At 62.8% G+C, this 45,314-nt stretch carries 39 protein-coding genes and 1 tRNA gene; 15 read left to right on the top strand and 25 right to left on the bottom strand.

From position 1 onward, the window contains the following. Positions 1–197: 197 nt before the first annotated feature. The 7 genes from proB to BKY26_RS07965 all read right to left on the bottom strand — a co-directional run bounded on the left by proB (position 198) and on the right by BKY26_RS07965 (position 6,024). Positions 198–1,310 (bottom strand): glutamate 5-kinase, encoded by a 1,113-nt coding sequence (proB, locus tag BKY26_RS07995; protein WP_071689872.1) that lies wholly within the window; start codon positions 1,308–1,310, stop codon positions 198–200. Beyond that, positions 1,298–2,335: a GTPase ObgE gene (gene obgE, locus BKY26_RS07990; protein WP_071689871.1), complete on the bottom strand. Its 1,038-nt coding sequence runs from the start codon at positions 2,333–2,335 to the stop codon at positions 1,298–1,300. The genes proB and obgE overlap by 13 nt, the downstream gene beginning before the upstream one ends. Before the next feature lie 84 nt (positions 2,336–2,419). Continuing rightward, positions 2,420–2,959 (bottom strand): GNAT family N-acetyltransferase, encoded by a 540-nt coding sequence (locus BKY26_RS07985; RefSeq protein ID WP_071689870.1) that lies wholly within the window; start codon positions 2,957–2,959, stop codon positions 2,420–2,422. Positions 2,960–3,121: 162 nt separating this feature from the next. Continuing rightward, entirely contained in the window at positions 3,122–3,391 is a 270-nt protein-coding gene (gene rpmA, locus BKY26_RS07980; RefSeq protein WP_071689869.1) for a 50S ribosomal protein L27, read from the bottom strand. Positions 3,392–3,403: 12 nt separating this feature from the next. Beyond that, positions 3,404–4,051: a 50S ribosomal protein L21 gene (locus tag BKY26_RS07975; RefSeq protein WP_071689868.1), complete on the bottom strand. Its 648-nt coding sequence runs from the start codon at positions 4,049–4,051 to the stop codon at positions 3,404–3,406. A 203-nt stretch (positions 4,052–4,254) separates the two neighbouring features. Then, complete coding sequence (locus BKY26_RS07970; protein ID WP_071689867.1) at positions 4,255–5,109, bottom strand: DUF2059 domain-containing protein; 855 nt, start codon at positions 5,107–5,109, stop codon at positions 4,255–4,257. A 75-nt stretch (positions 5,110–5,184) separates the two neighbouring features. After that, positions 5,185–6,024 (bottom strand): hypothetical protein, encoded by an 840-nt coding sequence (locus BKY26_RS07965; protein WP_071689866.1) that lies wholly within the window; start codon positions 6,022–6,024, stop codon positions 5,185–5,187. Positions 6,025–6,203: 179 nt separating this feature from the next. On the opposite strand from BKY26_RS07965, the gene BKY26_RS07960 reads away from it, so the two are divergent. Both BKY26_RS07960 and BKY26_RS20865 read left to right on the top strand, forming a co-directional pair. Further along, positions 6,204–6,293: transfer RNA gene (locus tag BKY26_RS07960), tRNA-Ser, on the top strand. Positions 6,294–6,697: 404 nt separating this feature from the next. Further along, entirely contained in the window at positions 6,698–6,916 is a 219-nt protein-coding gene (locus BKY26_RS20865) for a DUF3363 domain-containing protein (RefSeq protein ID WP_131541806.1), read from the top strand. Between the two features lies 1 nt (position 6,917). Here BKY26_RS20865 and BKY26_RS07955 read toward each other — a convergent pair whose 3' ends face one another. From BKY26_RS07955 to cysS, 7 genes are all read right to left on the bottom strand, one after another. Then, positions 6,918–7,613 (bottom strand): hypothetical protein, encoded by a 696-nt coding sequence (locus BKY26_RS07955; RefSeq protein WP_146632868.1) that lies wholly within the window; start codon positions 7,611–7,613, stop codon positions 6,918–6,920. After that, complete coding sequence (locus BKY26_RS07950; RefSeq protein WP_131541805.1) at positions 7,592–12,406, bottom strand: ankyrin repeat domain-containing protein; 4,815 nt, start codon at positions 12,404–12,406, stop codon at positions 7,592–7,594. The genes BKY26_RS07955 and BKY26_RS07950 overlap by 22 nt, the downstream gene beginning before the upstream one ends. Positions 12,407–12,616: 210 nt before the next feature. Beyond that, entirely contained in the window at positions 12,617–14,137 is a 1,521-nt protein-coding gene (gene exaC, locus BKY26_RS07945) for an acetaldehyde dehydrogenase ExaC (RefSeq protein ID WP_071689863.1), read from the bottom strand. Positions 14,138–14,259: 122 nt separating this feature from the next. Then, the gene (locus BKY26_RS07940) at positions 14,260–15,225 is read right to left on the bottom strand and encodes a GAF domain-containing protein (RefSeq protein ID WP_083431367.1); all 966 of its coding nucleotides are present in this window, start codon (positions 15,223–15,225) and stop codon (positions 14,260–14,262) included. 56 nt (positions 15,226–15,281) lie between these two features. Further along, positions 15,282–16,052, bottom strand: a complete 771-nt coding sequence (locus BKY26_RS07935) for a phytoene/squalene synthase family protein (RefSeq protein ID WP_071689862.1) — start codon at positions 16,050–16,052, stop codon at positions 15,282–15,284. Beyond that, entirely contained in the window at positions 16,049–17,671 is a 1,623-nt protein-coding gene (cimA, locus tag BKY26_RS07930; protein WP_071689861.1) for a citramalate synthase, read from the bottom strand. The genes BKY26_RS07935 and cimA overlap by 4 nt, the downstream gene beginning before the upstream one ends. A gap of 67 nt (positions 17,672–17,738) precedes the next feature. Then, positions 17,739–19,106 (bottom strand): cysteine--tRNA ligase, encoded by a 1,368-nt coding sequence (gene cysS, locus BKY26_RS07925; protein WP_071689860.1) that lies wholly within the window; start codon positions 19,104–19,106, stop codon positions 17,739–17,741. A gap of 264 nt (positions 19,107–19,370) precedes the next feature. Between cysS and BKY26_RS07920 the strand changes: the two genes are divergently transcribed. From BKY26_RS07920 to BKY26_RS07910, 3 genes are read left to right on the top strand one after another with little or no spacing between them, the layout of a single operon-like run. After that, positions 19,371–20,555 (top strand): pyridoxal phosphate-dependent aminotransferase, encoded by a 1,185-nt coding sequence (locus BKY26_RS07920; RefSeq protein ID WP_071689876.1) that lies wholly within the window; start codon positions 19,371–19,373, stop codon positions 20,553–20,555. A 49-nt stretch (positions 20,556–20,604) separates the two neighbouring features. Beyond that, on the top strand, positions 20,605–21,669 hold the full coding sequence (locus tag BKY26_RS07915) for a bifunctional transcriptional activator/DNA repair enzyme AdaA (RefSeq protein WP_071689859.1): 1,065 nt from the start codon (positions 20,605–20,607) through the stop codon (positions 21,667–21,669). Positions 21,670–21,704: 35 nt separating this feature from the next. Next, positions 21,705–23,090 carry a pyridoxal phosphate-dependent decarboxylase family protein gene (locus BKY26_RS07910; protein WP_071689858.1) on the top strand — a complete coding sequence of 462 codons (1,386 nt, stop codon included), beginning with the start codon at positions 21,705–21,707 and terminating at the stop codon, positions 23,088–23,090. 6 nt (positions 23,091–23,096) lie between these two features. On the opposite strand, the gene BKY26_RS07905 is transcribed toward BKY26_RS07910, so the two are convergent. The 4 genes from BKY26_RS07905 to BKY26_RS07890 all read right to left on the bottom strand — a co-directional run bounded on the left by BKY26_RS07905 (position 23,097) and on the right by BKY26_RS07890 (position 27,824). Next, the gene (locus BKY26_RS07905; protein WP_071689857.1) at positions 23,097–23,738 is read right to left on the bottom strand and encodes a bifunctional 4-hydroxy-2-oxoglutarate aldolase/2-dehydro-3-deoxy-phosphogluconate aldolase; all 642 of its coding nucleotides are present in this window, start codon (positions 23,736–23,738) and stop codon (positions 23,097–23,099) included. A 76-nt stretch (positions 23,739–23,814) separates the two neighbouring features. Beyond that, entirely contained in the window at positions 23,815–25,620 is a 1,806-nt protein-coding gene (edd, locus tag BKY26_RS07900) for a phosphogluconate dehydratase (RefSeq protein ID WP_071689856.1), read from the bottom strand. A gap of 85 nt (positions 25,621–25,705) precedes the next feature. Next, complete coding sequence (locus tag BKY26_RS07895; RefSeq protein ID WP_071689855.1) at positions 25,706–26,419, bottom strand: VIT1/CCC1 transporter family protein; 714 nt, start codon at positions 26,417–26,419, stop codon at positions 25,706–25,708. Next, entirely contained in the window at positions 26,412–27,824 is a 1,413-nt protein-coding gene (locus tag BKY26_RS07890) for an FAD-binding oxidoreductase (RefSeq protein WP_071689854.1), read from the bottom strand. The genes BKY26_RS07895 and BKY26_RS07890 overlap by 8 nt, the downstream gene beginning before the upstream one ends. A gap of 188 nt (positions 27,825–28,012) precedes the next feature. On the opposite strand from BKY26_RS07890, the gene BKY26_RS20635 reads away from it, so the two are divergent. Beyond that, entirely contained in the window at positions 28,013–29,047 is a 1,035-nt protein-coding gene (locus BKY26_RS20635; RefSeq protein ID WP_071689853.1) for an amidohydrolase family protein, read from the top strand. A gap of 207 nt (positions 29,048–29,254) precedes the next feature. On the opposite strand, the gene ispG is transcribed toward BKY26_RS20635, so the two are convergent. From ispG to BKY26_RS07865, 4 genes are all read right to left on the bottom strand, one after another. After that, positions 29,255–30,379: a flavodoxin-dependent (E)-4-hydroxy-3-methylbut-2-enyl-diphosphate synthase gene (gene ispG / locus BKY26_RS07880; RefSeq protein WP_071689852.1), complete on the bottom strand. Its 1,125-nt coding sequence runs from the start codon at positions 30,377–30,379 to the stop codon at positions 29,255–29,257. Between the two features lie 78 nt (positions 30,380–30,457). Next, complete coding sequence (locus tag BKY26_RS07875; protein ID WP_071689875.1) at positions 30,458–31,642, bottom strand: RodZ domain-containing protein; 1,185 nt, start codon at positions 31,640–31,642, stop codon at positions 30,458–30,460. 162 nt (positions 31,643–31,804) lie between these two features. Then, the gene (gene hemA / locus BKY26_RS07870; protein WP_071689851.1) at positions 31,805–33,028 is read right to left on the bottom strand and encodes a 5-aminolevulinate synthase; all 1,224 of its coding nucleotides are present in this window, start codon (positions 33,026–33,028) and stop codon (positions 31,805–31,807) included. A gap of 185 nt (positions 33,029–33,213) precedes the next feature. Then, on the bottom strand, positions 33,214–33,798 hold the full coding sequence (locus tag BKY26_RS07865) for a hypothetical protein (RefSeq protein ID WP_071689850.1): 585 nt from the start codon (positions 33,796–33,798) through the stop codon (positions 33,214–33,216). Positions 33,799–33,939: 141 nt separating this feature from the next. Between BKY26_RS07865 and BKY26_RS07860 the strand changes: the two genes are divergently transcribed. Then, positions 33,940–35,325, top strand: a complete 1,386-nt coding sequence (locus tag BKY26_RS07860; RefSeq protein WP_071689849.1) for a M20/M25/M40 family metallo-hydrolase — start codon at positions 33,940–33,942, stop codon at positions 35,323–35,325. A gap of 21 nt (positions 35,326–35,346) precedes the next feature. On the opposite strand, the gene BKY26_RS07855 is transcribed toward BKY26_RS07860, so the two are convergent. Continuing rightward, entirely contained in the window at positions 35,347–36,729 is a 1,383-nt protein-coding gene (locus tag BKY26_RS07855) for an MATE family efflux transporter (RefSeq protein WP_071689848.1), read from the bottom strand. A gap of 192 nt (positions 36,730–36,921) precedes the next feature. Here BKY26_RS07855 and BKY26_RS07850 point away from each other — a divergent pair, with 192 nt between their 5' ends. Further along, on the top strand, positions 36,922–37,368 hold the full coding sequence (locus BKY26_RS07850) for a hypothetical protein (protein WP_071689847.1): 447 nt from the start codon (positions 36,922–36,924) through the stop codon (positions 37,366–37,368). Positions 37,369–37,444: 76 nt separating this feature from the next. On the opposite strand, the gene ppk2 is transcribed toward BKY26_RS07850, so the two are convergent. After that, a complete protein-coding gene (gene ppk2 / locus BKY26_RS07845) occupies positions 37,445–38,374 on the bottom strand; it encodes a polyphosphate kinase 2 (protein WP_083431368.1) in 930 nt (309 codons plus the stop codon). Between the two features lie 216 nt (positions 38,375–38,590). Between ppk2 and parE the strand changes: the two genes are divergently transcribed. From parE to BKY26_RS07825, 4 genes are all read left to right on the top strand, one after another. Further along, positions 38,591–40,552 (top strand): DNA topoisomerase IV subunit B, encoded by a 1,962-nt coding sequence (gene parE, locus BKY26_RS07840; protein WP_071689873.1) that lies wholly within the window; start codon positions 38,591–38,593, stop codon positions 40,550–40,552. Between the two features lie 95 nt (positions 40,553–40,647). Continuing rightward, complete coding sequence (locus BKY26_RS07835; RefSeq protein ID WP_158514315.1) at positions 40,648–41,325, top strand: restriction endonuclease; 678 nt, start codon at positions 40,648–40,650, stop codon at positions 41,323–41,325. Positions 41,326–41,615: 290 nt separating this feature from the next. Then, complete coding sequence (locus BKY26_RS07830) at positions 41,616–42,314, top strand: DUF5765 domain-containing protein (protein ID WP_071689845.1); 699 nt, start codon at positions 41,616–41,618, stop codon at positions 42,312–42,314. A gap of 35 nt (positions 42,315–42,349) precedes the next feature. Then, entirely contained in the window at positions 42,350–42,886 is a 537-nt protein-coding gene (locus BKY26_RS07825; RefSeq protein ID WP_071689844.1) for a hypothetical protein, read from the top strand. Positions 42,887–42,946: 60 nt separating this feature from the next. On the opposite strand, the gene BKY26_RS07820 is transcribed toward BKY26_RS07825, so the two are convergent. Next, positions 42,947–43,222: a hypothetical protein gene (locus tag BKY26_RS07820; protein ID WP_071689843.1), complete on the bottom strand. Its 276-nt coding sequence runs from the start codon at positions 43,220–43,222 to the stop codon at positions 42,947–42,949. Between the two features lie 218 nt (positions 43,223–43,440). On the opposite strand from BKY26_RS07820, the gene BKY26_RS07815 reads away from it, so the two are divergent. The 3 genes from BKY26_RS07815 to BKY26_RS07805 are packed head-to-tail and all read left to right on the top strand — an operon-like array spanning position 43,441 to position 45,098. Beyond that, positions 43,441–43,860 (top strand): PaaI family thioesterase, encoded by a 420-nt coding sequence (locus BKY26_RS07815; protein ID WP_071689842.1) that lies wholly within the window; start codon positions 43,441–43,443, stop codon positions 43,858–43,860. Between the two features lie 53 nt (positions 43,861–43,913). Then, positions 43,914–44,597: a hypothetical protein gene (locus tag BKY26_RS07810; protein ID WP_071689841.1), complete on the top strand. Its 684-nt coding sequence runs from the start codon at positions 43,914–43,916 to the stop codon at positions 44,595–44,597. Between the two features lie 60 nt (positions 44,598–44,657). After that, positions 44,658–45,098, top strand: coding sequence for a DMT family transporter (locus BKY26_RS07805; protein WP_071689840.1), 441 nt, complete (start codon positions 44,658–44,660; stop codon positions 45,096–45,098). The last annotated feature ends 216 nt before the right edge of the window (positions 45,099–45,314 follow it).

Raw genomic sequence — 45,314 nt, 5'->3', positions numbered from 1 at the left:
GCCCGCCGCGCCCACACGGCATCCGCTGCCGCGGTGAGGGCCTGCGATTTTTGCTCGGCTGGGGCAAAGGCCAACTCCGCAGCCGCCGCTTTTGCGCGGGCACCCATCTCGGCCATGAGGGCGGGGATGTTGGACTGGTCGGTCATGTCAGCCTCCGTTGAGGGGTTGGTTAAGAATGCGTTTATCAGGAAGTGGCGTTACAGCGCCATGTCATCGCGATGGATAAGCGCTGCGCGGCCCGGATAGCCCAGAATTGGCTCGATCTCATCCGACCGGTGTCCGGCAATGGCGGTCGCTTCTTCGGATGTATAGCGGACAAGGCCAAGCCCGAGCCGCGCCCCGTCGGGGCCTTCCACGGCCACCGGGTCGCCGCGAAGGAACTGGCCGGAGACTTTCGTCACTCCGGCAGGTAGCAGCGATTTCCCCCGGCCAAGCGCCGCGACCGCACCGGCATCCAAGCGGACAGAGCCCCTGGCCTTCATCGCCGCAATCCAGTGTTTGCGCGCGGTCTGCGGATCCTGTGTTGCCGTGAACCAGGTTGCGTTCGCGCCTTTTTCCAACGCAGACAAGGGGTTGAGAACCGACCCTTCCGTGATCGCCATGGCGCAGCCCGCCGCCGTGGCGGTGCGCGCGGCCATCAGTTTCGTCTTCATGCCGCCCTTGGACAGGCCCGATCCGGCGTCCCCTGCCATCGCCTCGATCTCGGGTGTGATTGCAGCGATCACGTCATAGCGCGTGGCGTTCGGCTCAGCCTTTGGATTGCCGGAATAGAACCCATCCACATCGGACAGCAGCACAAGTTGATCGGCCCCCACCATCGCAGCCATATTCGCGGCAAGCCGGTCATTGTCGCCATAGCGGATTTCATCCGTGGCGATGGTGTCATTCTCATTCACAATGGGCAGCACGCCAAGGCCGAGCAGCGTGGCCATCGTATTGCGGGTGTTGAGATACCGCCTGCGGTCAGCGCTGTCTTCCAGCGTGACGAGGATCTGGGCGGTGGAAATGCCGTGGGGGGCCATCGCCTCTTCATAGGCGCGGGCCAGCCGGATCTGTCCCACAGCGGCGGCGGCCTGCGCCTGTTCCAGTGCTAAGACTCCCTGCCCGAGCCCCAACACGGACCGACCAAGCGCGATCGAGCCGGAGGAGACCAGCACCACATCGACGCCCCGCGCCTTGATCTGCGCGACATCGGCGGCCAGCGAATGCAACCAGTCCGTGCGCAGCGCGCCGGTGTCCTTGTCGACCAGCAGGGCTGAACCGATTTTGACCACCAGACGCCGTGCGTCCGCGAGGCTCACGGCTCCCATTTCGCGGGTGCCTCCTGTGCACCTTTTTTCTCGCGCAGGCGGCCAGCGTCGATCTTGCTGCGAAGCGCACGCAACACATCGGTCACGCCCATCTGGGCGACGCCCGACATGGTCATGACGGGACCGGCAGCTGCCTCCAGCGCGGCTTTCTTCTCGGCCAGTTCTTCTTCATCAAGCGCGTCGATCTTGTTCAGAACCGTGATGCGCGGCTTGTCGGCCAGACCCGCGCCGTACTGTTCGACCTCGTGAATGATCGTCTGGTAGTCTTCGACCACATCCTCCGCCGTGCCATCGACCAGATGCAGCAGCACCGCGCAACGTTCCACATGGCCAAGGAAAAGGTCGCCAAGTCCCCTGCCCTCATGCGCGCCTTCGATGAGGCCGGGAATGTCCGCGACGACGAATTCCACCCCGTCCACGCCGACGACACCCAGATTGGGATGCAACGTGGTGAAGGGATAATCCGCGATCTTGGGTCGCGCGTTGGAGGTCGCGGCAAGGAAGGTGGACTTGCCCGCATTGGGCAAACCCAACAGGCCCACATCCGCGATCAGTTTCAGACGCAGCCAGATGGTGCGCTCAATCGCGGGCTGGCCGGAATTGGCGCGACGCGGTGCCTGGTTGGTGGAGCTTTTGAAATGCAGGTTGCCGAAGCCGCCGTTGCCGCCACGGGCCAGCACCACGCGCTGCCCCAGTTCCGTGAGGTCCGCGATGACGGTCTCCTCATCCTCCTCCAGCACTTCGGTGCCGACGGGAACGCGCAGGATGATATCATCGCCATCCTTGCCGGTGCGCTGGTTGCCCATGCCGGGCTGGCCGTTCTTGGCGAAGAAATGCTGCTGATAGCGAAAATCAATGAGCGTGTTCAGCCCGTCGACGGTTTCTACCACGACATCGCCGCCGCGACCGCCATCGCCGCCATCAGGGCCGCCATATTCGATGAATTTTTCGCGCCGGAAGGATACGCAGCCGTTTCCGCCCGCGCCCGAGCGGATGTAAACCTTGGCTAGATCGAGGAATTTCATGATGTCGGTTCCCCGCGGGGTCGTCCCGCATGGTCAGAGGGATTAGAGGGAACCGGGCCGGGGCTCAAGCCCCGGCACGCGCCCTCAGCTCAGTTTGCGAAGGTATGTCCAGGTGGGCACCTTGGCATTGCGCGCAACCGAAAACGCCTCGGCATCGCCCAGATAGCTGAACTTGGCATTGGTCAGCACGCGCGCAGAGCCCGGATTGTCCTGGAACACACTGGCGAAGATCGTGTCGCTCATCAGCGGGTTGGCCCCGACCAGCGCTTTCACAGCCTCGGAGGCCAGGCCGGTGTTCCACATCGTCGGCGCGACCCAATAGCTGATCTCGGACTGATTGCGGTCCATCTGCTGAAGGGAAATCACCCCCATCAGCTCGGCCCCGCCTTGGTCGGTGGCATCCATGGCCCAGACATGTTCACGCCGGTCCTCTCGTTGCGCCTTGGCGACCAGCGCCTCGGCCGCGCCCGGTGGCAGCGGGTGCGGGATAGAGGTGGTCTGTTCAGCCACCCGGCGATCGGACGCGTACATGTTCAAAAGCCCGGCATCCGAGGTCCGCAGGGGTCGCAGCACGAAGCGCGGGGTATCGACGGCGGTCTGTTGAACGATCGTCTCCTGTTTCATTCTGCTCCTCCTCAGAACAGTGGTCTTTTCGGGGTCGGGCCCGCCACCTGCCCCTTTCACTTGGGGCCTTCGGTCGGGCACCTCAAGGCCATAGCCCCGAAAAGTGAAAGGGGGACCGGCCCTGATGCCGATCCCCCTTTCAATCTTGCAAAAGGTCCGGCGTTACTCGGCGGCTTCCGCCTCCGGCAGTACGGAAATGAAGGTGCGGCCTTTCAGTCCCTTGTGGAACTTCACGGCGCCGTCGACGGTTGCAAAGATGGTGTGATCCTTGCCCATGCCGACGCCTTCGCCCGGCCACCACTTGGTGCCACGCTGGCGCGCGATGATGTTGCCCGGAATGACGGCTTCGCCACCGAACTTCTTGATGCCGAGACGGCGACCGGCAGAGTCGCGACCGTTACGGGAGCTACCGCCTGCTTTTTTATGTGCCATGGGTGTCTCTCCTTATTCTGCGATCTTGGCTTGAGCCTGAGCGACCCAGCCTTCGCGTTCGATGCGGCCCTTGAACGACAGTTTCTCGTCCATGGCTGCGATGTCGTCAGCATTCCACGCGGCGATCTGTGCGAAGGTGGTCACGCCAGCTTCGTGCAGTTTCTTTTCCAGCGCGGGGCCGACACCGGACAGCTGCTTGAGGTCGTCAGCGCCGGTTGCAGCGGCTGCTGCGGGGGCGGCTTCGGCCTTGGCGGCTTTCTTGGCGGGCTTGGCGGCGGGGGCTGCGTCTGCTGCGGTGGATACCGAGCCTGCGCCCACGGCGGCTTTCACACCGGTTGCATCCGCGCCGGAGGCGAGAATGTCGGTGATCCGCACGAGGGTCAGCTTTTGACGGTGGCCCTTGGTCCGCTTCGAGCTGTGCTTACGGCGACGCTTGACGAAGTGGATGAGCTTCTCGCCCTTGATCTGGTCGATGACGGTGGCCTGAACGGCAGCACCGGCCACGGTCGGCGCGCCCAGAACGGTGTTTTCGCCACCGAGCATGAGAACGTCGTTGAATTGGATGGTTTCGCCAGCATCGGCAGCCAGTTTCTCGACGCGCAGAACGTCACCGGACTGAACCTTGTACTGCTTGCCACCGGTCTTGAGGACCGCAAACATAGGCATCTTCCTTTTTCTCCCGCGCCCTGTGGCCCCCGCTTTGGGTGTTGGTGCGACTGGTGTCGCGCCTCGGACAGCGTGCCCCGCTTCGGGACATCGGTTGTAAATAGCAAGCGCCGCCCGAGTCGTCATGGGCGGCGAATGAGGCCTGCTGATGCCCCAGGCGCGCGGTGAAGTCAAGCGACAAAGGCCGAATTTGCAGCTTATCCGCCGTCATCCTCCGCCGGCGCATGACCGGCGGCAACCGCCTGCCCCAGACGGTACATGCTCTGCCTGTAGGCTTCTCGATATCCGGCCTGAAAGGCGTCTTCGAACGCCTGCGCCCAGGGCTGTTCGGCCCGCGTTACCCAGTTGTCCACTTCATCGCTTGTGAAGCCATCGGTCACCAGAAAGAACATCTGCCGGTAGGATAGGGTTACATCGTCTTGGATGTCTTCGAAATAGCTTTCCCAGTCGGCCATATAGGCGCTCAGATCGTCCGCAACCGACGCCGGAAGTTCGGTCTGCTCCAGGGGGTCACCGTTGAGGCCAAGATAATAGGCCTGTTCCGAAGCCCGCAGAAAGGCGAAATGCGTCTCGATCGAACCCCGCAGGTCCAGAACCCTGTCTGCGGCGATGACCCGCGGATCATTGGTCAGCTCTGCCCCGGCGAACGCCCCTTGCAGGTTCTCGGCTTCGGCCAGGCGGGTCGAGATCGTCTGGCCAATCTCGGTCAGGCGTTGTCCGAACGGTGTTTGCAGTGCCGCAATCGCTGTCTCCATATCCTCGGGCGAAAACGGCACGGTCACAAAGCCGCGCCGGAAATCGGCGACGATCTGGGCCGGCTCGGTGGCTGCCTCCATGGCGTCCGTCCAGACCGGGGGGACCGCCTCTGGATAGAGATCGTCCTGGGTCCCCTGCCACTCTGCCAATGCGGCCCCTCGAAGATTGGCGAGATTCGCTTCGAACCCGGCCGCGTCGAACAGGGCATCGACCAGTTCGGCGTCAGGGCCTTGATCCTGCGCGGCCGCAGGCATGGACAGGCACAGCAAAGCGCACAGTGAAATCCGGGCAAACATACCAACCTCCTTTAGAAATCCGATCCGTCGAGAATAGACCAAATCCTAAAGCAAACCGGGCCCAGAGACCACCTGTCAGGTCGGCTCGCCCGTCATGAACAGCGCTGCGGCATTCCCCAGACGATAGCTCATCTCGGAAAACACCGCATCATAACCCGCGAACACGGTCGAGTTGTATAGCTGCCCGGCCTCGGATTCCGAGAACGCGATATAGGCTTCCAGCTCCTCATCCGTCAGGTCGGCATAGGCCATCAACTGAAAGGAATAGAGCCACAGGATCGTGTCCTCGCGGATATCGGGTTCCGATTGCCAGACCTGGGTCAGGATCATGTCCTCGGGGATCGGGCGTTCATAGGCACCGCCATCGGACATGCCGCGCAGGAAGGCGAAATTGGCGTTCAGCGCGCCCATCACGTTGAAATCGACGAACCCGTTGACCTCGGTGAAGCGGTCCAGCAGCTCAAGCCGCGGATTGGCCTCGGCAAGATGCTGGAAATAGACCTCGTTCGCGGCGTCTTCCACGGCCTGATCGGTGATGGCTTCCCACGCGGTCAGTTCGCCTTCGACAATCCGTTCACCAAGTTCGGAGGAGAAAAAGGCAGTGATCTCCGCCGCGCGATCCTCGGCGAGACGGTCTTCGGGAAATCCTTCGTAGAAATACGCGCGCAAGGTATCAGGGGCATAAAGCCTGTCGACAACGCTGCCCCATGCCGCACCACCGCGCCCGGGGAACAGGTCATCCTCCAGCCCGCGCCCGTCGCGCACCCCTGCCTGCACCATGATATTGATGCTCTGTTCCATGCCGATCGCGTCCAGCATGGCCAGCGTGTCCTCTCGCAACGGGGGTGCGGACTGGGCCAGGGCCGGGCCCGCGCCGATGACAAGAGACACAGAGAGGCAAATCGCACGCAGCATGAACGGTCCTTTCGCTGGAAACCCGTGTTGGTCCTGTTGAGGACAATGGGGGGCATCGCGCGAGATTTCCAGCCATGCCCCGGACAAATCCGCTTGATCGGCGGGAAACCGTCACTTCCCCCCTTGCACGCCCGGAAAGGACCGTCTAAATCCCCGCCTCACGACCCCTGATAAAGCGCGGAGAGGTGCCGGAGTGGTCGAACGGGGCGGTCTCGAAAACCGTTGTGGGCGCAAGTCCACCCAGGGTTCGAATCCCTGTCTCTCCGCCACTTTGGGCATCATGTGGCCCTTCCAAAGATACTGATAGTCATGTGAAATTCGGCGTTTTTTTTTGCGCTTTCATCGGCCCTTGGATCGCGTGACTTGCCGCACATCTTTTGGCGCAATTTGCTACATAGGCGGGGATGTTTCCGCCATGAATATCGCGAAACGAAGCCGTCGCTAACACTTCTGCCGCCGCGTCCCACAACGGTATCGGAGCATCGAGCCGCGCGAAACCGTCTGGATAAGCCCGCATAGCGACCCCAAGACGGTCGCTCGGAGCAAAGCGGATCTAGGATTGTCCCAGATGACCGTGGCCTGAGCGGTGCGTTTGGCCGGGACTGGGCCCTTGTCAAAACCGGAAGCCATTTCGGAGGCGGGTTGATCGGCAGCATCCAGATACCGAGCGGCCGTGATCGACGACGGATTGGGCTACAGCCTCGCCCCTCGGAACGACGCGATTGAACGACTGATGGGGCAACAGATCGGCGGCGTCGGGCCATCGGATGGGGGCTTCGATTGGGCGTTCGGACGCAAACGGGCTCTGGGGTTGAGACCTGGGAGAGTGACAACGCGTCTCTTCCCCATAACGAGCGAAGGATTTCCGAACCTTCCCCCGGAGGAGGTCTGATTCACGTCGATCCGTCGCCTGAAGTCGCCAAAGGTGTCAATGGTGCGTCGATCTTCGCGGGCAAATCGGACATTATCGGCGTGTCATCTCGCATCTCTACCATACCGCTCGGTTTCAACTCGAAATCCGCAATGAAGAATGCGTTGGAATACATGACCAACAAAGAATAGCGCCGGTTTCCGTCCGGTGTCGTTCCAAAACCACGAGGGGATTGATAGCGAGCCTCAAACATCGCCCTCAGGTTCTTGTCGTTATTTGCCCCGGCGCCAAGTTGACTGATCAAATACGGCGCATCAAGAGAATTGACCACATAGAACGGTCCCTCCTTGCCGCGCACGAAGAAACAGAAGAAATGGAGGTACTGCAGAGCGTTCTCGTCCGTCAGTGCAATGTTCCCTGCTCCGTTGAACTGATGAATACCCGGTGATGTGCCATTTAGCCAAACAACATCCTCGCCCTTTCTCAGCGCGTAGATATAAAGATTCGAAGGCACCCAACTGGGATTCTTGAACATTAGGAACGCGCAATCCGGATAGAACGGCAATGTCTGCGTCTTTATGGTCAATCCATCGCCGAAATCGAGCTGTGGCAACGCCATGCGCAGCGCTTCTGGAACCCCATTCTCGTAGTCCTGCCAGCCCGAATACCCGGGATGAAAGAAATCCAGGGCTGGTGTCACTTTCTGAACATTCTCCAAGATCTGCCCTTTCCTTTGCTGTCACCATTCTTCTGAAGCTTGAGTACCGCAGCCTGCAGGGTATCGGGAACGAAATCGGCGGGCATCCGTCCCCAATCGTCCGGGAACGTGCCTTCTGGCAGGGACTTTAACAGTTGTCGGATCTTCGACAGATCGCCCGCCGCCAGAACGCTCCGGTAGTTGGGGGTAGGCGCTGGAGGAGATGCCGCTTTGCCTGAGCTGGCAGCTTTGGCCGATGCACCGGTAATTGCGTCCGCACGGTTGTTTCGGATGTAGTCGCTGGCCCGCGCCATCACGTCGCGTCCCCAATCGTCCGTCTCCTTGGGATCGGCGCCTTCGGCCAGCATGCGGTCAAACAACGCAAGATTCCCCATCTGTGCAGCGCGGAGCATGATGATGGTCCGGGCTTTGCGGGGGTCGGGGCAGCGGGCGATGCAGGTCGAAAGGACGGAAAACTCCGGGTCAAAGGCGTTCATCAGATTGGGCGCTTTGACTTCGCTCAGGACGGCGGCCAGGCTTGTGGCCTGTTCCAAGCTGACAGTTTCCGGCAAGGGGTTTGTGGCTGCTCTGATTAGACCCGCGTGCTGATATTGCCATGCCGCAGGAAGGATCGCTGCTCCGGGCGATTCGGGCCACGGGGCAATTTTACCCGCCTCGATCAAGGCCAAGATGTCGTCGCCGAGACCGTGTTTGATCAGTTCGATCACCGGAACACTGTGTTCGGCCCCGGGCTGAAACAGGATGTCGAGGTATCGCGCATCTGCCAACATCTCTTTGATGAGTGCCGCGCGATCGGATTGGGACTGCACGTCTTTTTCGCCTTTGGCCTTAGCGAACGACTTGATTGCCGAATGCAGCGGCGTGTCCGTTCCAGCCGGGATCGCGGCAGGCGCGAAGTTGGGATGCTCCGCCAGCAACGCCTGGATACCCGCGTGATGGCGGGCCATCTCAAATGCCGTTTTTCCCTTGTCGTCGGCAAGGCCGACATCGAGCTTCGGGCTCTTCAGAAGGGTTAGAAGCGTATTGCGCGTTTCGTCTGCCACGAAGCGCGGGGCCGGGCCGCCATGCCTTGCCAGCCAGTCCAGGGCAAAATGCAGCGCCGCACGACCTTTGGAGTCCTCTGCTTCGGACTGCTCGTTCGGGTTTACGCCGGCATTGAGAAGAAAGTCTACGGCGCGTGGTTGCAGGGCACCTGCCGCTCGCATGAGAGGACCGACCCCATCGGGCCCCTTGTCCAGGCAGGAGGCCCCAGAAGGACGTTGCAGGATCGACAGCATCCGCCCCGTGTGGCCGTTTGACGCTGAGAAGTCGAAGGCCGACCAACCGTGATCCGACCGTCGGGTCACGTCGCAACGTTCAAGGCAATACTTGAAAACAGCCGCATCATCACCCCTTGCCGCGCCCATCAGGGAGTCGAGGTTGTGGAGAGACGGCGCATCGTGCCGGAAACCGTGTTGCTCGAGCTTCAGGATATAGTCGAGCCGACCGCAGTGGGCGGCCGAATAGAGCGGGTTAATCCGTTGTTCCGGAGCCTTTTCCGGATCAGTCTTCCCAAGAAGCAGGCCGAAGACGGCATCGTTGCCGCCCCAGATTGCGGCATGGATAGCGGTAAAGCCATGAGTGTCCGCCAGGTTTGGGTCGGCGCCATTCTCAAGCAGGAATGCCACCGTCTGTGGGCAATTCCATGCGGCGTTCGCCAAGGGTACGCCCTTGTCGCCGCGCCACAGATTGACTGCATCGGGCGCTTTGTCGAGCATGCGACGCAGCTGGTCGATCTTGCCATAGGCGGCGGCAATGTGGATGTAGCGGCTGCCTACATCGCTGCTCTCGATCGGAGTATCCGCTTCATCGGAAGTAGCAAACACGGCCAATACGAAATCGCGTTCGTGCTGATCCTCGTCGGCAAGGATCGCGGACGTCACGGCCCAATCAACAGCACGAAGCGAAAGATAATTGGCCGCCAGTGCGACGTCTTCTTCCGTAGCGGCCTGAATGTCGGGCCGTCCGTCCCGGTCCCACGCGTCGGCACGCTGCAACAGCAAGCCCTGACGCAGGATGCTTTTCGCTTCCTTCCGAAACCAGGCCGCTGCAAAGGGCCATCTGTGAATGACAGCCTGATGCGTCAGACGGTAGCCGCCGGGGGTTGGCACGATAAGACGGTGCCGCAGAAACGCTTTCTGCCGGTTGGCGGTGATGTAGAACGGTCGCGCGGGCACGGAGTTGAGTAAAAGCCGCCCGGTCTGTGCATCGCCACCATCCTCGCCGGGGACAACCGAAATGAAGGGCCGCAGGAACGCGCCCAGGTCGGCCTCCGTGCCACCGTCCGTCTCGGCCCAAGCCTGATCTGCCAGGTTCTTGATTTCTTCGGTTATGCTGAGTGGGAAGGGCTCGATATCGCTCAACGTGATGGCGCCACCTCCTTTGCGAAAAGCCCTTTTGGTCGGTTGTGTACCCTGATCCGACATACGGCACACGTGATCGAACAGGCTGTAGAGCTTCAGCGCCAACAGGGGCAAGGACGATGCTGCCGCACCGCCCGCGTCGCTTTCGCCTTCGGGATGCTTGTGGAACTCCGATAACAGTCGCTCCACGACCTCATCGTGGAGAATGAAGCCCGCATCGGCGAAGGGGGCCGTGACGATCGCGCGGGCGAAGTCTTCGTCATCGTCCGCCAGGCTGATTTCACAGGCACCGTGATAGACCGTGCCAACCATGTGCGTGTCGTAGATTGCCCGGCGGCTGTCTTCCAACGTGATCGCCAACGGAAAGGCGCGGCTGTCCGCAAGTTCTGCCAATAGCGACAGCAGAGCGCGCCACCAATCGGCTTCAAGATCGTTGGCGATGTTGTCGACGATTTCCTCGAACTGATCAATCGCCAGAAAAAGGCGCCGCTCTTGTGGCAGGGAACGCTCGATCCACTCCAATGCCGCTTCGCGGGCGCGCTCGGCATCGGCAATGACGACCAGCGGATGATCCACTCTTCCGAGATCCAGCCGATCGGCCAGCATCTCGCAAAAGGCCCGGATCGGAGTGCCCTCGACATGGCCGACCGGCAGGTCGGTGGGTCGAAAGATCAAATGCTCGTAACCAGCTTCGGAGGCCAGGGAGGCCACCCGAGCGTTGAGAAACGATGACTTGCCCACCCCGCTCGGGCCGCTGATCGACAGGATGGAACGGTGTGTCAGCAGCCAGCGACGGGCCTCGTCGGTCTGCCTGTCACGCCCGAAGAACTGTTGCGCGTTCTCGGGAAGGTAGTGATCGAGGCGCCGGTAGGGGTTGGGAATCTGCGACGCGGGGATACCGAAGATGTCTCGCACGAATGGCAGGGCCCAACCGTCATCGTGCTGGATCTGCTCCAGTCCATATGCCTGGATGCCAACCTCGTTGAGCCATTCCAGAAGCGTATCCACCTCGGTTTCACGCGGGTGGTTCCCGGTCCCGTACAGCACCAGAAGCGGTCGCTTGGCAATCTTTGTTTCCAGAATGAGTCGTGTTTCCAAGGTGATCGGGATTTGGCCGGACCTGATCGCGCGGCGACGATCCTTTCGCTCCATGCCGTCGGCGACGAAGAACCGCCCGCCCGCGTCCCCATCGGCAAGCAGGCCGAGTTTGTCCAGTCGATCTTCGAACTGCCCGCCACAGGGGATGGGCTCTGACAAGGACGTGCCGATCCGCACGAGGCTCGCCGCGTGACTGGGGCCCGTCGCCTGGTTGAACCCGGCCCACATGCCGGTCAGCGCATGGCTGCGACCTTGCGGGGTACGCAGATCGAACCTGTTGAAGTCCCAAGCCTGCGGGGCCAGCTCGTATCCGGGCCCGATCCGATCGAGTGCCGATCGCAGGTGATTTGCGCACTTCTCCCACCATTCGCCTCCATCCTCGTACCAGGCCAAGACCACGGTGTTCTCGGATCGGAGCGAAAACGTACCGTCCGAGAGCGGGTCTGCCTGCTTGCCAAATTCGGGAGATAGCCCAATCCTGATGCGTTGGATTTCTTTTTGGATTTCGATGAGGATTTCGGTTAGCCGCCTCTCCATTTCTGGCAGGTCTTTTTGAAGAGAATTGGCAAGCTGCGAGTCACCGGTCAGCTCGGCCAACTCTTCGCGCTGGTTTGCCAGCAGCTCTTTCAACTCATCGTTCTGGAATGTCGTCAGTGCCGCAAGCAGGGTCGGGCCGGACTTGGGATACTTTTCCGGATTCTGCATGAAACTTGCGAGCATATCGAGCACCCGCTCAGGGAAATCCCGAGAGGCGCCCTTGCCCACGCGGTATCCGTCGCGCGCAAGCGTTTTGACGATTTGGGGAATGTGATCCGGCTCCCAGCCGGTCAAATCAGAGATGACCGACGTGAATCCGATACCAAGATCGTCAAGCTCTTTGCTGTCGAGCCCTATTGCAAGGTGTTTGCCCAGCAATGAAATGAAGGCTTCCAAATGGGCGTCGATCGGGCTTTCGCCGAGGTCGCGTTTCCTGCTTTCGTCGAGCGCCCGGTCCGCTTCGTTCTCGAGTTCCTCGCGCAGCAGCCGCGCAAATTCCGGTAGGCCTGCATTGAACTCGTTTCCGCCGTAGGTTTCTGCCACGTTCAACGCATGCTTGAGCAGATCGCGAGTCGCCTCGACCCAAGCAAGGCGGAATGTACGCTTGACGACGTGATTTTCCGGAACACCTGAGCAAACGAAAAGACGGGAAATCAGGCGGTCGAAGACGCGCTTACGCAGTCCCGGACTATAGCTTTCTACCAATGCCGCCGCCGCGGGGATGCCGGGCAGAATCGAACTCAGTGAAATTGCCACAACACCCGAATCCCCATTTATTCGCTAAATAAAGAGAGGTTAAGTTCATTTCGATTTTGCTTCAACCAAGGCAAACGCGGTCTGTCTGTCTTCCCATCAACAGTCTGGCACGGTTCGTTTGGCCCCGGAAATCCGCCCTTAGTGCGCAAATGAAAACTGCCGACCAGGGGATCCCGGTCGGCAGCAGGGATTCAAACGCTCAAGGCAGGCTCAGAAGAAGCCGAGCTTGTTGGGGTTGTAGCTGACCAGCATGTTCTTGGTCTGCTGGTAGTGGTCCAGCATCATCTTGTGGGTCTCGCGCCCGATGCCCGACTGCTTGTAGCCGCCGAAGGCCGCATGGGCCGGATAGGCGTGGTAGTTGTTGACCCAGACACGGCCCGCCTCGATATCGCGGCCAAAGCGGTAGGCGCGTGTGCCGTCGCGGGTCCAGACCCCGGCACCGAGGCCGTACATGGTGTCATTGGCGATGGCGAGCGCCTCTTCCTCGGTCTTGAAGGTCGTCACCGACACGACGGGGCCGAAGATTTCCTCCTGGAAGACGCGCATCTTGTTGTGACCCTTGAGGATCGTGGGCTGGATGTAGAAGCCTTCCGCCAGATCACCGTTGAACCGCGCCGCGTCGCCGCCGGTCAGCACTTCCGCGCCTTCCTCCACGCCGATGGTCAGGTAGGACAGGATCTTGTCCTGCTGTTCCTGGCTGGCCTGTGCACCGACCATGGTCTCCATCTCGCGCGGGTCGCCCTGCTTGATCGCCTTCACGCGTTCGATGCAGCGGGCGATGAATTCCTCGTAGATGTCCTCCTGGATCAACGCGCGGCTCGGGCAGGTGCAGACCTCGCCCTGGTTGAAGGCGAATAGGACGAAGCCCTCGACCGCCTTGTCGAGGAAGGCGTCATCCTCGGCCATCACGTCGGAAAAGAAGATGTTGGGCGACTTGCCACCCAGTTCCAGCGTGACCGGGATCAGGTTGACCGTCGCGGCCTCCATGATCTTGCGGCCGGTCTCGGTGGACCCGGTGAAAGCAATCTTGGCGATGCGCGAGCTGCGGGCCAGGGCCGCGCCGACCTCAGCGCCGTAGCCGTTCACGATGTTCAGAACACCGGCGGGCAGAAGATCGGCGATGCATTCCACCAGCACCATGATCGCCGCGGGGGTCTGTTCGGCGGGCTTCAGCACGATGCAGTTGCCGGCGGCCAGCGCGGGCGCCAGTTTCCACGCGGCCATCAGGACCGAGAAGTTCCACGGGATGATCTGACCCACGACGCCGAGCGGCTCATGGAAGTGATAGGCCACGGTGTCGTGGTCGATCTCGCTCATGTTGCCTTCCTGGCTGCGCAGGACCCCGGCGAAGTAGCGGAAGTGATCGACGGTGAGCGGGATGTCGGCCGCCGTGGTTTCGCGGATCGGCTTGCCATTGTCCCAGGTTTCGGCGGTCGCGATCAGGTCGAGGTTTTCCTCGATCCGGTCGGCAATTTTCAGCAGCAGGTTGGAGCGTTCGGCGGCCGAGGTCTTGCCCCAGGCGTCTTTCGCGGCATGGGCGGCGTCGAGCGCAAGCTCCACGTCCTCGGCACCCGACCGGGCGACTTCGCAGACCTTGGCGCCGGTGATCGGCGTGATGTTGTCGAAATACTGGCCCTTCACGGGGGCAACGAAGCGGCCACCGATGAAGTTGTCGTAACGGGTTTTGAAGGGCGAGGTGTAGCCGCCCGAGACTTGCGTCATTTCATTCATGAGAGATCCTCCAATCGTCCCGGTCCTCCGCCGGGAATGGAAGAAATCTGCGAATTGGACCGGGCACTGTCAGCCGGGGGGCAGCAGCCGGTGTCTCGCACCTGTCTCACTCCTGAGACAGGTCAGCCCGTGTTTTCCCCGATCCCGAGCCGTTTCATCCGTCGATAGAGCGTCGCACGGCCCACGCCGAGCGCGCGGGCGGCCTGAGAGACATTGCCACCGGCCCGCGACAGGGCCCGAATCACGGCGGCGCGTTCGGCCTTTTCAAACCCTGACGGCCCGTCGTCCCGGCCAAAGAGGTCGGATGCAGGGACCGAGCGGATCGGACCCGATGCCCCAAGCCCGAACGCCTTGCGCGCGCCCCGTGTGGCCCCAAGCACGATATCGTCACGGTCCACCGCCAGCAGCATCGCCGCCTCGCTGTCATCATTATCTGCCACGATGATGCGCGCCATTGGAAAGGCAGCGCGAAAACTGTCCACCTCGATCTGTCGCGCCGTCTGCGCCACCTGCGCGGCGATGAGGCGGTTGAACGCCTCTGTCTGGTCGGCCCGCGCAGAGGACACGTCGAGCGCCCCGATCAGCTCGCCTTCCGGCCCGAAAATGGGCGCGTCGATGCAGCTCATGCCCGTGTTGCGGGCGTGGAAATGCTCGTCCCGGTGGATGATGACACGCCGGGTTTCGGCGATGCAGGTGCCGATGCCATTGGTGCCTTCCGACGCCTCTGACCAGTCCGATCCCGGCGTCAGCCCCCAGGCATCGAACACCGACTGGTCGCCATCGGCGGCGCGAAGGTCCAGCACAACGCCCTCTGCATCGGTCAGCAAAACACCACAGCCGGAACTGCCGACAAGCTGGTAGAGCGTATCGAGCTTGGGCGTCGCGATGCGCCGCATCGCCTCGGCCTTTTCGCGCCGCTGCGCGAGTTCCGTATCGGTGATCCGCTGCACCCCGTCGCGCTGGCCGGGGTCGAGCCCGTGATGATCGAGCGACCGTCGCCACGAGGCCGCCAGCCGGGACCGCGCCGCCGCGCCCGGATCGGTCGCGGTTTCGACAACGCGGGTGATGTGATGATCGGCCTTGGCCATGATGCTCCTCCCTGGGGCATCCTAGGGCAAAGAGCTGCGCGTGGGAACAGGATGGCTCAGAGCCTGCCGGTCAGCGATACAAGCAAAAGACGTGCGCGGCGGGCAAATTCACTTACAGCCAAGGCGCCGTCCGCGACGCAAAGCGGATTGGCAAGGGCGGCTTTCAGGATTGGCTCCGCCTGCCAGAAGGCATAAAGCGCAGGTCTCGCAGCGGCCGGGATGGCGGATTGCGCAGCCTTGCCCTGCCGGAAACGGGTCAGGGCCCGGTCCGCCAAGGCCTTCACACCCTCCGGCCTGCCATCGAGCAACGGCACCCTGCCCCGCGTCTCCAGCTCCGGCACGGCGCGCAGAAACCCCGCAACGCCGCCACCCCAGGCCATATCGCGTATGGCGGTTTCCACTTCGTCCGCTGCGCCAAGGGCACGGGCCGCGACCCAGGCAAGGTTACCGGCGGTTGCGTCTATGTAGCGGTCGAAATGCGCCTCGTCCTCAAAGGCATCGCGGTAGATATCCCACCGGCGCGCGGCAATCAGGTCATCCAGCAGCGCGGCGTTTTCCGACTGGATGGCCTGTGCCAACGGCTCCAACACCTCATGGGCACGGGGTGGTTTGCCCTGCCCGATCTCTTCCACCACGTCACGCCAGAATTGTAGACGCATCTCGGCAATCATCGGCTCGGATGCAACCCATGGCGCGCGGGCAACCTCCAGGTTGAACGCATAGAGCGGGAAGAGCACGGCGCGCGTCGGTGGTGGTGCAGCCATGGTGGCCATGAAGCGGTCGGGATCACCGCGTTCCACAAGTTCCGCGCAGGCCTGAAGACTCATGCCGCCGGTGCCCCGTCGCGTACAAGTTTCCAGGTCACCGCGTCGAGCAGCGCCTCGAAGCTTGCATCGACGATATTGGGCGACACGCCCACGGTGGACCAGCGCCGCCCGGTACTGTCCTGGCTGTCGATGATCACGCGGGTCACGGCCTCGGTCCCGCCCTGGGTGATGCGCACCTTGAAATCCACCAGCCTGATATCGTCGATATAGGACTGGTAGGGACCCAGATCCTTGGCCAGCGCCTTCGACAGCGCATTGACCGGGCCACGATCGGCGCCGGTTTCGTCCATGCTTTCACTGACCGACAACATCTTCTGGTCGCCGATCTTCACCACCACAACAGCCTCCGACAGGCTGACCATGCGATTGTACTTGTTCTTGCGCCGCTCGACGGTGACCTTGTAGCGCTTCACCTCGAAGAAGCTTGGCAACTGCCCGAGCGCGCGGCGCGCCAGCAGCTCGAAACTGGCCTGCGCGGTGTCGTAGGAATAGCCTTCCGCCTCGCGCGCCTTGATCTCCTCAAGGATGGTGCCAAGCGCCGGGTGGCCCTTTTCGACGGTCAGCCCCGCCTCCGCCAGCCGCCGGATCAGGTTCGACTGCCCGGCCTGGTTCGACATCGGGATGATGCGCGCATTGCCCACGGTTGCAGGGTCGATATGTTCGTAGGTCGTGGGATCCTTCAGGATCGCGCTGGCATGAAGCCCCGCCTTGTGGGCAAAGGCGGAACTGCCAACATAGGGGGCCTGCCGCATGGGCACGCGGTTGAGGATATCATCAAGCGTGCGGCTGATCTTGGTCAGCCCGGTCAACGCGTCCAGCGTGATGCCCGTGTCAAAGCGGCTGGCGTAGGGTTCCTTCAGCAGCAGCGTGGGGATGAGCGTGGTCAGATTGGCATTGCCGCAGCGCTCGCCAAGTCCATTGAGTGTGCCCTGTATCTGCCGCGCACCCGCGTCGATCGCCGCGAGGCTACCGGCTACAGCGGTTTCGGTGTCGTTATGTGTGTGGATACCAAGCCGATCTCCGGGGATGCCCGCAGCGATCACCTCGCCGGTGATGCGCCCGATTTCTTCCGGCAATGTACCACCATTGGTGTCGCAAAGCACGATCCAGCGCGCGCCATTGTCGAGCGCGGCCTTCAGGCAGTCCAGCGCATAGGCGGGGTTGGCCTTGTAGCCGTCGAAGAAATGTTCGGCATCGAACAGCGCCTCGCGCCCCTGAGCCACCAGATGCGCCACGGATTTCGCGATGTTGTCCAGGTTTTCCGGCAAGGTGATGCCAAGCGCGGTGTCCACGTGGAAATCATGGGTCTTGCCGACGAGGCAGACCGCCCCGGTGCCTGCGTTCAGGACGCCCGCCAGAACCTCGTCATTTTCAGCGGATCGCCCTGCCCGCTTGGTCATGCCAAAGGCGGTCATGGTGGCGCGGGTCTTGGGGGCTGCGTCGAAGAAGGCGCTGTCAGTGGGGTTGGCGCCGGGCCAGCCGCCCTCGATATAGTCCACGCCAAGCGCGTCCAGCATGGTTGCAATGGCCTGTTTCTCAGCGGTGGAGAACTGCACGCCCTGCGTCTGCTGCCCGTCGCGCAACGTGGTGTCGTAGATGTAGAGGCGGGATCTGGTCATGCGAATGCCCCCACGGAAAAATCTTCTTGAAGATTTTTCAGATCGGAAGAATTTTCCGGAAAATTCTTCATACGAGCCCCTCCAGCTTCGCCGCATCGAATTGCGGGGTCGGGACCAGTTCCACGCCTGCCTTGGACATGCGCACCTCCAGCCCTGCCGAGATCATTACGGCCTTGAGCCGATCAACTTCTGAGAAATCCTTGCTTTCCATCGCCGCGGCGCGTGTTTCTGCCATGCGCGTTTCCAGTGCGGACAGATCGACCGATTCCGTATTGGCCCAGGCCCCATGCCGATCGTCCAATAGTCCAATCAACCTCGCCGTCGCCTTCAACCCGGCCGCATCCCCCGCCCCGGCCAGCCGGTGCAATTCGGCGACGACTCCCGCAGTGTTCAGGTCATCCGCCAGCGCCTCGACAGCCGTATCCGATGGCTGCGAGGCCTCTACGCCAGCCGTCATCGCCCGCCATTTCCGCAACGTCTTCTCCGCGTCCTCCGCCTTTTTTGCGGTCCAGTCCATCGGCTTGCCGTAGTGGGTCTGCAGGAACACGAACCGGATCACTTCCCCCGGAATGCCCTGCTCCAGCAGGTCATGGACGGTGAAGAAATTGCCGAGCGACTTGGACATCTTCTTGCCCTCGACCTGCAGCATCTCGTTGTGCAGCCAATAGCGCGCGAAGCCGCCCTCGGGATGGGCGCAGCAGCTTTGGGCGATCTCGTTTTCGTGGTGGGGGAACATCAGGTCGTTGCCGCCGCCGTGGATGTCGAAGGTTTCCCCGAGCAATTCATAGGCCATGGCCGAGCATTCGATATGCCAGCCGGGCCGCCCCCGGCCCCAGGGCGAGTCCCAGCCCGGCAGATCGTCGGAGGACGGCTTCCACAGCACGAAATCCATCGGATCGCGCTTGTAGGGGGCCACTTCCACCCGGGCGCCTGCGATCATGTCATCGACCGACCGGCCCGAGAGGCGGCCATAGTCCGGGTAGCTCTTCACCGAAAACAGAACATGCCCCTCGGCGGCATAGGCGTGGCCCTTGGCGATCAGTTCTTCGATCATTGCCACCATTTGCCCGATATATTGCGTGGCGCGCGGCATCTGGTTCGGCTCCAGCACGCCCAAAGCGGCCATGTCGTCGAGATACCATTGCGTTGTTTCCGCCGTGATGTCGCTGATCGGTCGCCCGGTTTCCGCCGCCTTCGCGTTGATCTTGTCGTCCACGTCGGTGAAATTGCGCACATAGGTGACATGATCGGCCCCGTAGACATGGCGCAGAAGCCGGTAGGCCACGTCGAAAGACACCGCCGCCCGCGCATTTCCCATATGGGCGCGGTCATAGACCGTGGGGCCACAGACATACATGCGCACATTCTTTGGATCGAGGGGCTCGAAAACCTCCTTCCGGCGGGTGCGGGTGTTGTGAAACCTGATCGTAGTCATGCCTGTTCCTCACGAGGGGCGCTCGCGGGCGGGCCTATCAACTTCTGTATTGTTTTGGAAGCAACGAACGGACCGCCCTGACGATGTCAGCCGGTAATAATGCAGCAGATGATGCAGAGCGTTGCGTTCATGGCCGTGACCCTAGACCGCTTCCGCCGCGCTGCCAAGCCCTTCCGGCAAACTGCCGGGACCGGCGTTGACAAGGCGGAGATGGCATGCGCCTCTCGGGGCCTTGGAATCACGATCAGACGGACAGGTGCGGCGATGCGGCAATCACGGCGTATTTCGACATTGAACGGGGATGGCGACGATGGCTGGGGCCTGTTCATAGAGGCGCGCCGGATGATCGACGCGGGTGTTGACGTGACGGAACTGACCATCGGCGAACATGACATCCGCACCGACGCCCAGATCCTTGAGGCGATGCATGCCTCGGCCAGCGGAGGCAACACCGGCTACGCCATGATCCCCGGCATCGACGCGCTGCGCGACAAGGTGGCGGCGCGGGTGACGGAGCGGTTAGGCCTGAAAACCACGCGCGACAATGTGATGATCACGCCGGGCGGTCAGGCGGCGCTGTTCATGGCCCATCACGCAGCCTGTGACGAGGGCGACCGGGCGCTCTTCATCGATCCCTACTACGCCACCTATCCCGGCACGATCCGGTCCGTGGGCGCGGTGCCGGTGGCGGTGAAGGCGCGCTCGGCCCATGGCTTCCAGCCCGATCCGAGCGAAATCGCCAAATCCGCACCGGGGGCAAGATCGCTGCTGATCAACTCGCCCAACAACCCCACCGGCGCGGTTTACGGGGCTGACACGATGGCGGGCATCGCCCGCGTGGTGCAGGAGCATGACCTGTGGCTCATCTCCGACGAGGTCTATGACACGCAGGTCTGGGACGGGCCGCATATCAGCCCGCGCACCCTGCCCGGCATGGCGGATCGGACGATGCAGATCGGGTCGCTCTCGAAAAGCCACGCGATGACCGGATCGCGCTGCGGCTGGATCGTGGCGCCCGAGGAGGTGACGGAAAACCTGATCCAGCTGGCCACCAACACCAATTACGGCGTCGCGGGCTTCGTGCAGTCGGCGGGGCTTTTCGCGCTGGAACTGGGCGAGGATTTCGAGGCGCGCATCGCCGAGCCTTTCCGTCGCCGCCGCGGGCTGGTTCTGGATCTTGTCGCAGGGCAGCAGGTGGTGCGCGCGATCCCGGCGCAGGGGGCGATGTATGCGATGCTGGATATCCGTGCGACGGGGCTCAGCGGCGAGGACTTCGCCTTTGCCCTGCTGAAACAGCACCATATCGCGGTGATGCCCGGCGAAAGCTTCGGTCAGGCGGCGGCGGGGCATATCCGTGTGGCCCTGACGGTGGCGGACGACCGGCTGCGCGAGGCGGTGGCGACCTTGCTGGACTTCGCCCGGGAACGGGCCGGGGCGCTGCAGGATTGACGCCCGAAAACCGGCGTCACGGGCGGGGGGAATCGGATAGGGTCTCGTCATGACCCTCTTCGACCTGCCCGACCCTGACACGCTTTATGCCGCGCTTTGCGCGAAAGACCCGGCCTATGACGGGCGCGCCTATGTGGCGGTGCGCTCCACGGGCATTTTCTGCCGCTTCACCTGCCCCGCGCGGAAACCCTTGCGCAAGAACTGCGCCTTCCACGCCACGGCTGGCGCCTGCCTTGAGGCCGGGTTTCGCCCCTGCAAACGCTGCCACCCCCTGAACCAGAGCGGCGATCCGCTGGTCGAAACCCTGCTGGCTGCGCTCGACCGTGCCCCCGCGCGTCGCTGGCGCGAGGCCGATCTGACGGCCATAGGCCACGACCCCTCGACCGTGCGCCGCGCCTTCAAACGCCATTTCGGGATGAGCTTTCTCGACATGGCCCGCCAGCGGCGTTTGCGCGAAGGCTTCACCGCGCTTGGCAACACTGGCAGCGTGACCGAGGCGCAGCTCGATGCCGGGTTCGAAAGCCCCTCCGCCTTTCGCGCCAGTTTCGCCCGGCTTCTGGGGGTTGCGCCGGGCAGCCTGACGGCGGGCGCGCGCTTGCAGGCGGATTGGATCGACACGGCGCTTGGGCCCATGGTGGCGGTCAGCGATGAACGGGCGCTCTACCTGCTGGAATTTGCCGACCGCAGGGCCCTTCCGACCGAGTTGAAGGCCCTGTGGCGGGACGCCAAAGGCGATCTGGGGCTTGGCCGCCCTGCCCCGACCGAGCGTGCCGCGCAGGAACTGGCGGCCTTCATGGACGGGCAAAACGCCCGTTTTACCGTGCCGCTTGCCCCCGGTGGCACGCCCTTCCAACGGCAGGTCTGGGACGCGCTGCAGCGCATTCCGGCGGGCGAAACCCGCAGCTATTCCGACCTCGCCACCCGGATCGGCCGCCCCGAAGCCGCCCGCGCCGTCGCCCGCGCCAATGGCGCCAACCGCATCGCGATCCTGATCCCCTGCCACCGGGTGATCGGCGCCGATGGCAGCCTGACGGGCTATGGCGGAGGGCTCTGGCGCAAGCGGCGGCTGATCGATATCGAACGTCGCTACACCGGGGTTGCGGAAACCGCTTAACATGATAAGCATTTCTGGTGAAGGGAGATGCCGCCATGAACCACGACGATCTGCCGAATTGGTCCGCCAGGGCCGCCGCATGGGCGCAGGACTATCACGCCACGCTGCGCAACCGCCCCGTGCGCCCCGACGTGACACCGGGCTCGATCCGCGAGGCTCTGCCGGCTGAGGCCCCGGAAACGGCGGAACCGATGGACGACATCTTCGCCGATTTCGAACGCATCGTGCCCGGCGCCATGACCCATTGGCAGCACCCGCGATTCTTCGCCTATTTCCCGTCGAACGCCTCGCCCGCCTCCATGCTGGCCGAGCAGCTGGCCAACGCGATCAGCGCGCAATGCATGCTGTGGCAGACCTCGCCCGCCGCGACCGAGATCGAGGAACGGATGGTGCAATGGCTGCGCGCGGGGCTTGGCTTGCCGGAAGGATTCAGCGGCACGATCCATGACACCGCAACCACGGCAACGCTGTCGGCGGTGCTGACCATGCGCGAACGGGCGCTGGACTGGCGTGGCCTGACCGAGGGTTTGTCCGGCCAGCCAGTGTTGCGTGTCTATGCCTCAGCGCAGACCCATAGCTCCGTTGACAAGGCGGTGCGACTGGCGGGGATCGGACAGGAAAATCTGGTAAAAATCCCCACACGGGCCGATCTGTCGATGGACCCCGAGGCGCTTTCCAAAGCGATCAAAGCGGACCGCGCGGCGGGGATGGTGCCAGCGGGTGTCATCTTTTGTTCCGGCGGCACCTCTGTCGGGGCCTTTGACGATATCGCCGCCTGCCTGCCCGTGGCGCAGGCCGAGGGGCTTTATACCCATGTGGATGCGGCATGGGCCGGGTCGGCGATGATCTGCGCGGAATTCCGGCCCCTCTGGGCGGGGGCCGAGGGCTGCGATTCGATCGTCTTCAACCCCCATAAATGGCTCGGCGTGCAGTTCGACTGCTCCGTCCAGTTCCTGCGCGATCCGGCCCCGCAGATCCGCACGCTCGGGCTGCGCCCCGACTACCTGGAAACGCTGGAAAGCAGCGAGATCACAGATTTCAACGAATGGACCGTGCCGCTCGGCCGCCGCTTCCGGGCACTGAAACTGTGGTTCGTGCTGCGCGCCTACGGGCTGGAGGGGCTGCGCGAAAGGCTGCGCAATCACGTGGACTGGGTGTCGGAACTGGCGGAACGTGTGGCGGCAATTCCGGGGCTGGAGATCGTGACAGAGCCGCGCCTGGCGCTCTTCTCCTTCGCCCACAAAGACGGGGATGCAGCAAGCGAGGCGCTGATCCAGAAGGTCAACGCCGATGGCCGCGTCTACCTGACCCAGACCCGCCACGAGGGCCGCTTCGTCATCCGCATGACGGCGGGCAGTTTCGACTGCACAAGGGAGGACGTGATGATGGTGGAAACGGTCCTGCGCGAGATGCTTGGATAGACGGGCTCAGCGTGGCAGAGCGGCGGCCTCGCGGGCGAGGGTTTCGATGCGTGCCCAATCCCCGGACTCGACCGCGTCTTTCGGCGCAACCCAGGATCCGCCCGCACAAAGAACGTTCGGCAAGCTCAGGTACTCATTCGCATTTTTCATGCTGACCCCACCCGTGGGGCAGAAGGAAATCTGCGGGATCGGCGCGCCGATGGATTTGAGCGCGGGGGCCCCGCCCGAAGCCTCGGCGGGGAAGAATTTCAGCATCGTGTAGCCGCGTTCCAGAAGGCGCATGGCCTCGGTTGCGGTCGCGGCGCCGGGCAGAAGCGGCAGGTCCGCCTCCTCGCAGGCATCAAGCAGCTTGTCGGTCGCGCCGGGCGACACGCCGAATGTCGCGCCCGCCTCCTTCGCGGCCTTCACGTCGGCGGGGGTCAGCAAGGTGCCTGCCCCCACGACGCCGCCCGGCACCTTGGCCATCTCGCGGATCACGTCGAGCGCGGCGGGGGTGCGTAGGGTCACTTCCAGCGCGGGCAGGCCACCGGCGACGAGCGCCTCGGCAAGCGGCCGGGCATGGGCGACGTCATCGACGACCAGCACGGGGATGATCGGGGCAAGCGCCGCGATGTTGCGGGCGTGGAGAGAGGCTTGTTGCGGGGTCATCGCTTATGTCCTTCGGGTCGGGGCCGGTGGCTGGGGCGGGACGCCTCCGGCGGGAGTATTGGGGCCAAGAAGAAGATCAGACGACCACGCCCGCCCCCGAGGTCGCGGGGCCCGCGCTGCAGCGGAAGACCTCGAACAGCTCGCGGCCGATGCCATGGCTGTTGGCCGACAGATCGGGGGTGACAGGGGCGCGGTCGGCAACGCCTTCAGTCAGGACGTCGAGCGTTCCCTTGACGGCATCAACCCGGATCAGGTCGCCATCCTGAATCCGCGCCATCAGCCCACCATCCAGTGCCTCGGGGGAAACATGAATGGCCGAGGGTACCTTGCCCGATGCGCCGGACATGCGGCCATCGGTGACCAGCGCCACCTTGTGGCCGCGATCCTGCAACACCGACAGGACCGGAGTCAGGCTATGCAGTTCAGGCATCCCGTTGGCGCGCGGCCCCTGGAATCGGACGACCACCACAACGTCGCGGTTCAACTGTCCATTCTGAAAGGCTTTTTTCACATCTGCCTGATCGTGGAATACGGCTGCCGGGGCCTCTATTACATGGCGTTCGGGGGCCACGGCAGACACTTTCATGATGCCCTGCCCGAGGTTGCCGATCAGTTCCGCCAATCCGCCAGAGCCCTGGAACGGGTCGGAGGCCGGGCGCAGGATCTTTTCGTTCAGGCTGGTCCCGGCACCGTCGGTCCAGACCACCTTGTCACCTTGCAGCTTTGGTTCCTGCCGGTAGCGGGACAGGCCATCGCCCGCCACGGTCACGGCGTCTTCGTGCAACAGCCCCGCATCCAGCAACTCGCCTATCATATAGCCAAGCCCGCCCGCCGCGTGGAAATGGTTCACATCCGCCAGTCCATTTGGGTAGACGCGCGCCATCAACGGGGTGACGGCAGAGATTTCGGCGAAATCGGCGGGTTCGATCAGCACCCCTGCCGCCCGCGCCATGGCGGGCAGGTGCAACACGAGATTGGTCGAGCCGCCCGTGGCCATCAGCCCGACGATGCCATTGACGAACGCCTTTTCGTCCAGAACCTCGCCCGCGGGACGATAGTCGTTGCCAAGCGCGGTAATGCCGATCGCCCGCTCGGTCGCGGCAATGGTCAACGCATCGCGAAGCGGCGTGTTGGGGTTGACGAAGGACGCCCCCGGCAGGTGCAGGCCCATGAATTCCATCAACATCTGATTGCTGTTGGCGGTGCCGTAAAAGGTGCAGGTGCCCGGACCGTGATAGGAGGCCATCTCGGCTTCCATCAGCTTGTCGCGGCCCACCTCGCCGGTGGCAAACTGCTGGCGCACTCGGGATTTCTCGTCGTTGGGAAGGCCGCTGGTCATCGGCCCCGCCGGTACGAAGACCGCCGGAATATGGCCGAAGGTGGCAGCGGCGATAATCAGGCCGGGCACGATCTTGTCGCAGACCCCCAGATACATGGCCGCATCAAAACAGTTATGCGAGAGCGCCACGCCAGCGGATAAGGCAATCACGTCGCGCGAGAAAAGGCTCAGTTCCATCCCCGGCTGGCCCTGCGTGACCCCGTCGCACATGGCGGGAACGCCGCCCGCGACCTGTGCCGTTGCCCCTCGGGCACGGGCGGCGTCCCTGATCAGGCCAGGAAACCGCTCAAAGGGCTGATGGGCCGAGAGCATGTCGTTATAGGCGGTCACGATCCCGATATTGGGCGCGCGCCCTTCGGCAAGCGCCCCCTGATCCTGCCCCATGGCCGCATAGGCATGGGCCTGATTTCCGCAAGTCAGGTGCGCGCGTGCCGGGCCCTGATCGCCGGCGCGGCGCATCCGGTCAAGATAGGTCCTGCGGCTGTCCGCCGACCGGGCGATGATCCGGTCCGTGACCTCTGCAATCCGGGCATTGAGCGACATCGGAGACTCCTTGGCTGCATGTTACCGCATTCTATAATCCGTTAGCGCTAACAATGCCAGTCCCGAATTGTGAAACCGAAACAGGCTACAGCGTGGTCCCCACAAGCGCCCCGATGGCCGAGGTGGCGGCCATGGCCAGAACGCCCCAGATGACGACGCGCATCGCAGCCCGAGTTCTGGGTGCCCCGCCCGCCTGCGCCCCAAGGGCCCCGAGGGCGGCCAAAGCCACAATCGTGGCAAGGCCCACGGACCAGACCAGACCCGTCAGCGGCGCGAACATGGCCACGAGCAGCGGCGCGGCGGCCCCGACGGCGAAGGTCAGGGCCGATACGACAGCGGCCTGAACCGGCGCAGGCGGCGACAGGTCGGTGATGCCGATCTCATCGCGCAAATGGGCGGCGAGCGCATCCTTCTCGGTCAGTTCCACGGCCACCTTGCGGGCCAGATCGGGCGACAGGCCACGGAATTCATAGATCGCAACCAGTTCTTCCAGTTCCGAGTCCGGGTTGTGCTCCAATTCGTATTTTTCGCGCTCCGTGTCGGCGGCCTCGGTATCGGCCTGGCTGGAGACCGAGACATATTCCCCTGCCGCCATGCTCATCGCACCGGCCATCAATCCGGCGGTCCCGGCTAGCACAATCGCCACTCTGTCGCCGCCCCCGGCGGCAACACCGGCGATCAGGGACGCGGTAGACAGGATGCCGTCATTGGCCCCCATCACCGCGGCGCGCAGCCAGCCGGTGCGGAAAGACAGATGCGGTTCGTCGTGGGCGGAGGGTTGGTCGGTGAGATCAGACATCGGACAACAGGATCTTTCCGGGATTGAAGATGTTGAACGGGTCGACGCCGCGTTTCACTGCCGCCATCATGGTCAGGGCGCCTTCGCCCAGTTCCCCCATCAGGTACTTCGCCTTGCCCTGCCCGATCCCGTGTTCGCCGGTACAGGTGCCGTCCATGGAAATCGCCAGATCGTTCAGCCAACTGACGAATTCCCGCGCGCGGGCGACCTCTTGAGCATCCTCCATCATGATCAGCGGCAGGGTGTGGAAATTGCCGTCGCCCACATGGCCCACGACCGGGGCGATCAGGCCCAATTCCTCGGCCTTGGCTTGCGCGGCGGTCACGCATTCGGCCAGACGAGAGACCGGCACACAGCAATCGGTGGAGATACCCTTCGCCCCGGGGCGCAGCGCCAGGGATGCCCAATAGGCGTCGTGCCGCGCCTGCCATAGCCGATTGCGGTCCTCCGGTTTCGTGGTGAAGGCAAAGCCCTGGCTGCCGAAATCTTCTGCAATCTCGCCAAAGGTTTGCGCCTGTTCCTTCACGGAGTTTTCAGATCCGTGGAACTCCAGCAACAGCAGCGGCTGTTCCGGCAGATCGAGCTTGGAATAGGCGTTCACGCCCCTGACGGACAGCGCGTCCAGCAGCTCGATCCGCGCGACGGGCAGGCCCATCTGGATCGTCATGATCACCGCGTTGCAGGCGGCCTCGACCGTGGGGAAGGAACAAGTGGCCGCCGAGATCGCCTCCGGTATCCCTTGCAGTTTCAGCGTCAGTTCGGTGATCAGCCCAAGCGTGCCTTCCGAGCCCACGATCAGCCGCGTCAGGTCATATCCGGCGCTGCTTTTGCGGGCGCGGTTGCCGGTCTTGACAATCTCCCCCGAGGGCAGCACCGCCTTCAGGGCCAGCACGTTATCCTTCATCGTGCCGTAGCGCACCGCGTTGGTGCCCGAGGCGCGTGTCGCGGCCATGCCTCCTAGCGAGGCATTGGCGCCCGGATCGACCGGGAAAAACAGCCCCGTGTCGCGCAGGTAGGTGTTCAGCGCCTCGCGGGTCACGCCGGGTTGAATGACGACATCCATATCTTCGGGATGCACGGCAAGGATCTTGTCCATGCGGCTGAAATCCACGCTGATACCACCGGCAGGGGCGTTCACATGACCCTCCAGAGAAGTGCCGGTGCCAAAGGGGATGATCGGCACGCGGTGATCGGCGCAGATGCGCACCACCTCCTGCACTTCCTCGGCGCTGTCGACGAACACGACCGCATCGGGGGGCTGGGTTTCGATCCATGTGGTGGTGTGGCCATGCTGGTCCCGGATGGATTGGCCAGTCTCCAGCCGCTCTGCGAAGCGTTGCTTCAAAAGCGCCACAGCCGTTCCGATTCCCTCGTCATTGCGCGGCATTTCCATCAGTTCGGCCATGGCGACCACCTTCCCATCAGCACCCAACGGGCAGACCCTAGGCCGCTCGTCACGTTGGTGCAATTGCCGCCATGGTCGCTGCGGACGGTAATTCCGCCTGTTAACCATGATTTTCCGGTTTCTTGTCATCCGGGCGATACAGATCGTGCCTAGTCTTGCTGAAAACCCTGGCTTGAGCGGTCTTCACAATGTCTCTCTACCTGCCGCCCCTGCGCCTGACCGGCGCCCGGATCTTGCGTAGTGGCCAGCTTCAGCGCCGGTCGCTCGGGCTTGCGCGCGGGCGGATCACCAAGGGCCCCCTGCCCGAGGTCGACCTGAGCGGATACCTGGTGCTGCCCGGCATCGTCGACCTGCATTTGGCCCTGCCCGAACCGTTGCGGATCGGCGCATTGCCGGCAATCAAGTCTCGTCTGGCCGCACAGGGCATCACAACGGCCTGGCTGACCGTTCCGTCCGACAAGGAACCGCTGATCGAGCATGTTCTGGACAGGCTGGCCGTCATTCGCGGCGGGATCGACCTGCGGGCCAAGCTGATCCTGTCGCCGGATGCGCGTCTCGGCCCGGACCGGCTGCGGCGGCTGGAAGAACGTCGTCTGGACCTTGCCTCGTTCACCTCCCGCGCTCGGACGACTGCGGCAGATTCCGGCGCCCCCATTTTTCCCCGCGATCTCTGCCAGATGGCGGAATGTCTCGACTCGCTTGGCATTCCCTATGGCAGCCTCGGCGATGCCGATGCCGAAACACGGGAATACTACCGGATGCTCGGGGCGTGGATTGCGGAATTGCCACGCAGCCGGGCCGCGGCGGCCACAGCGCGTGCCATGGGCGATTGCGTGCTTGTCTCCGCCGGGGATCTTTGCCCTTCCGCGGGCATCGGTGAATCGGCCGGAACGGCCCGGTTGGTGGCGCAGGGGCTTTGCGACGCGCTTGTGTCAAATGGCGCGCCCCATGGAATGGCCCAAGCAGCCTGGGTTCTGGCCAATGGCGCGCTGAAAGACCTGCCCGCCGCATGGGCGCTGATCTCGTCCAAACCGGCCGAGATCATCGGTTTGGCCGATCGCGGCACGCTGGAACACGGCAAACGGGCCGATCTGGCGATAGTCGATGAAACCACCCGCGCGGTTGTGGCCACCATCGCAAAGGGTCGCCTGTGTTTTGCGACGCGGGATCTGGCGGCGCGTTTCGGGCAACCGGGGCACCCCATTCCATTGGCCGCGGAGTGATCGCCCGCTGCGCGCCAATACCACGCAGGTGCTGTTAACCCTTTCGCAAGAATTCTTACCGTACTCTTCTTCACGTGCCCAAGCGATCCGACTGCCGAAGGCACTGAAGGACAGCCCCTGTCGCACCGCACCCAAACATCGCGGCAGGGGCTGACCGGAGCCCGGCTCAGCCTGACAGCACAAGACGAAGAAAAGGTTAAGCGCAGGTCATTCCGCCGCGTCGGCGCGGGCGGCTTCAATCTGGGCAGCCTTGCGTTCCACCTGCTCGACGATGTGATCGACCATGCCGTCATTGGCCAGCTTATGGGCCTGCTTGCCGTCAAGATAAACCATCCCCGACCCGGCCCCGCCACCGGTGAAGCCCACATCGGTCAGAAGCGCCTCACCGGGGCCGTTCACGACGCAGCCGATGATGGACAGGCTCATCGGCGTCTTGATATGGGCCAGCCGGTCCTCCAGCAGCTCCACCGTCTTGATCACGTCAAACCCCTGCCGCGCGCAGGACGGGCAGGAGATGATGTTGACCCCCCGGTGCCGCAACCCGAGCGCCTTGAGGATCTCGTAGCCCACCTTCACCTCCTCGACCGGATCGGCCGAGAGGCTCACGCGCAGCGTGTCGCCGATGCCCATCCACAGGAGGTTGCCAAGCCCGATGGCGGATTTCACGGTGCCGGTCGTCAGCCCGCCCGCCTCGGTGATGCCAAGGTGAATGGGCGCGTCCGTGGCCTCTGCCAGCCCCTGATAGGCGGCGGCGGCCATGAAGACGTCGGACGCCTTCACGCTGATCTTGAATTCGTGGAAATCATGATCCTGCAGGATGCGGATATGGTCTAGCCCGCTCTCGATCATCGCGTCGGGGCATGGTTCGCCATACTTATCCAGCAGGTGCTTTTCCAGAGACCCGGCATTCACCCCGATACGGATCGAACAATTGTGGTCGCGGGCGGCCTTCACCACCTCGGCCACGCGGCTGGCATCGCCAATATTGCCCGGGTTGATCCGCAGGCAGGCCGCGCCAGCCTCTGCCGCTTCGATTCCGCGTTTATAGTGGAAATGGATGTCTGCCACGATCGGCACCGGGCTTTCCGCGACGATCTCTTTCAATGCTATGGAAGACGCCTGATCGGGCACAGAGACTCGCACGATATCGGCCCCCGCCTCGGCACAGGCCTGCACCTGCGCGATGGTGCCCGCCACATCCGTGGTCAACGTGTTGGTCATTGTCTGAACGGAGATCGGCGCACCGCCCCCCACAGGCACATTCCCCACCATGATGCGGCGGCTTTCGCGGCGGTCGATATTGCGCCAGGGGCGAATGGGATTGTGGGACATGTCAGTCTGCCTCGGGCCTGATCAAACGCTTGTGCCTGTCAGATAGCCCCTGTGTCCGGGCACGGCAACGGGGGTGCGTCAGTTGTCGCCAGACAGGACCAGCGCCGCGACACGCGGCAGGTCGGGGTCGGCTGCAGCATCGGCCATCACGTAATTGTCGGACAGCGCATCGGCGGTCAGCACCACGTCGCGCGCGATCGAGGTGCCGGGACCGGCGGGGCCAAGCGTCACGCCATTCACGGCGAAATAGAGCGAGCCGGAATTCCCTGCGCGCAGGGTTGGCAGATCGGCCCCTTCGGGCAGGGTATAGCTGTCACCCGCATCGAGCGTGCCTTCGAACAGCACCGTGCCGGAGGCCGAACTCACGCGGATCCAGGACGGGCGCACGGCAAACAGCACCACCTCGTCGGCCGTCGGGGCCTCGGTCACCTGAACGGCACCCGCCAGTTCAAAGCTGTCTTCGGGCGCATTTGGCCGGGCAAGGCCGGGGGTTTGCGCGAATTCTCCGACCGCATCGGGGTCGAGCGTGGCAATCGCCTCGTCCCGTGGGGTCAGGACGGGGGTGTCCAGCGCTTGCGGGCGATATAGCCGGTCAATGGGGTCGACCGTGGGCAGGCGCGGCGTGGTGGCGTCGGGCAGTTCCGTTTGCGCCATCGACATGACACCGGCTGCTTCGACCGGGTCAAGCGCCGCAACGGTCTGCGGGGCCTCGTCCACGGGAACGAACTGCACCCGCTGGATTTCCGTCAGCACCGACCATGCGCCGTAGCCGATGACGCCAACAAGCGCGATCAGCACGGCAGCAGAGCCAAGCGCGCCCGGTTCCAGACGGCTGAACATGCTTTCGCGCTCGGGGGCGAAAGACACGCGGGCGGTGGACATCACATCATTGGGATTCAGGCGCTTGGGGGCATCGCCAAAGGCGCGTTTTGCCCCACGGGCCTGTGCCGCGGAATCCCCGTGAACGCCATGGAACCCGGCTTCGGCGCTGAAGCGGCGGAAGGTCCATTCCGGGTCCATGCCGAGATAACGCGCGTAGGAGCGCACGTAACCGGCCACGAAGCCCTTGGTGGCAAAGACGGAGAGATCGGCGTTTTCAATGGCGGCAATGTGAGAGGCCTTGATCTTCAGCTCTCTTTCCACATCCAGAAGGGATTTGCCAAGCGTCGCGCGTTCCCCGCGCATCAGGTCACCCAAAGGCACGTCAAGCGTATCAAGCTCGTCAAATGGCAAGCTGCCATCCTTCGACGTGTCTGTGTTCATGCCCATGCGGCCCTGTGCCCCGCGTTTCGCCTAAGGTCTTTGACGGTTTTCCGATCTACCGACCGAAGACATCCCCATTCCATCCCGGTGATTCCCCAAAATCGCCGGTCTTAGGAGCGTGTTAACACAACATGAGGTTATTTTGCACCTGCGGAACTTGCGTCAGGCACTCATTTCGGCACGATTCAGCGCACAGTGGTTCCACAGCGCGTCCATCGCCCGGACAAGACCATCCAGCATCTTGGGATCATGGACCGGCGACGGGGTAAAGCGCAGACGTTCCGTTCCGCGTGGAACGGTCGGGAAATTGATCGGCTGCACGTAGATGCCGTAGTCCGACAGCAGCATGTCCGAGATTTTCTTGGTATGGACGGGATCGCCCACCATGACCGGCACGATGTGACTGCCATGGTCGATGATCGGGAGGCCCATGCCCTTGAGGCGCAGCTTCAGCACCTTGGCGCGTTCCTGGTGCAGATCCCGCAGCGCCTGGTCGGTTTTCAGATGCCGGACCGAAGCCGCCGCCCCTGCCGCCACGACCGGCGGCAAAGAGGTGGTGAAGATGAAGCCCGGCGCGTAAGATCTTACGGCATCACACATTTTTTCGCTGGCCGCGATATAGCCGCCATGCACGCCAAAGGCCTTGCCCAAGGTGCCATTGATGATGTCGATGCGGTGCATAAGGTTGTCACGCTCGGCCACGCCAGCGCCACGGGGGCCGTACATGCCGACCGCGTGCACCTCGTCGAGATAGGTCAGAGCGCCGAATTCGTCTGCCAGATCGCAGATCTCTTCGATGGGGCCGAAATCGCCATCCATGGAATAGATCGACTCGAACGCGATCACCTTCGGCACTGCCGGATCGTCGGCCTCCAGCAGCTCGCGCAGATGGGCCACGTCGTTGTGGCGGAAGATGCGCTTGGCCCCGCCATTGCGGCGCACGCCTTCGATCATCGAGGCATGGTTCAGCGCATCGGAATAGATGATGAGGCCCGGAAACAGCTTGGGCAGCGTGCTGAGCGTCGCGTCATTGGCAATATAGGCCGAGGTGAAGAGCAGCGCGGCCTCCTTCTGGTGAAGGTCAGAGAGCTCCGCCTCCAACTCCTTGTGATAGACCGTGGTGCCGGAGATATTGCGGGTGCCGCCAGAGCCTGCACCGGTATCTTCCAGCGCCTTGTGCATCGCCTCCAGAACAACAGGATGCTGGCCCATGCCCAGATAATCGTTGCCGCACCAGACGGTGATATCCTGTTCGCTGCCATCGGGCTTTTTCCAGACCGCATGGGGGAACTGACCGCGACGGCGCTCAATATCAATGAAGGTCCGGTAACGCCCTTCTTCGTGCAGGCGGTTCAGGGCGGCATCAAGCGCGGCATCGTAGTTCACTGGCGGTCTCCTTTTTCCGGACCCGTTCGCGGGGGCCCGAAAGACACGGCTGGCAAGGCTTCGGACGGATGCGTTTCCTTGAATGCCCGAAGATTTGGGTGATCTAGGCCCTGAGGCCCTCCCCTCGCAAGTTACAAATTGACGCGCGGGTTACTTTGACATGGATCAACGGAGCGGCTGCAAGATCAGTTCTGGACAACAACGCGGCAGTCATCCTGTCCACAATTGGCGACGGCTGTTTCCTCGTCTGCCCCGATTCCCCACTGCCCGGTTGCCTCGGAAATGGCCATGGCACGCGACCGGCCAAGGCGGCGATACTCGCCGCGCAGGGCAGCGGTGGCCTCGGTATTCAGTTGCAGACCGCGGCCCGGTTCCCAGCCCTCCGGGCGCACCACCATGACCACGATGCAGGACGGGCCAGAGCTGCGCTGCGCTTCGCAGCCCTCCAGGGCGACGCGGCGCGCATTCTCTTCGTCATGGAAATTGGCGGCGGCAACTGTCGCCTCGGAGGCCAGCCCCATGCCGGGTGCAATGGCGATCGCGCCGTAATAGCTGACCGCGCCGGACAGTTGCGGAGATTGCAGAATGGCCCGGTCGGTATCCGACAGGCTGTCATGGTCGATCACCTCCACCTCGACGGCCCCGCGTTCGGCAAAGACCAGTCGCCGCGCCTCGCGCAGGTTCGGCAGGTCCTGTGCAAGCGCAGGCAGCCCGGTGGCCGCGATGGCAAGGGCAAGGCCCGAGGATCGAAGGAAGGATATCGCGCGCATGAAATAACTCCGCTCTCTTTGGGTCGGATGTCTGAAACCTTAACAGGGAATACCGTGTCCCCTGCCCTTCGGCAACATCTGGACAGCGCCGGGCGGGCTGATAGGCTCCGCCCCAACACGCGAATGTGAAAGGAATCCCCCATGTCGCTCGACGCCGTTCTTGCCCGCATTGACGAAAACCTGGAGGACGCCACCGACCGGTTGATGGATCTGCTGCGAATCCCCTCCATCTCGACCGATCCCGCCTACAACGACGATTGCGACCGGGCCGCCGATTGGCTGGTCGTGGATCTGAAGAGCCTGGGCTTTGACGCCACCAAGCGGCTGACACCGGGCCGCCCGATGGTCGTGGCGCATGTCAATGCCGATGCCGACGGGCCGCATCTGCTGTTCTATGGCCACTACGACGTGCAGCCGGTCGATCCTCTCAACCTCTGGAACACCCCGCCCTTTGAACCGGCCATTGAAGACACCCCCAAAGGCAAGGTCATCCGAGGACGCGGGGCGTCTGACGACAAGGGGCAGCTGATGACCTTTGTCGAGGCCTGCCGCGCATGGAAGACGGTGCATGGCAGCCTGCCGGGCAAGATCACGCTTTTCTTCGAGGGCGAGGAGGAATCGGGCTCACCCTCGCTGGTGCCCTTCATGCAGGAAAACGCGGCGGAACTGACCGCCGATATCGCGCTGATCTGTGACACCTCCATGGTCGCGCCCGGCGTGCCCTCGATCCCCACGCAGCTGCGCGGGATGCTGAAGGATGAATTCACCCTGACTGGCCCCCGCATCGACCTGCATTCGGGCCATTACGGCGGACCGGGCCTCAACCCGCTGCGGGAAATGGCGCGGATCGTGGACAGCTTCTATGATCCCGAGACCGGGGCCGTGGCGGTCGAGGGGTTCTATGAGGGCGTCCATGAGGTGCCCGAGGATATCCTGCGCCAATGGAACATGTCGGGCTTCGACGAGGCCGACTATCTGGCCGAGGCGGGTTATACCGTGTCCCATTACGAACAGGGCTATTCCTGCCTCGAAAAGCAATGGGCGCGCCCGACGCTGGAGGTGAACGGCATGTGGGGCGGCTATCAGGGGGCCGGGACCAAGACCGTCATCCCCTCACAGGCGCATTGCAAGATCACCTGCCGTCTGGTGGGCGACATGGACCCCGATGCGCTGCGCGTGAAGATCCGCAAGCATGTGGCCGACCGGCTTGGCCCCGATCTGAGCGTGGAGTGGAACCAGGATCTTGAAGGCTCCCCCGCGCCGGTGATGAACGTGAACCGGCCCGAGTTCGAAAAGGCCCGGCAGGCGCTGTCCGATGAATGGGGCCGCGAGGCGGTCTTCATCGGCATGGGCGGGTCGATCCCGATTGCCGGGTTCTTCAAGGACGTGCTCGGCATGGATGCGCTGCTGACGGGCTTTGCCAATGACGATGACGCGATCCATTCCCCGAACGAGAAATATGACCTCGACAGCTTTCACAAGGGCATCCGGTCCTGGGCGCGGATCCTGCATGCGCTGACGCGCTGACCCCCTGCCCCTGCCCGGTGCTCAGGCGTCGGGCGGGGGCGTGTCCGGCACGAAGGCAAGGGCAGACCGCGCAGGCCCCGTCCAGAACCGGGTCATCATCAGGACCGCCGCCACCGACAGCCCAAGGGCCAGGCCAAGCCAGATGCCAACCCCCTCCAATCCAAGCGGAAAGCCGAGCACATAGCTCGCCGGCACACCGATCCCCCAGTAGCTGACCACCGCGTAGATCATGGGGCGCTTCGTGTCCTGCACCCCGCGCAGGAAGCCAAGCGCCATGACCTGCACCGCATCGGCCAGCTGAAACAGCGCCGCCGTGGCCAGCAGCACCGTGCCGGTGGCGATCAGGGCTGCCCGGTTGGGTTCTGCCGGGTCGAGGAACAGGCCGATCAGCAGTTCGGGAATGCCGAGGAACGCCGCGATGGTGATCGCCACCATGCCAAGCGACAGAACCAGTGCGGCCAGCGCCCCCATGCGCAGGTTGGGCAGATCCTTGCGACCCCAAGCATAGCCCGCGCGCACCGTCGCGGCAGAGCTCAGGCCCAGATGCACCATGAAGGTTGCCGCCGCGATGGACACGGCGATGCCATGGGCGGCCAGCGCCTCTTCCCCGATCCAGCCCATCATGATGGCGCTTGCCGTGAACAGGCCGCTTTCGGCCAGCATCGTCAGCCCGATCGGCATCCCGAGGCGAAACACCTCGCCAAACGCGCCCCAGTCCGGCCGCCAGAGCCGGGCCAGGATGGTATAGCCCCGCAAGTCCCGCGCCAGCGCCGCATAGGCGCCGAGCAACACCAGGATCAGCGCATTGGTGCCAAGCGACGCGATGGCCGCGCCCCGGATCCCCAGTTCGGGCGCGCCGAGATTGCCGAAGATGAGCACCCAGTTGAACCCGATATTCACCGCCGTCCCGGCCAAAGTCGCCCACAGCACGATCTGGGTGTGACCAAGCGCTGACAGGTGGCTTTTGAACACCACGGCAAGCAGGAACAGCGGCATCGACCAGCCCGCGATGCGCAGATAATCCTGCATCAATTGCGACAGCTCAGGCGCCTGCCCGAGCGCCACGAAGATCGGGCCGCTGAACCAGAACAGCGGCATCGAGGCACATCCGATGAGACAGGACAGCCACAGGCCCATGCGCGTGACCCGGCGCACCTGCGTTCTGTCTTCATTGGCGATCGCGGCGGCCACCATGGGCATGACGGCAATGCCGAATCCGGACCCAAGCAGGAACACCACGAAGAAATACGAGGACGCCAGGGATTGCGCAGCCAGTTCGCTGACGCCATACCATCCCAACATGACCGTGTCGGTGATCCCGATGGACAATTGGGCAAGATGGCTGCCCGCCAGGGGAAGACCAAGCAAAAAAACAGCCCCTAGGTGATGGCGAAAAGGTGTCATTGCTGGTACTCTTCTGCGACAAGGCCTCTTGACAAGCGGCTTTGTAATTATTTGAAAATACCCGATAAAGTGGGTACACGTTTCCAGATTGGAACCGCATTGTTGCTTAGCTTACCCCCCTCTGCGCCACATTCACGCCACATTTTTTGACGAGATAAGCATCTGCGTAAACAGCGAGCAGAAGAAACAAGAATGCAACACGAAAGTTGGCATAATTTCCTGACGTCCGAAAGTGGTGCCGTTTCGGTGGACTGGACGGTTCTGACCGCTGCGGTTGCCGGTATGGCACTGGCTGCGACGGCGATGATCGAGGACGGGATTTCCTCGCTCGCCTCGGATCTGGAAGCGCAACTTCGGACGCAGCAGGTCAGCGATGCGTTCGTTGTGTTCCATTCCGCGCATTTCAACGCGCTCTACGATGCCGGCGTGATCGACGAAGACGGCGCGGAAAGCATGTTCGACATCGCCAACGCCATGACCAACGCCACGATCCTGACCGGGATCGAGGAAGGCATTCTGGCTTATAACGATGGCGATCTCTCAGATGAGGATATTGCCCTGCTCGTCGCCATGGCCAGCGTCGGCGTGCAGCGCAATATTATCAGTGCGGATGACGTCAATCTGGTCTCGACCTACTAGGCCACGCCCCATCTGTCTGCCCCGGATCGGTCTGGTCTGAAGGAAACGGCGCCCCGAACGGGCGCCGTTTCTTCGGTCAGCGGTCGCGCCGCTGATCAGGGTGTAGGGACGCCCCCAGGATATGGTCCGAGGCATGGATCACATGACTGGCATGGCCCACGATCAGCGGATCGGGCGCCTGCGCGATGTCATGGTCCTTGCCGGGATAGTCCAGCGTCGACAGGAAATGACGCATCGTATTTAGGCGCGCCCGCTTCTTGTCGTTCGACTTGATGATCGTCCAGGGCGCATCTGCGGTGTCGGTGTAAAAGAACATCGCTTCCTTCGCCTCGGTATAGGCGTCCCATTTGCCAAGGCTCGCCTTGTCGATCGGGCTCAGCTTCCACTGCTTCAGCGGGTCGGTTTCGCGGCTGGCAAACCGGGCGCGCTGTTCTTCCTGAGTGACCGAGAACCAGTATTTGTAAAGCCGGATGCCCGAGCGCACCAGCATCCGTTCCAGATCCGGGGTCTGGCGCATGAATTCAAGATATTCATGCGGCTCGCAGAATCCCATGACGCGTTCCACGCCCGCGCGATTGTACCAGCTGCGGTCATAGAACACCATTTCGCCCGAGGTTGGCAGGTGGTTGATATAACGTTGAAAGAACCACTGGCCGCGTTCCTCGTCCGTGGGTTTATTCAACGCCACGACGCGGGCAAAACGCGGGTTCAGGTGTTCGGTAAACCGCTTGATCGTGCCGCCCTTGCCCGCCGCGTCCCGGCCCTCGAACAGGATCACGAATTTCTGTCCCGTGTCCTGCGCCCATAGCTGAACTTTCAGAAGCTCCGCCTGAATGCGCGCCTTCTCGGCCTCGTAGGCCTTGCGCGGCAGCTTGTCGGAATAGGGGTACTCGCCGGTTTCGAACGCATGGCGAATGTCATCCGTGGTCACCGTGGGAAAGCCCTTGTCGGCCCCGTTGGTCTGTCCGGCTTCGATCTGGGCGTCGGTGGCTGCGGGTGCGGTCATTGCGGTCTCCTTCTGATTGTCCTGCGCATCGTCTGGCACGGATCGCGGCAAGGCGCCTTGATCGGTGTCAAGAAACTGACACAAAACATCGGAAAACCCGTGGATAGTGGCCCGCACCCCCTGCCCCACAAAATCCTGCGTTGCCCCTTGTCGGCTGCCCCGCCCCTGCGATACCCTGCCAGCCAATCAAAAGCACAAAGCAAAGAGCAGATGGGCATGGCCGACGATCTTCTTTCCCCTGCGGTGGACAATGGGGGCTATGACGCCTCTTCGATCGAGATTCTGGAGGGGTTGGAGCCTGTCCGCAAACGCCCCGGCATGTATATCGGTGGCACCGATGAGCGTGCCTTGCATCATCTGGTGGCCGAAATCCTCGACAACTCCATGGATGAGGCCGTGGCCGGTCATGCCAGCCGCATCGAGGTGGAACTGCATGGCGATCATTCCATCACCATCCGCGACAACGGTCGCGGCATGCCGGTGGACCCGCATCCCAAATTCCCCGACAAGTCCGCGCTGGAGGTGATCCTGTGCACTCTTCACGCAGGCGGCAAATTCTCGGGCGACAGCTATGAAACCTCGGGCGGGTTGCACGGGGTTGGCGCGTCTGTCGTGAATGCGCTTTCCGATCACCTGCGGGTCGAGGTCGCGCGCAACCGCGAGCTTTTCGCGCAGGAGTTCTCGCGCGGCATCCCGCAAGGCCCGGTTCAGGCCATCGGCGCCGCCCCCAACCGGCGCGGCACCACCGTGACCTTCCACCCCGACGAACAGATCTTCGGCCATCACCGGTTCAAACCCGCGCGGCTGCTGAAAATGGTTCGCTCCAAGGCCTATCTCTTCTCTGGCGTGGAAATCCGCTGGAAATCGGCCATCGAGGACGGGGACACGCCGCTGGAGGCCACCTTCCATTTCCCCGGCGGTCTGGCCGATTACCTCAAGGAAACGCTCGGGGGGGCCTCCACCTACGCCGATCAGCCCTTCGCGGGCCTGGTCGATTTCAAGGAACGGTTCAACACGCCGGGCAAGGTGGAATGGGCGATCAATTGGACGCCGTCCCGCGACGGGTTCATCCAGTCCTATTGTAACACCGTCCCCACGCCCGAGGGCGGCACGCATGAGGCCGGGTTCTGGGCCGCCGTGCTGAAAGGCATCCGCGCTTATGGGGAACTGGTCGGCAACAAGAAGGCCGCGCAGATCACCCGTGACGATCTGATCACCGGGGGCTGCGCGCTGGTCAGCTGCTTCATCCGGGAACCCGAGTTTGTCGGCCAGACCAAGGATCGCCTCGCCACCACCGAGGCACAAAGGCTCGTTGAAAACGCCGTGCGCGACCATTTCGACAATTGGCTGGCCGCCGACACCAAGGCCGCGGGCGCGATCCTCGATTTCCTGGTGCTGCGCGCGGAGGAACGTCTGCGCCGACGGCAGGAGAAGGAAACGCAACGCAAATCCGCCACCAAGCGGCTGCGCCTGCCCGGCAAGCTGGTGGATTGTTCCAATTCAAACCGCGAGGGGACAGAGCTGTTCATTGTCGAGGGCGACTCGGCGGGCGGATCGGCGAAAATGGCGCGGGATCGGAAAACGCAGGCGCTGCTGCCCTTGCGCGGCAAGATCCTCAACGTCCTCGGCGCGGCGGGGTCCAAGATTTCCACCAATGCCGAGATCAACGATCTGTGTCAGGCCATGGGCGTCGGCGTAGGGACCAAGTTCAACATCGACGATCTGCGCTATGACAAGATCATCATCATGACCGACGCGGATGTGGACGGCGCCCATATCGCCTCGCTCTTGATGACCTTCTTCTTCACCCAGATGCGGCCCATGATTGACCACGGGCATCTCTATCTGGCCTGCCCGCCCTTGTATCGCCTGACGCAAGGGTCGCGCCGCGTCTATTGCCTGGATGAGGCGGAGCGGGACGCGTGGCTCGCCAAGGGGCTCGGCGGCAAGGGCAAGATCGACGTCAGCCGCTTCAAAGGCCTGGGCGAGATGGACGCCAAGGACCTAAAGGAAACCACGATGGACCCCGAGCAGCGCAAACTGATCCGCGTGTCGATTGACGACGAGGTGCCGGGTGAAACCGGAGACCTGGTGGAACGCCTGATGGGCAAGAAACCGGAACTGCGCTTCCAGTATATCCAGGAGAACGCGCGGTTTGTGGAGGAGTTGGATGTTTGAACGCTTAGAGGCGCATTGCTATGTTGTCTTGGCTATCTAGATTCTTTTCAGGGAAGAACGGAAGCGCGAGTGGAACACGACACAAACCATTCACTATGAGCGTAGGGCATGACCTAAAAGCGGATCGCCCTGGCACTGAGTTTTCAAAAAGTGAACGAAGAAAAATAATAAAAGAAGCGGTTAGAATTAGTCGTGAGAAATCAATAAAAGAAGAGATGGAAAAACGGCGCGCAAAGCTGATTACCATTATTGCAACCGCAAGGAACAAATCCATTAATAAGTATGGAGATCTTGACGAAAGCTTTATAAAACATGAGGCAGAGGAGTTTCTTCGAGTTTGCCTTCCCAATATCCCTCCTGATGAGGACACAATATACTTTGCGCAACGCGAACTGCAGAAGCTTCTGAATGGGATTTCCGACAAAAGTGAAGCCCCAGTCGATCCAATTGAGTTCGAATACTGGTGTGCTAAAGAAATCGAGCGCCTTGGCTGGAACTGCACAGTAACGACTGCATCTGGAGATCAAGGCGTTGACATTATAGCCAGCTATGGAGAAAAAGTTGTTGCCATTCAGTGCAAACGGTTCTCCAAACCGGTTGGCAATTCCTGTGTTCAGGAAGTTTTTGCCGCCGCGACATTTGTGGGCGCCACAGATTATTGTGTCATTGCAACTTGTGGCTTTACCAGATCAGCAACTGAGTTGGCTCAGTCAACCGGAACCAAACTAATTGAAGCTTCGGCGATAAGTCAGTTCAACGAATTATTTCTCTAATAGCATTACGGGATAGGTGGGATATAGTGGTTGATCAGGGCGACCAACCGAGCCATCGACGACGCGCGCGGGGGCGATCCTGACCTTTTGACTCGCGCTTTATGGCTGCCACATCCGCGCTCCCTCTCCGTCTCGTCTAACCCTACCCAAATCGCCTCCGCGTGGGGGCGCGTCGGCGATGGCGCGGCGGCTTCGCCTTGAGTCCGCACCGGGGGCACAGCTCCACCCTTTCCCTTGACCACTCCCCCGCAACCCGCAACAGTTGACGCACACAAGCGGGGGGGCAGCCGATGTGCTGGAGCGAAGGGGCCAGTCTGGCCATGGTGGGCGTCGGCGCCGCCGCAACGGTCGTCACCTGGACACGCGGTGACCCGCCCGCGATCCCGATCACGCTGGCCTTTTTCGCCTCGATGGAGGCGCTGCAGGTCTGGGGCTACCAGACCATCGACCAATGCGAGCTGACCGGAAACCGCGCCTCAGCGCTGCTCAGCTACGTCCATATCTCGCTGCAACCTCTCTTCATCAACGCCTTCGGCATGGCGATCATGGGGGGTGTCTCGGCCCGGATGTGGCGGACCATCATGGGGCTGACGGCGGTGATCTCGGTCCTGTTGCTGATGCGGATGGTGCCGATGGCCTCGATTGGCCCGTGCGTGCCGGGCACGACGCTGTGCGGGCCGCAATGGTGCACCCTGTCCGGCACATGGCACCTTGCCTGGGACATGCCGCTGTCTGATTTCGCAGGACGGTTCGGGGGCGATGTGTTCCGACATTGGGTGCCCTTCCCCGATTACCTGCTGGCGGTCTTCATCTTCCCGCTCTTCTACGGGGCATGGCGGTTCGCGCTGGTGCATGCGTTGCTCGGCCCGATCCTCGCGGCCTCCCTCACCGCCAATCCCAATGAGATGCCGGCGGTCTGGTGCCTCTTCTCCGTCGGTCTGGTGCTGATCTCGCTCACCCCGTGGATACGCCGGACGGTGACGGCATAGCCCGCATCTGCTAGCGTGACGACAGGGAGGATGCCATGGCCCCTTGGTTGCAGGTTCTGTTTACCCTTGTCTTCGCCGGTCTGGCGGGGGCGCTGATCTGGCGGCTTGCCTCCATCGACAAGGCGCTGTGGCAGAACCGGCCCATCCTGGCCAAGCGGCTGGAGATCTACGACCGCATCGCGCCCGATATGAACCGGATCTACTGTTTCCGGCGGCTGGTGGGGTATTGGAAGGAGATTTCTCCCCCCGACATGATCGCCACCAAGCGGCGGCTGGACCGGGAGGTGAATATCTACCGCCACCTGCTGTCCGAAGACTTCTACCAGCGGCATTTCGAGTTCATGCAGCTCTGTTTCCATACCTTCACGGGGCAAGGCGAAGACGCGAAAATCCGCGCGGTGGTGACGCATGATCTGGGGGACCGGCGGGTGCATGCGGGCTATGACTGGGACGAGGGTTGGGAGCCGATGTTCGCCCCTGACGAGTTGCCCACGGATTACCAGATCGACGAGGCTTATATGCAGGCGATGAATGCGCTGAGGCGGTCCATCGGGCTCAGGGATGTCGACTGAAATAGCCCCGAGGCGCGTGAACACCCCGGGGCGAAGCATGACAAAGTCAGGATTGTCCGATCAGCGCAGGATCACCGTGCGCGTGATCGGGGTGTACTCCAGCGGCATGGGCGGGCAGCTCAGGCAGGTGTCCGGCATCGGGATCGGACGCGGCATGGGCAGCACCACCGGGAAGGGGAAGGGCAGCGGGCGCGGCTCGGGCAGCGGCGTCAGCTTTGCGTCGTCCTCGATCACATGCAAGGGCGAGCCAAGCACGATGATGTCAGCCGAAGCGGCGGGGGCAATGGCGGCAGCCGTCAGGGCCGCGGCGAGGAAGGTCATAACAGGTTTCTTCATGGGTCAAATTCCTTGGGTCAGGGTGATTGGGTTTTCAGGTTGCGCCGGGGGTTTGGGAGGAGCCGACAGGAAAACCCTGACAGACCCGGCCCCGTCATCCAAAATCGGCGCGTCGTCAGCCAAGAACAGCTTTGCGCTATCGGATAACCGTTCGGGGATTGCCCCTGCATTCTCTGCGGCTTAGCCTTGAGTTGACGATCATAGAAGGGCCACGCGCCATGACCACACCTACCCTTTCCCCTGCCGATCTGAACCGCTTCCTTGGCGAGAATTTCGCCGATTGGGTGCGCGATCTGCAATTGGATGTGACCGAGGTGAGTGAGTCGCACACAATCTCGCGCATGCCCAACAGTGCCCGATTGACCCGCGTTGGCGGGATCATCTCGGGCCAGGCCCTGATGACGATGGCCGATACAACGATGGTCCTGGCAACGGCCGGCTTCTTCGGATCGTTCCGCCCGGTCGCCACCACGAATTTCACCTGCCAGTTCCTGCGTCCGGGCGTCGGTGACTGGATCGTCTGCCGGGCCGATATCGTGCGGGCCGGCAAGAGCATGGCCTTTGTCGAGGCGGAAATGGTGGCCGAACCCTCCGGCAAACCCGTGGCGCGGGCGCAGGCCACCTTCTACGTGGTCTGACCGCGCGTTTACCCTGTGCTGACGAAGGCCCGTAGATCGGCTAGGCTGGGATCATGCTGCGCTGGATCATCACCCTTCTCCTTCTGCTGACCGCCTGCGGCCGCCCCCTGACCGAGGCCGAACGCGTCTTCATGGCAGAGCTTCAGCCCGGGCTTGATCCGGCCCCGATCCGCATCGTTGAAATGCCCCTCGTGGGCCTGCGCAGCCATACCCGCCCCGTGCGCCCGCGCGTCACCTGCCGGGAACGGATTTTCCCGCCGCCAGAGGGGCTTACCGTTCAAAGCCGCGCGGCCGGAATCGCCACATTCAGGCGCATCTGGGTCACGCCGGACTATTACCTGGACGATTATCTGGCAGGCTACCCGGATGAATTGCGGCTGGTGGCGGCAATGTTCTTTGCCCATGAGATGACCCATATCTGGCAATGGCAAAACCGGGCCGTGACCGGCTACCACCCGCTGCGCGGCGCGTCGGAACACTGGGTCAGCGATGATCCCTACCTCTTTGATGTGCCATCGGAAACGCCCGATTTCCTCAGTTACGGATACGAACAGCAAGCCAGCCTGGTCGAGGAATATGTCTGTTGCCGGGCGCTGGATCCGGGCGGTGCGCGGACCCAAAGACTGGAAGAGATTCTTCAGCCTTATCTGAACCTTACACCCATCAATGACCGCATCAGCCGCCCCGACATCCGGCTGCCATGGGAAGACGCGGAACTGCCCGGCATCTGCTCATAGCCCCTTGCGCTTCCTCACGATCCGCCGCAGCCTGCGCGCCGGATGAAGGAGAGCAGAAACATGACCCAACACGCGCTGATCATGCTGGCCGCGGGCATCGGCATTCCGCTTCTGGCCGCGCTGAACGCCCGGCTCGGGGCCAATATCGGATCCCCTGCCGCCGCTGCCTTCATCCTGTTTATCGTCGCTGTTTCAGCGACTTGCGTGGTCATGCTGGGGACCGGGCCACAGGCATTGACCCGATTGTCCGGCCAGCCCTGGCATCTGTTTCTTGCTGGGCTTCTGGTGGCCTTCTACGTGCTGTCCATCACCTATGTGGCCCCCCATTTCGGGGTCGGAAACGCGGTCTTCTTCGTGCTTCTGGGCCAGCTCGTCTCGGCCGCGATGATCGACCATTTCGGCCTGTTCGGGGCAGCGCAATCGCCGCTCACCCTCATGCGTGCGGGCGGCATTCTGGTCATGGCCGCGGGCGTCGCCCTGACCCAGATGGCGGCCAGATAAGGGGGGTGCCCCCTGTACACCCCCTGTGCACCCCCCGTACACCGGGCGTGCAGACGAAAAGCCACTTTCATCTTGGCAAAAATACCTCGGGGGAGGAGCGAAGCGACGGGGGCAGCGCCCCCAATTTTCTTCCAAGAAAATTCCTGCGCCGGGGACTCGGGCGCGCCTAGCCGCCGGCCTTGTCCTCCAGCATCAGCCACTCGTCCTCTGCGGCGG

It is taken from the genome of Nioella sediminis, assembly GCF_001879695.1.
Taxonomy (GTDB): Bacteria; Pseudomonadota; Alphaproteobacteria; order Rhodobacterales; family Rhodobacteraceae; genus Nioella; species Nioella sediminis.
The sequence above is the reverse complement of the archived record's forward strand: the minus strand, read 5'-3'. Positions and strand labels throughout refer to the sequence as shown.

Coding starts and splice junctions, on each gene's coding strand:
- proB (WP_071689872.1), bottom strand. CDS start 1,310: ATGGGAGCCGTGAGCCTCGCGGACGCACGGCGTCTGGTGGTCAAAATC.
- obgE (WP_071689871.1), bottom strand. CDS start 2,335: ATGAAATTCCTCGATCTAGCCAAGGTTTACATCCGCTCGGGCGCGGGC.
- BKY26_RS07985 (WP_071689870.1), bottom strand. CDS start 2,959: ATGAAACAGGAGACGATCGTTCAACAGACCGCCGTCGATACCCCGCGC.
- rpmA (WP_071689869.1), bottom strand. CDS start 3,391: ATGGCACATAAAAAAGCAGGCGGTAGCTCCCGTAACGGTCGCGACTCT.
- BKY26_RS07975 (WP_071689868.1), bottom strand. CDS start 4,051: ATGTTTGCGGTCCTCAAGACCGGTGGCAAGCAGTACAAGGTTCAGTCC.
- BKY26_RS07970 (WP_071689867.1), bottom strand. CDS start 5,109: ATGTTTGCCCGGATTTCACTGTGCGCTTTGCTGTGCCTGTCCATGCCT.
- BKY26_RS07965 (WP_071689866.1), bottom strand. CDS start 6,024: ATGCTGCGTGCGATTTGCCTCTCTGTGTCTCTTGTCATCGGCGCGGGC.
- exaC (WP_071689863.1), bottom strand. CDS start 14,137: ATGAATGAAATGACGCAAGTCTCGGGCGGCTACACCTCGCCCTTCAAA.
- BKY26_RS07940 (WP_083431367.1), bottom strand. CDS start 15,225: ATGGCCAAGGCCGATCATCACATCACCCGCGTTGTCGAAACCGCGACC.
- BKY26_RS07935 (WP_071689862.1), bottom strand. CDS start 16,052: ATGAGTCTTCAGGCCTGCGCGGAACTTGTGGAACGCGGTGATCCCGAC.
- cimA (WP_071689861.1), bottom strand. CDS start 17,671: ATGACCAGATCCCGCCTCTACATCTACGACACCACGTTGCGCGACGGG.
- cysS (WP_071689860.1), bottom strand. CDS start 19,106: ATGACTACGATCAGGTTTCACAACACCCGCACCCGCCGGAAGGAGGTT.
- BKY26_RS07920 (WP_071689876.1), top strand. CDS start 19,371: ATGCGGCAATCACGGCGTATTTCGACATTGAACGGGGATGGCGACGAT.
- BKY26_RS07915 (WP_071689859.1), top strand. CDS start 20,605: ATGACCCTCTTCGACCTGCCCGACCCTGACACGCTTTATGCCGCGCTT.
- BKY26_RS07910 (WP_071689858.1), top strand. CDS start 21,705: ATGAACCACGACGATCTGCCGAATTGGTCCGCCAGGGCCGCCGCATGG.
- BKY26_RS07905 (WP_071689857.1), bottom strand. CDS start 23,738: ATGACCCCGCAACAAGCCTCTCTCCACGCCCGCAACATCGCGGCGCTT.
- edd (WP_071689856.1), bottom strand. CDS start 25,620: ATGTCGCTCAATGCCCGGATTGCAGAGGTCACGGACCGGATCATCGCC.
- BKY26_RS07895 (WP_071689855.1), bottom strand. CDS start 26,419: ATGTCTGATCTCACCGACCAACCCTCCGCCCACGACGAACCGCATCTG.
- BKY26_RS07890 (WP_071689854.1), bottom strand. CDS start 27,824: ATGGCCGAACTGATGGAAATGCCGCGCAATGACGAGGGAATCGGAACG.
- BKY26_RS20635 (WP_071689853.1), top strand. CDS start 28,013: ATGTCTCTCTACCTGCCGCCCCTGCGCCTGACCGGCGCCCGGATCTTG.
- ispG (WP_071689852.1), bottom strand. CDS start 30,379: ATGTCCCACAATCCCATTCGCCCCTGGCGCAATATCGACCGCCGCGAA.
- BKY26_RS07875 (WP_071689875.1), bottom strand. CDS start 31,642: ATGAACACAGACACGTCGAAGGATGGCAGCTTGCCATTTGACGAGCTT.
- BKY26_RS07865 (WP_071689850.1), bottom strand. CDS start 33,798: ATGCGCGCGATATCCTTCCTTCGATCCTCGGGCCTTGCCCTTGCCATC.
- BKY26_RS07860 (WP_071689849.1), top strand. CDS start 33,940: ATGTCGCTCGACGCCGTTCTTGCCCGCATTGACGAAAACCTGGAGGAC.
- BKY26_RS07855 (WP_071689848.1), bottom strand. CDS start 36,729: ATGACACCTTTTCGCCATCACCTAGGGGCTGTTTTTTTGCTTGGTCTT.
- BKY26_RS07850 (WP_071689847.1), top strand. CDS start 36,922: ATGCAACACGAAAGTTGGCATAATTTCCTGACGTCCGAAAGTGGTGCC.
- ppk2 (WP_083431368.1), bottom strand. CDS start 38,374: ATGACCGCACCCGCAGCCACCGACGCCCAGATCGAAGCCGGACAGACC.
- parE (WP_071689873.1), top strand. CDS start 38,591: ATGGCCGACGATCTTCTTTCCCCTGCGGTGGACAATGGGGGCTATGAC.
- BKY26_RS07835 (WP_158514315.1), top strand. CDS start 40,648: ATGAGCGTAGGGCATGACCTAAAAGCGGATCGCCCTGGCACTGAGTTT.
- BKY26_RS07830 (WP_071689845.1), top strand. CDS start 41,616: ATGTGCTGGAGCGAAGGGGCCAGTCTGGCCATGGTGGGCGTCGGCGCC.
- BKY26_RS07825 (WP_071689844.1), top strand. CDS start 42,350: ATGGCCCCTTGGTTGCAGGTTCTGTTTACCCTTGTCTTCGCCGGTCTG.
- BKY26_RS07820 (WP_071689843.1), bottom strand. CDS start 43,222: ATGAAGAAACCTGTTATGACCTTCCTCGCCGCGGCCCTGACGGCTGCC.
- BKY26_RS07815 (WP_071689842.1), top strand. CDS start 43,441: ATGACCACACCTACCCTTTCCCCTGCCGATCTGAACCGCTTCCTTGGC.
- BKY26_RS07810 (WP_071689841.1), top strand. CDS start 43,914: ATGCTGCGCTGGATCATCACCCTTCTCCTTCTGCTGACCGCCTGCGGC.
- BKY26_RS07805 (WP_071689840.1), top strand. CDS start 44,658: ATGACCCAACACGCGCTGATCATGCTGGCCGCGGGCATCGGCATTCCG.